Annotated in this window: 54 protein-coding genes (1 of these 54 running past the window's edge); 42 read left to right on the top strand and 12 right to left on the bottom strand. The window is 41.9% G+C overall.

Features of this window, described 5'->3' with window-relative positions:
• Window positions 1-167, bottom strand: the beginning of a protein-coding gene (locus tag AB4Z30_RS26515) for a hypothetical protein (protein WP_441930427.1). Its footprint begins 328 nt before the window's first position; 167 of the gene's 495 nt are visible here — the first part of the coding sequence; it begins with the start codon at window positions 165-167; its stop codon lies off the left edge, out of view.
• A 467-nt stretch (window positions 168-634) separates the two neighbouring features.
• Window positions 635-1,099 carry a hypothetical protein gene (locus tag AB4Z30_RS26510; RefSeq protein ID WP_441930426.1) on the bottom strand — a complete coding sequence of 155 codons (465 nt, stop codon included), beginning with the start codon at window positions 1,097-1,099 and terminating at the stop codon, window positions 635-637.
• 373 nt (window positions 1,100-1,472) lie between these two features.
• Between AB4Z30_RS26510 and AB4Z30_RS26505 the strand changes: the two genes are divergently transcribed.
• From AB4Z30_RS26505 to AB4Z30_RS26485, 5 genes are all read left to right on the top strand, one after another.
• Window positions 1,473-4,610, top strand: a complete 3,138-nt coding sequence (locus tag AB4Z30_RS26505; protein WP_441930425.1) for a DUF3427 domain-containing protein — start codon at window positions 1,473-1,475, stop codon at window positions 4,608-4,610.
• Between the two features lie 124 nt (window positions 4,611-4,734).
• Complete coding sequence (locus AB4Z30_RS26500; protein WP_441930423.1) at window positions 4,735-4,974, top strand: hypothetical protein; 240 nt, start codon at window positions 4,735-4,737, stop codon at window positions 4,972-4,974.
• A gap of 194 nt (window positions 4,975-5,168) precedes the next feature.
• A complete protein-coding gene (locus AB4Z30_RS26495; protein WP_441930422.1) occupies window positions 5,169-7,505 on the top strand; it encodes an ATP-binding protein in 2,337 nt (778 codons plus the stop codon).
• A gap of 147 nt (window positions 7,506-7,652) precedes the next feature.
• Complete coding sequence (locus AB4Z30_RS26490; RefSeq protein WP_441930421.1) at window positions 7,653-9,329, top strand: DNA adenine methylase; 1,677 nt, start codon at window positions 7,653-7,655, stop codon at window positions 9,327-9,329.
• A 163-nt stretch (window positions 9,330-9,492) separates the two neighbouring features.
• Entirely contained in the window at window positions 9,493-9,603 is a 111-nt protein-coding gene (locus AB4Z30_RS26485) for a topoisomerase DNA-binding C4 zinc finger domain-containing protein (protein ID WP_441930420.1), read from the top strand.
• Between the two features lie 79 nt (window positions 9,604-9,682).
• Here the strand turns inward: AB4Z30_RS26485 and AB4Z30_RS26480 are convergent, their stop codons facing one another.
• The gene (locus AB4Z30_RS26480) at window positions 9,683-10,024 is read right to left on the bottom strand and encodes a helix-turn-helix domain-containing protein (RefSeq protein WP_441930419.1); all 342 of its coding nucleotides are present in this window, start codon (window positions 10,022-10,024) and stop codon (window positions 9,683-9,685) included.
• A gap of 141 nt (window positions 10,025-10,165) precedes the next feature.
• Between AB4Z30_RS26480 and AB4Z30_RS26475 the strand changes: the two genes are divergently transcribed.
• From AB4Z30_RS26475 to AB4Z30_RS26390, 18 genes are all read left to right on the top strand, one after another.
• On the top strand, window positions 10,166-10,684 hold the full coding sequence (locus AB4Z30_RS26475) for a hypothetical protein (RefSeq protein WP_441930418.1): 519 nt from the start codon (window positions 10,166-10,168) through the stop codon (window positions 10,682-10,684).
• 175 nt (window positions 10,685-10,859) lie between these two features.
• The gene (locus tag AB4Z30_RS26470) at window positions 10,860-11,897 is read left to right on the top strand and encodes a WXG100 family type VII secretion target (protein WP_441930417.1); all 1,038 of its coding nucleotides are present in this window, start codon (window positions 10,860-10,862) and stop codon (window positions 11,895-11,897) included.
• Window positions 11,898-11,911: 14 nt separating this feature from the next.
• Window positions 11,912-12,409, top strand: coding sequence for a hypothetical protein (locus tag AB4Z30_RS26465; RefSeq protein WP_441930416.1), 498 nt, complete (start codon window positions 11,912-11,914; stop codon window positions 12,407-12,409).
• 189 nt (window positions 12,410-12,598) lie between these two features.
• Entirely contained in the window at window positions 12,599-12,925 is a 327-nt protein-coding gene (locus tag AB4Z30_RS26460) for a nucleoside triphosphate pyrophosphohydrolase (RefSeq protein WP_441930415.1), read from the top strand.
• Window positions 12,909-15,353 carry a DEAD/DEAH box helicase family protein gene (locus tag AB4Z30_RS26455; protein WP_441930414.1) on the top strand — a complete coding sequence of 815 codons (2,445 nt, stop codon included), beginning with the start codon at window positions 12,909-12,911 and terminating at the stop codon, window positions 15,351-15,353. Before AB4Z30_RS26460 ends, AB4Z30_RS26455 begins: the two co-directional genes overlap by 17 nt.
• 160 nt (window positions 15,354-15,513) lie before the next feature.
• Window positions 15,514-15,825 (top strand): hypothetical protein, encoded by a 312-nt coding sequence (locus AB4Z30_RS26450; protein ID WP_441930413.1) that lies wholly within the window; start codon window positions 15,514-15,516, stop codon window positions 15,823-15,825.
• 17 nt (window positions 15,826-15,842) lie between these two features.
• Window positions 15,843-16,484 (top strand): hypothetical protein, encoded by a 642-nt coding sequence (locus AB4Z30_RS26445; RefSeq protein WP_441930412.1) that lies wholly within the window; start codon window positions 15,843-15,845, stop codon window positions 16,482-16,484.
• Between the two features lie 57 nt (window positions 16,485-16,541).
• Window positions 16,542-17,009 (top strand): hypothetical protein, encoded by a 468-nt coding sequence (locus AB4Z30_RS26440; protein WP_441930411.1) that lies wholly within the window; start codon window positions 16,542-16,544, stop codon window positions 17,007-17,009.
• A 19-nt stretch (window positions 17,010-17,028) separates the two neighbouring features.
• The gene (locus AB4Z30_RS26435) at window positions 17,029-17,358 is read left to right on the top strand and encodes a hypothetical protein (RefSeq protein ID WP_441930410.1); all 330 of its coding nucleotides are present in this window, start codon (window positions 17,029-17,031) and stop codon (window positions 17,356-17,358) included.
• 333 nt (window positions 17,359-17,691) lie between these two features.
• Window positions 17,692-18,069: a hypothetical protein gene (locus tag AB4Z30_RS26430; protein WP_441930408.1), complete on the top strand. Its 378-nt coding sequence runs from the start codon at window positions 17,692-17,694 to the stop codon at window positions 18,067-18,069.
• Window positions 18,070-18,146: 77 nt separating this feature from the next.
• Window positions 18,147-18,647 (top strand): hypothetical protein, encoded by a 501-nt coding sequence (locus AB4Z30_RS26425; RefSeq protein ID WP_441930407.1) that lies wholly within the window; start codon window positions 18,147-18,149, stop codon window positions 18,645-18,647.
• Between the two features lie 307 nt (window positions 18,648-18,954).
• Window positions 18,955-20,853, top strand: coding sequence for a dynamin family protein (locus AB4Z30_RS26420; protein WP_441930406.1), 1,899 nt, complete (start codon window positions 18,955-18,957; stop codon window positions 20,851-20,853).
• Window positions 20,854-20,874: 21 nt separating this feature from the next.
• Window positions 20,875-22,689, top strand: a complete 1,815-nt coding sequence (locus AB4Z30_RS26415) for a dynamin family protein (protein WP_441930405.1) — start codon at window positions 20,875-20,877, stop codon at window positions 22,687-22,689.
• Window positions 22,690-22,889: 200 nt separating this feature from the next.
• Complete coding sequence (locus AB4Z30_RS26410; protein WP_441930404.1) at window positions 22,890-26,549, top strand: right-handed parallel beta-helix repeat-containing protein; 3,660 nt, start codon at window positions 22,890-22,892, stop codon at window positions 26,547-26,549.
• 19 nt (window positions 26,550-26,568) lie between these two features.
• Complete coding sequence (locus AB4Z30_RS26405) at window positions 26,569-26,979, top strand: hypothetical protein (RefSeq protein WP_441930403.1); 411 nt, start codon at window positions 26,569-26,571, stop codon at window positions 26,977-26,979.
• A gap of 209 nt (window positions 26,980-27,188) precedes the next feature.
• Complete coding sequence (locus tag AB4Z30_RS26400; protein WP_441930402.1) at window positions 27,189-27,944, top strand: hypothetical protein; 756 nt, start codon at window positions 27,189-27,191, stop codon at window positions 27,942-27,944.
• A 1,009-nt stretch (window positions 27,945-28,953) separates the two neighbouring features.
• Complete coding sequence (locus tag AB4Z30_RS26395; protein WP_441930401.1) at window positions 28,954-30,876, top strand: 3'-5' exonuclease; 1,923 nt, start codon at window positions 28,954-28,956, stop codon at window positions 30,874-30,876.
• Between the two features lie 190 nt (window positions 30,877-31,066).
• On the top strand, window positions 31,067-31,444 hold the full coding sequence (locus tag AB4Z30_RS26390) for a hypothetical protein (RefSeq protein ID WP_441930399.1): 378 nt from the start codon (window positions 31,067-31,069) through the stop codon (window positions 31,442-31,444).
• 160 nt (window positions 31,445-31,604) lie between these two features.
• Here the strand turns inward: AB4Z30_RS26390 and AB4Z30_RS26385 are convergent, their stop codons facing one another.
• The 4 genes from AB4Z30_RS26385 to AB4Z30_RS26370 form a co-directional block, all read right to left on the bottom strand.
• Entirely contained in the window at window positions 31,605-32,450 is an 846-nt protein-coding gene (locus AB4Z30_RS26385) for a DUF4367 domain-containing protein (protein WP_441930398.1), read from the bottom strand.
• A 356-nt stretch (window positions 32,451-32,806) separates the two neighbouring features.
• A complete protein-coding gene (locus tag AB4Z30_RS26380; protein ID WP_441930397.1) occupies window positions 32,807-33,781 on the bottom strand; it encodes a DUF4367 domain-containing protein in 975 nt (324 codons plus the stop codon).
• Window positions 33,729-34,328 (bottom strand): RNA polymerase sigma factor, encoded by a 600-nt coding sequence (locus tag AB4Z30_RS26375; protein ID WP_441930396.1) that lies wholly within the window; start codon window positions 34,326-34,328, stop codon window positions 33,729-33,731. The genes AB4Z30_RS26380 and AB4Z30_RS26375 overlap by 53 nt, the downstream gene beginning before the upstream one ends.
• Window positions 34,329-34,542: 214 nt before the next feature.
• A complete protein-coding gene (locus tag AB4Z30_RS26370) occupies window positions 34,543-35,262 on the bottom strand; it encodes a hypothetical protein (protein WP_441930395.1) in 720 nt (239 codons plus the stop codon).
• Window positions 35,263-35,345: 83 nt separating this feature from the next.
• On the opposite strand from AB4Z30_RS26370, the gene AB4Z30_RS26365 reads away from it, so the two are divergent.
• From AB4Z30_RS26365 to AB4Z30_RS26340, 6 genes are all read left to right on the top strand, one after another.
• A complete protein-coding gene (locus AB4Z30_RS26365; RefSeq protein WP_441930394.1) occupies window positions 35,346-36,107 on the top strand; it encodes a hypothetical protein in 762 nt (253 codons plus the stop codon).
• Between the two features lie 255 nt (window positions 36,108-36,362).
• Window positions 36,363-36,992, top strand: coding sequence for a sigma-70 family RNA polymerase sigma factor (locus AB4Z30_RS26360; RefSeq protein ID WP_441930393.1), 630 nt, complete (start codon window positions 36,363-36,365; stop codon window positions 36,990-36,992).
• Window positions 36,993-37,166, top strand: a complete 174-nt coding sequence (locus tag AB4Z30_RS26355) for a YvrJ family protein (protein ID WP_441930392.1) — start codon at window positions 36,993-36,995, stop codon at window positions 37,164-37,166.
• Complete coding sequence (locus tag AB4Z30_RS26350; RefSeq protein WP_441930391.1) at window positions 37,153-37,404, top strand: helix-turn-helix domain-containing protein; 252 nt, start codon at window positions 37,153-37,155, stop codon at window positions 37,402-37,404. The genes AB4Z30_RS26355 and AB4Z30_RS26350 overlap by 14 nt, the downstream gene beginning before the upstream one ends.
• A gap of 485 nt (window positions 37,405-37,889) precedes the next feature.
• Window positions 37,890-38,378 carry a copper amine oxidase N-terminal domain-containing protein gene (locus tag AB4Z30_RS26345; protein WP_441930390.1) on the top strand — a complete coding sequence of 163 codons (489 nt, stop codon included), beginning with the start codon at window positions 37,890-37,892 and terminating at the stop codon, window positions 38,376-38,378.
• Between the two features lie 508 nt (window positions 38,379-38,886).
• Window positions 38,887-40,176 carry a galactokinase gene (locus AB4Z30_RS26340; protein WP_441930389.1) on the top strand — a complete coding sequence of 430 codons (1,290 nt, stop codon included), beginning with the start codon at window positions 38,887-38,889 and terminating at the stop codon, window positions 40,174-40,176.
• An 86-nt stretch (window positions 40,177-40,262) separates the two neighbouring features.
• Here the strand turns inward: AB4Z30_RS26340 and AB4Z30_RS26335 are convergent, their stop codons facing one another.
• The 4 genes from AB4Z30_RS26335 to AB4Z30_RS26320 all read right to left on the bottom strand — a co-directional run bounded on the left by AB4Z30_RS26335 (window position 40,263) and on the right by AB4Z30_RS26320 (window position 44,680).
• Entirely contained in the window at window positions 40,263-41,018 is a 756-nt protein-coding gene (locus tag AB4Z30_RS26335; RefSeq protein ID WP_441930388.1) for a MerR family transcriptional regulator, read from the bottom strand.
• Window positions 40,993-41,925: a DUF2268 domain-containing protein gene (locus tag AB4Z30_RS26330; protein WP_441930387.1), complete on the bottom strand. Its 933-nt coding sequence runs from the start codon at window positions 41,923-41,925 to the stop codon at window positions 40,993-40,995. Before AB4Z30_RS26330 ends, AB4Z30_RS26335 begins: the two co-directional genes overlap by 26 nt.
• A 147-nt stretch (window positions 41,926-42,072) precedes the next feature.
• The gene (locus AB4Z30_RS26325; RefSeq protein WP_441930386.1) at window positions 42,073-42,915 is read right to left on the bottom strand and encodes an alpha/beta fold hydrolase; all 843 of its coding nucleotides are present in this window, start codon (window positions 42,913-42,915) and stop codon (window positions 42,073-42,075) included.
• A 472-nt stretch (window positions 42,916-43,387) separates the two neighbouring features.
• Complete coding sequence (locus AB4Z30_RS26320; protein ID WP_441930385.1) at window positions 43,388-44,680, bottom strand: MFS transporter; 1,293 nt, start codon at window positions 44,678-44,680, stop codon at window positions 43,388-43,390.
• A 440-nt stretch (window positions 44,681-45,120) separates the two neighbouring features.
• On the opposite strand from AB4Z30_RS26320, the gene AB4Z30_RS26315 reads away from it, so the two are divergent.
• The 13 genes from AB4Z30_RS26315 (at window position 45,121) to AB4Z30_RS26255 (ending at window position 57,266) form a co-directional block, all read left to right on the top strand.
• Entirely contained in the window at window positions 45,121-45,567 is a 447-nt protein-coding gene (locus AB4Z30_RS26315) for a tellurite resistance TerB family protein (RefSeq protein WP_441930384.1), read from the top strand.
• Between the two features lie 37 nt (window positions 45,568-45,604).
• Entirely contained in the window at window positions 45,605-46,198 is a 594-nt protein-coding gene (locus AB4Z30_RS26310) for a TerD family protein (protein WP_441930383.1), read from the top strand.
• A gap of 63 nt (window positions 46,199-46,261) precedes the next feature.
• A complete protein-coding gene (locus AB4Z30_RS26305) occupies window positions 46,262-46,837 on the top strand; it encodes a TerD family protein (protein WP_090917591.1) in 576 nt (191 codons plus the stop codon).
• 112 nt (window positions 46,838-46,949) lie between these two features.
• Window positions 46,950-47,531 (top strand): TerD family protein, encoded by a 582-nt coding sequence (locus AB4Z30_RS26300; protein WP_145333048.1) that lies wholly within the window; start codon window positions 46,950-46,952, stop codon window positions 47,529-47,531.
• A gap of 22 nt (window positions 47,532-47,553) precedes the next feature.
• Complete coding sequence (locus AB4Z30_RS26295; protein WP_441930382.1) at window positions 47,554-48,798, top strand: TerD family protein; 1,245 nt, start codon at window positions 47,554-47,556, stop codon at window positions 48,796-48,798.
• 29 nt (window positions 48,799-48,827) lie between these two features.
• Window positions 48,828-49,562 carry a TerC family protein gene (locus AB4Z30_RS26290; protein ID WP_441930380.1) on the top strand — a complete coding sequence of 245 codons (735 nt, stop codon included), beginning with the start codon at window positions 48,828-48,830 and terminating at the stop codon, window positions 49,560-49,562.
• Between the two features lie 146 nt (window positions 49,563-49,708).
• Complete coding sequence (locus tag AB4Z30_RS26285; RefSeq protein ID WP_441930438.1) at window positions 49,709-50,905, top strand: HpcH/HpaI aldolase/citrate lyase family protein; 1,197 nt, start codon at window positions 49,709-49,711, stop codon at window positions 50,903-50,905.
• Window positions 50,841-52,241, top strand: coding sequence for a phosphoribosyltransferase family protein (locus tag AB4Z30_RS26280; protein ID WP_441930379.1), 1,401 nt, complete (start codon window positions 50,841-50,843; stop codon window positions 52,239-52,241). Before AB4Z30_RS26285 ends, AB4Z30_RS26280 begins: the two co-directional genes overlap by 65 nt.
• An 11-nt stretch (window positions 52,242-52,252) precedes the next feature.
• Entirely contained in the window at window positions 52,253-53,404 is a 1,152-nt protein-coding gene (locus tag AB4Z30_RS26275; RefSeq protein WP_441930377.1) for a cysteine protease StiP family protein, read from the top strand.
• Entirely contained in the window at window positions 53,401-54,228 is an 828-nt protein-coding gene (locus tag AB4Z30_RS26270) for an HAD family hydrolase (RefSeq protein WP_441930376.1), read from the top strand. The genes AB4Z30_RS26275 and AB4Z30_RS26270 overlap by 4 nt, the downstream gene beginning before the upstream one ends.
• Window positions 54,225-55,265 (top strand): ATP-grasp domain-containing protein, encoded by a 1,041-nt coding sequence (locus AB4Z30_RS26265; protein WP_441930374.1) that lies wholly within the window; start codon window positions 54,225-54,227, stop codon window positions 55,263-55,265. The genes AB4Z30_RS26270 and AB4Z30_RS26265 overlap by 4 nt, the downstream gene beginning before the upstream one ends.
• 156 nt (window positions 55,266-55,421) lie before the next feature.
• Window positions 55,422-56,150 (top strand): hypothetical protein, encoded by a 729-nt coding sequence (locus AB4Z30_RS26260; RefSeq protein WP_441930373.1) that lies wholly within the window; start codon window positions 55,422-55,424, stop codon window positions 56,148-56,150.
• 12 nt (window positions 56,151-56,162) lie between these two features.
• A complete protein-coding gene (locus tag AB4Z30_RS26255; protein ID WP_441930372.1) occupies window positions 56,163-57,266 on the top strand; it encodes a toxic anion resistance protein in 1,104 nt (367 codons plus the stop codon).
• A 310-nt stretch (window positions 57,267-57,576) separates the two neighbouring features.
• On the opposite strand, the gene AB4Z30_RS26250 is transcribed toward AB4Z30_RS26255, so the two are convergent.
• Window positions 57,577-57,671 (bottom strand): IS3 family transposase (locus tag AB4Z30_RS26250; RefSeq protein WP_441929734.1); only part of this gene is annotated, 95 nt, incomplete at its 5' end.

Here is a 57,671-nt window from a genome sequence, read left to right as displayed (position 1 = left end):
AAAACCCCTGTTTGTATACTTGGAGCACTTTCGGCTTGAGTTTCAGTATGCTCTGTTTCAGGTGAATTATTTCCCGACTGTGATTCAGAATCCTTTTCGTTACCACAAGCAGTTACGATACCCAATGAAAGTATAATTAACATAGTATACAGAATCAGTTTTTTCATCTTTTACCTCCTCAATGGTATATATATTACAAACGTTATGAGAATCAGTTCTGTTACTTTAAATTCCGAAGCTTGAAAAATATTCAGAAAGAAAAATTCCATTCTGGGCATTTGATGAGAAGTACGAGCATGATAACTATATAAATCTTGATTTTTATCATTCAAGTGAGAATCTTTTCAGACTAATTATGGTGGAGGACTACAACCTGAACGAAGAAATTCTCCTTAAATTCAGTTATGAGTTTATCAAGATATACAAAGATATCAAGCTCTGGACAGAATTCGATTGGTTTTATGAGTTAAATGATTTAGAAAAAATAATAGAAAAACCGTTTGATAATGAATGGTGCTATAAGAATCCCACAGATGTATAAAATATTGAAAGATGAATCCTGACCATAGAGTAACATGTAAAAATGTGCACCCAAATAGGTCATTCTAAAGAGTTAATTCATGCAGACCATGAATTAACTCTTCTCCTTCTCTAGTACAAGTTCGAACGGGATAGAAATGTTATGTTGTTCGGCCGAGTTTGGACGTGCTTTAATCTCAAAAGTAAGATTCAATGATTCTGGCAGATCACGGATTTGATCCGTTTTTGCTGTAATGTAATAATGTTTATCTCCGAGTTTTAGAAGGGTTCCACTTACAGACTCAGCGAAAGGTTCACCTCGATTATAGAAGGTATATCCCAAATCGTTCTCGGACTGTCCGCCTCCCTCTATTTCATATCCCAACTGCAACTCGCTATTGTTATACGTTGCATGGAGTAACGTGATCGTGATGCCATTTACGGTTTTGGTTTGAGTGGGGATATTAGGTTCAGGCAGCGCTGATTCTTCTGATGATCCAGTAAAAAAGTAAAATCCAGCGGGAAGAACGAATATAAGGATACCAAAGATTAGGGCAATGACTATGCTCTTTTTATTCATAAAGTGTCGTGCTCCTTTCGTAATAAAGGACATATAGAGTCTGTGCACTCTTTATTTCTTAGGGATAACTTGTGGATTCATGAATTTGATATAACAGTTGTTTATTGTATATACAAATTATGCACATGTAAAATGTGGAGTATAGGTGTGTTTTGACATATCATCCTGTTCATCTTAATGGTACTACTGTATCCACACCCTATCTTAAACTTGCTTCCATATGCACCCTTATATTGATAGATATTATTTAAATCGTAAACTATAATGAAAAGTTCTCTTCATTTGTCGATAATAGTATAGAAGCCTTTAAAGATATTACATATGGATCACAACTACATATCCACAACCATCCTAACCTTCGAGAGGTACATTCATGAAACAAGGCATATATGAACAGCTTATCAACACCATCACCAGGCAGGAGATTTCGGCGCTCGACCCGGATGTGTATCACATTGGGACTGAGAAGCTGGATGCAGAGGAAGCGCGTAAGTTGCTGTCCACGTATTTGGCAGCGGTGACACGGCGGGCGCTCAAAATTGTACGGGAACAGACGGAAGACAAGATGGCCGTATTAGAGCAGATTCGAACCTGTAATGAAATTATTGCAACCCTGAAAGGCACGTTGGGGGAAGAGGAGTATGACGACTTGCAACTGGATGAGCAGGGTGAGGTGCTGACCCATGTGTATTCCAAGCTGAACAGCATTCGTGCCATTCGGGATACCAAAATCATTCGCCCGGATACGCCGATTGCCCAGAGCTCGTTATTCACAGGTGCCAAGTCTGAACCAAGTATGCTGCTGGAATTGCAAAAAGAGATCGTGACCGCCGACCGGATCGATTGGCTGGTGTCTTTTATCAAATTCAGTGGGCTTCGCCTGCTGCTGGAACAACTTCAGCAATTCACATCAGGTGGGGGCAAGCTGCGGATCATTACAACCACCTATATGGAGGCAACCGACCTTAAAGCCATTACCGAACTCAGCAAGTTACCGAACACCGAAATCCAGATTTCGTATGATACTAAAGTCACCCGGCTGCACGCCAAAACGTATATCTTCCACCGCGATACGGGATTCACCACCGCTTATGTCGGCTCTTCGAACCTGTCCAACCCGGCCCTGACCAGTGGCATGGAGTGGAATCTCAAGGTGACGGAGAAGGATTCCCTAGATGTGCTGCGCAAGATCGAAGCAACATTTGAGAGTTACTGGAATGACCGCGAATTTACGAGATACATTCCTGAGGATCGGGAGCATGAGGCACAGCTGAGAGCAGCTCTGAACCGCAAAAAAGACCAAACCGGACACTTCCACCTCGACATCCAGCCCTACGATTATCAAAAGGAAGTGCTGGAACAGCTGAGCGCCGAGCGCACGTTGTATGGACGAAACCGTAACCTGATCGTGGCCGCCACAGGCGTTGGCAAAACGGTCATCTCTGTCTTCGATTACAAGCGATTCCGCACAAACCATCCGGGAGCCAAGCTTCTTTTTGTCGCCCATCGGGAAGAGATTTTGAAGCAAAGCCGGGACACGTTCCGGTATATCCTGAAGGACATGAACTTTGGCGAGCTACACGTCGGGAGTCACCGCGCGGAGGCGCTGGAGCATCTGTTTGTCAGCATACAGAGCCTGAACGCCATGAAGTTAACGGACATAACCAGCCCAGACTATTACGACTATATCATTGTGGATGAATTCCACCATGCTGCTGCACCTTCCTACCAGAAGCTGTTGTCTCACTACGAGCCACAGATTTTGCTTGGACTCACAGCTACGCCTGAACGGATGGATGGTAAAGACATAACCGCTTACTTCGATCATACGATTGCCGCCGAGATCCGTCTGACGGATGCCATCGACCGGAAACTGCTTAGCCCATTTCAATATTTCGGGGTCACCGATACCGTTGATCTGTCTCAGGTGAAATGGTCACGTAAAGGCTACGATCTGAACGAACTGGAGAAACTTTACACCCATAACAAAATCCGTGCAAACCAGATCATGCAAAGTCTGAACCGATACGTCACCGATCTGGATGATGTCAAAGGATTGGGTTTCTGCGTAGGGGTAGATCATGCGCTGTATATGGCTAAAGTTTTCAACGAAGCCGGCATTCCATCTATAGCGCTGCATGGCGGATCAAGTGATCAGGAGCGTCATTCTGCAAAGGGAAGACTAGTAAATGGAGAACTGCGCCTGATCTTTGTTGTCGATCTGTACAATGAGGGTGTGGATATCCCTGAGGTGAATACGATTTTGTTCCTGCGTCCGACCGAAAGTTTAACCGTATTCCTGCAACAACTCGGCCGTGGACTACGGATGGCAGAAGGCAAAGAGTGCCTGACCGTGCTTGACTTCATCGGGCAAGCGCATCAGGAATACAGATACCAGGATAAATTCCGCGCCCTGATCGGTGCGACCAAACATTCCATCTCGTATTATGTAGAGAACGGCTTTTCGAACCTGCCTCGTGGCACCTTTATTCAGTTGGAAAAGCAGGCCAAAGATTACGTTATGCGTAATCTGAAACAGATGAGCCGTAATCGCAGAGCGTTGATCCAGAAGCTGCAAACATTCCAGCAGAACACCGGACTGCCGCTGACCTTGGCTCATTTTGTAGAGCATCACGGGATGACACTATATGAATTGTATGGCGGTCGTTCGGGAAAAAGGTATTTCCGTGGTCTGTTGGCCGAAGCGGGACTAACCGAGCCAGTAGATGATGAGCAAGAGGAATATATCCGCAGACTACCGTCTGTACTGACGATCAACTCCCGAAGCTGGCTGACGTTCCTGATCGAGTATATTGAAAAAGGTAAGGAACCCGCCACCGCTGATGAACAGCGTATGTTAATCATGTTCTATTACACCTTCCACCGTGCTGCACCGGAGAAGCTGGGGCTAAGCAGCATTGGAGAAGGCGTGGCACGAGTCCTGTCTTGCGCAGCATTCCGAGCTGAACTTGTGGATATTTTCAAATATAATCTGGCTCATCTGCGATTTGTGGATAAAAGTAATGCGTTCCCGTACACTTGTCCACTGGATATCCACTGTATGTACTCCATCGACCAAGTGCTCGCCGCCTTCGGCTACTGGAATGCCGAGCAATCGCCAACCTTCCGCGAAGGCGTAAAATATTTTGCCGATGAACAGACCGATATCTTCTTCATTACGTTGAACAAATCGGACAAAGATTTCTCACCATCCACACTGTACGAGGATTATGCGATTAATGAGCGTGTATTCCACTGGCAGACTCAGAGTCGGGTATCAGAGCATACGGCTACCGCGCAGCGGTATATTCATCATTGCGAAACTGGCAACCGGATTGCCCTGTTCGTGCGGGAGTATAAGGAGGAGAATGGTTATACATCTCCATTTGTCTTTCTGGGCGAAGCGGATTATGTGAGTCATGAAGGGAACAAACCGATGAGCTTTGTATGGCGACTACAGGAAGAGATGCCTGCGAAGATGGTGGCGGTGGCGAATAAGTGTATTGTTTGAGTTCTCTGATTAATGCAATTGTATCTTAAGAACTATTTTTATGGTATATTTACCCTGTATTTCTATTACAAATATAGAAGCTTGAGTTCAGATTTTTTACTCAATGTTTGAAGAGGGTGAGCTTTTGAAGAGAAAGGAATTAGAAATTTTTATAGTCGAAGCCTTAAAATCCCTCGGTGGAAAGGGATCAATAGTTGAGGTTTGTAAATATATATGGAAAAACTTTGAACATGAACTAAGATTAGGGGGAGATATATTTTATACATGGCAATACGAAATACGATGGGCAGTAAAAGGGCTGAGAGATATTGGAATAATTAAATCTGCATCTGAAAGCTCTAAAGGTTTTTGGGAGTTAGTCTAATTGAATTTTAATATTTAGGAGTTCTTTTGTTCTGTTACTCTAACAATAAATTAATAATTTCTAGATTTATAATAAGATAGGTCGTTAACAACACCTAGTGCGTAGCGTATTTAAAGATTATTATGGATATATTTGGATATATTAAGGATTAAGAAGATCATAAAATATTTCTATTAGAAACGAGGAGTTTAGTAATGCAAACATTAGATATAACAATAAATGAGGAACTTTTAATAGAAGTTTTAGGCAATGTAACTAGTCCCCTTGTCGTTCTCTCCGAGTTAATAAAAAATGGCGTCGATGCAGATGCAAAGTCTGTTACAATTTTTATTGATACAATTAAAAATTCAATTAAGATTGTCGATAATGGTGATGGATTTACTGAAGCTGACATTAACCGCTTGGGTATTGCTGCCTCCTCAAATAAAAAACGAGAGAATTTTTTATATAATAGTAGTGGCAAGATGCTTCTAGGTAGTAAGGGATTAGCTTTTTTTTCTGTGTTCTCATTGGGAGATAAAATAGAGGTTAGAACGAAAAACAAGGATGGTGAATGTTATATAATTAAATGGAGCAAAGAAGATAATCAGCTGATGTACGATCAAGTTTACAACGAAGAGTATGTAAAGGGTACGGAGATTATGATCTGTGGTGTCGAAAGTAACGACTTATTATTATTAAGTTCAGAAAAAGAGTTGAATAAGTTAAAACATATTTCATTAATTAATTTCAAAAGAAATATAATAATACCTAAAGTTGTAATATTCGTGGACAACATTCCTTTTGATATAAGTGTAGAAAATATTGAAAACTTTAGTGGTGATTTTGATGCAATGGTTACTTTTATATATGACGAAAGTACAAATACTCTAAAATATAGCTATGAAGTTAATGACGATCGAATTACTAGTAAAGAGATAGAAATAGACTTAAATGATAAGGTTGATGCAAAAAACATATTGAGAGATGTATACAAAATTATGCCAGCAGCAATTACCTTCGATGATTTTTTAACAAAGGGACTTATTGAAAAAAGAGAAATCTCGGTTCCTAGTTTTGAGGGAAAGTGGTATATGAAACGTGGTCGGAAAAATAATATAATGCAGAGATTTGAAAGTGGTATAAGAATTTATGTTAATAATTTTGCTTTATACAATTATTTGAACAAAAATAATGATTGGTTGCAATTGACTAATGTGAGTCAAGTGAAAAAAATCAATAATTTCAGACAAAATAATGTATTTGGATATGTTAGTTTTGATCAATTTAATGATCTGGCTGAAGGAATGAAAATATCAAATGAACGGGGAGGATTTATTGAAAATATTAATTTCAATAAATTTATAGATATAATTTATACTTACGTACTTTACATAACAATAGGTATTGATGTGGCAAGGAAGAACAATAGTTTCTTGTATGAGGCTTCCAATGGCCGAGGAGCAAGCAACGAAGGAGCAAGCGGCCAAGGAGCAAGCGACCAAGGGGCAAGCGGTCAAGGAGCGAGCGGTCAAGGAGCGAGCGGCCAAGGAGCAAGCGGCCAAGGAGCAAGCGGTCAAGGAGCGAGCGGCCAAGGAGCAAGCGGCCAAGGAGCAAGCGGCCAAGGAGCGAGCGGCCAAGGAGCGAGCGGCCAAGGAGCAAGCGGCCAAGGAGCAAGCGGTCAAGGAGCGAGCGGCCAAGGAGCAAGCGGCCAAGGAGCAAGCGGTCAAGGAGCGAGCGGCCAAGGAGCAAGCGGTCAAGCTGAAGATGATCAAGGCGATGAGAGTAGTCTCGAAATAGATGAAATATTAAAGGTGAAGAAAATAAAAGTAAGATCTGGTGAGCAGGTTTATTTGTTAGACCCGACAATTATTCGTTCAGAATATATTGATAATTTGAAAATCGTACCTAGAAAAAATACATCTATTACAGATAACGTTTTTTTGCTTACGAACTCCTATGGGGAATACATAATAGACTACTTCAGCGAAGATAAAAAAGATACATTAACCATAAAAGTAGAAAAAAGAAAAGTTACTGGCCTAGATCATGTAGAGGTTGATTTTTTTGAGTCAAGCATACACTTTTTAGGTGATTTTGATCTCAGTGAAATAAGTGATTTAGTGCGTCAGCTTAATGGATTAGAGTATAATGAAAAATATTTACTATATGTAATTTCTTTCAGAGCTATTCTGGAAGATATAGTTAAAAAATACATCTCAAGACGTTCTTTAGTCCTTAGTGGAAAATTTAAGGAAAATATTACACTTATGATTTCAGATATTCAGAATGTTTTAACTATTATAAAGAATGATCCTCTAAAGTCTGAGAAAATAAAAATCCAACAAATCTTTAAAGGCAATGATTCATTAAACAATTTTTTAGTAGGAGTTAATATTAAATTTTCTAATGAAAATTACGAAAAATTGCTACATTCATTGACACATAATCCAGCTAAGATTGACAAGAGTCTTGCACTCGAAATTGCTAATGATATCATTTTACCAATTTATTGGTTATCTAAGCTTTTAAAAGATAACGGATTTAGATAAAATCTAAAGCTATGAAAGTCAAAGTTTCTAACGCACAGTTATGTTTTTAATGTGTTCATTAACAAATTTTAAGAGTATAATGTAGTAGAGCCGTGCATTCATAAATGTGCGGCTCAACCCTGGATTCAGTACGAGAGGTGTTGTGCAATGGTAGCTAGTATTGAAAAGGAATGGTGGATAGGACTTGATTTGAATTATTCAGGAGAGAACAATTTTGCATCGTTTTTCCCGTCCAATGGTAACATTCATTCATATCCCGCAAAAGCAGTACCTGAAATGGTCGTTTCCTTATTGAAAAAATTAAAAGAAGAGTATTCAATTACAAATGTTTTAGATCCGTTTGTTGGAAGTGGGACAGTTGCCTTGGAATGTAAATATCTGGGATTGGATTTCTGCGGTTCTGATCTTAATCCATTATCAATTTTATTAGCTAGGACGAAGTCATTGACAGTTAATAATACATCATTTGTTGAGGAATCTCTTAAAGAATTTATTTCATTATTAAATAAAGAGTATTCGCCTGAAAAACTAGTGGAGTTATTTAACTTTGATAATATTGAGTATTGGTTTAAACCTGAGAATATCAAAGAACTTTCATTCATCAAGCAAGAAATAAATTTATATCTCCAAGGACATAATAAAGAATATCGGGAGACCTTTGCCTTAATATTATTAACTGCTTTTAGTTCAACTGTACGAGAAAGCTCATTAACTAGAAATAGTGAGTTTAAATTATACCGAATGTCCCCAGGCGATATTGATAAGTTTGACGTGAATTCTATCTCAGTATTTACAAATAAAATAGATAATTTATTAGGTCTGCTGGTTGAAACTAATAAATTATCTATTAGAAAAACAGAGACAAATATTCAACTGAAAAATGCTAAAGATTTATCACACCTTAAACAAAAGAAAATTGACGCAGTACTAACATCTCCACCATATGGAGACTCTCAAAGCACTGTTGCGTACGGTGAGTTTTCAAAACTCCCCTTACAGTGGTCGAAGGATCTATTATTTCGTTATTTGAATATTCCAACAACAATTGATAACGTTGATGAATATTTATTAGGTGGGAAAAAATCAACAAGTGATACTTCACTAAGGAAAATAATACGCTCTTCTACTACTTTAAGAAATTTATTTAAAGAAATGAAAATTGTTTGTCGAGATGCTTCTGAAAAGTATAGGATGTTAATTGATGATTTAGAAATAATTATGAAGGATGTGAAAGGGAATAAATTTGATCCTTCAAAATTAATAAGGAACACAGAGTTATATGAGTTAGTAAAAGAGAGGATTCGTTTGGATTACTATAGGATCTTCAATAAATCAGGAAAATTGTCAAACAAAGAAGTTAAGTTAAAAGCGAAGCGATTAACAGAAATTTTTCTGAGTGAGTTAAATGGAGATAACTTGTGCTCTGAAACAGTTCAGATCTTGTCAAATAAACTTCCATTTGTTAAGGAAACGCTTAAACGAAAAGTGATTGCTTTACCACGTAGGGTTAGACAAGTGCTTCATTTTTTCAAGGAATTATATTTAGTTGTGGAACAAACAGATCAAGTTTTAGTGGAAAGTGGAGTTCAAGCATGGATAGTAGGGCATAGAACAGTGCTGGGTTCAATAACAGTTGATATGGCAGAGGTACTTAACGATTGGTTTTTATCTCTCGGATATGATAAGGTTATAACATTACATCGACAGTATTCTTTTAAACGCTTACCTCATCATATAAATTCTACAGTAACACGTAAAAATGAAATTAAAACTATGATGGAAGAACATATAGTTATTGTAAGGAAATATACTTCTGCTGAGTAATATCAGTTGGAGTATTTTTATTTAATCCTACATGTTTCTTATACACATATGATCTAAAATAAAGAACTAACTCCTGTAATGAATCATTCAAGGTATGAAAGTCAAGAGTGTATCCTATAGTGAGGTTACACTCATACAGAAATAAAAAAATATAACGTTCATTATGAAGTATAGACAATGCGGTGCTGTAATAGTTAAACGGAAGAATAAAGCAGGATCGGAATTTTGGGGTTGCAGCAATTTCCCAAATTGCCGTAAAACAAAGGCTGTCTGAGTAGATTAAAAAAATAAACAACCAAAGGCAGAGCGGCTTATATGTCGCTCTGCCTTTGGTTGTTGTGCATCTTCAGAGTTCATTTTAGAATCTCGCGTATCACATTTTTGACTAAAAGAATACTATCAGGTGAAGCTTCTCTCAGCATTGTTACAACTTCTTGGATGATTATTTCCGATTCTGTGAAGTGATACTCTTCATCAACATACGCAAATAATTGAATTAAGTTCACTTCAAGGGACTCAGCGATCTTGGCCAAGTTCACCAAAGAAACATTCTTTTCACCACGTTCAATCTGACCTATGTATGAAAAATGAAATCCGCCTTTTTCTCCGAGGGATTCTTGTGAATACCCTCTTTCTTTGCGTAGTGCGCGAATTCTGGCTCCGACCAATTTTAAAACTTCTCTATCCTCGTTCATGGTATTCACCTCTCTATGTTAAAAAGTGTAGTCAAGTTTCCTAAAGGTAAACACCAAACGAAGAATACAAAATAATAATTTGATTACTATGAGTATCATTTTGTTGTATAATATTGGTATTAACTCATTGGAGGGATGACAATGGCAAGAAATTGGTCCATTATCGAAGCACATTGTAATCACCAAGTAGATTTTACTCCACGTTTTCAAGGATCTTATGACTCTATACAATCTGAGTTCAAACATAATCCAGATGACTATAGACTGCATAATACAATGTTGGACTATCACCAACATTCGACATATCACATCAAACTTGCCAACATCATGCATAGTCACAATCAGTTCCAGGCTTGTCTGATCCTCTGCGATTGGGCACTAGCTTCCATGGTCAAGGCAATATATATCCAAAAATATCATGTAGTACATCCACCGAAGGAGCTTACCATGAATGAGATTTTGCCTATAGTGCATACAAATACTGAACCAGGATTGGATATTGCTTTGTTCATCGGTACAATTCAACATATATCCTCCATAGAAGAGTTTAACCAGAATCGGGCTCTACAACCAAACAACATCGAGAAGCTGCTTCAACGAACAGAAGAAATACTAGAGGAGTTAGAGAACCGACTGAAGAATGATATAGAGTTGAAATAAACTATTAATTGAATATGTTATGTAAAGTGGTCAGCTTTTTTGAAAATAGGACTCCAAGAGTACAGGTACTTAGTGAAAGCTTTTATAATAAGGGAAAATCAGGATATTGGACGGATGTATGTATCTTGTGCTTCTGCTAACATAGTTGAATCTTATATATTTCGGAGAGAACCCTATGAGTACAATTAAAGTAACACCAGAGCAACTACTACATGTATCCAAACAGATTGAGCAGGGAAGACAACAGTTGGAGTCCATACGAAGTGATTTGTCTGCGAGAATTGGCTTTATCGAATCTCAGTGGGCTGGAGCAACGCAAGAACGGTTTTTCTTCGACTTTCAGCAATCTCGTCCTGTACTGGATCGTGCACTGGAGAGTATGTTAAAGTCCTCTCAGGATCTCAAGGTCATTGCCGAGAGGTTCCAACAAGCCGATCAGGAACAGGTGAGCGTGGGGGCAGTTGCAGGGCAGATTGCTGCCGGCACAATGATGAATCGTGAAATAGGTATGCCCGAAAAGGAACGAAGAATGGTATATAATCCGTTGTTTGGTGCTTACATGCCTGCTAGTGAATCGGGAAATGGAATGACGGGACAAAAGGAACTCAGGGAATATTGGAAAAATGGTGGTTCTTATGAAGAAATGAGAACAGGGTCGAAGCAACCGGATTCTAGTGGTGGGGAAATATATGATGAACAAATTAAGGCATTTGAAGAAGGTCACCATCCGGTAACCGGAGCATCTATACCTGCGTGGCAAGCAGGAGTTTCTATCGCAAGTTTACAACTCGGTAAGATCGCGATGGCTTTTACGGGGATGTATAATAGGGGCTACAAGGTGCCGAAAGAGGGATTCAATCTTTTCCCAAAATCTAAAATGGAAAATCTTAATGTAAGGCATTCAGTATATGTGAATAAACATACTGTGTTAAGTTCTGCGACAGCTCCCAAGAAAGGTGGGGAGACTATCGTAGGACATGCCTTGCAGAAACATGCAGGGCGAAATCCTGATATATGGGGTAGAGTTCAGGGTGGACCGGATCAAATAAACGAAGTAGCTAAGAAACATTTACAAGATATACTGGATTCCTCAGGAGGATTTGATAAAGTTACAAATCATAGAGGTATAACATTTCTAGAAAAAAAATTACCTGATGGACGTGGAGTTAGACTTAATCAGGATAGATCATTTAAGGGATTTATTGATCAGTAACGGAGGCTGTGACTGTGGAAAATTTAGAGATTATCCTAATTGATTTTAGCAAAAGCAATCTGGATCAATTCATCAAAAAAGATTTGAATATTCAACCGGATCAAATTCGTAGCTCCCATTTTTACGATAATAACAGGGGAGAAGATACGGAATTTCAGGATATAACAAGCTTCGAGGAGATACTCTCTCCTAAGGGAACGGGCAACCTGTTTCTGTCTGACCTTAATTTGGGGCGAACCTTTCATGATGTGATGATTGTGTTTTCGTTTGATGAGCAATACGGAGATGTGACAATGAATTTTCCTGAAGAAGAGTTTTATAATGGAGGGAAATCGGAGACAACGTTAAGGGCTGAAGGATTAATACGATATATCTTTGATTTGATGGACAAGTACAAAATTAAAAAAGTTAGAGTCGGATATGAACCAGCTACGGACGATGACACATGCTTGGTAGAGATCAATAACGAAACAAAGAAGTTCAAAGACATTGTTACAAAATTATTGGGATAGTTTCATATAACCAGAAGTCCATTGCAACTCCTAAACGAGTAGCGATGGGCTTTTTTTTTTGCTTTTTATCCGCTCCCACCACTTTACAAAATCAACCGTTCACCATCCATGGCAAATGGTATAATGGCAAAAAGGGAGATTCTGGCGCACAGCTAGAAGGTTCTCACAGTAGAGAGGATGATATACCACATGCCTACATACAACAAATTGGTGCGGGACAAGATTCCGCATATTATCACATCCAGCGGTAAGGAGTGCCGGACGCGCATTCTGGACCCGGAGGAATACAAGCAAGAGTTAAGAACAAAGCTCAGTGAAGAGTTGGAAGAATACATGAGTGCAGGAAGTGATCAGGAAGCACTTGAAGAACTGGCTGATATGCTCGAAGTGATCCGGGCGCTGGCAGAGGTGCATGGAGCCAACGTTGCTCAACTGGACAAGCTGCGTGCCGATAAAGCCGAGGCGCGTGGAGGATTTCAGGAGAGAGTGTATCTGATCGATGTCGACGAAGCTTAATGTAAAACTGATTACCGACAATCTGGCCGATGAACTTATTACCCGGATGCAGCATGCGTCCGGGATTTATATTATGACTTCCTTTATGATGCAATCTGGAGTCAAGCTGCTTGCTCCGCATTTGAAGCGAGCGGCAGAACGTGGGGCAGAGGTGCGTATGCTCGCGGGAGATTATCTTTATATCACACAGCCAGAGGGATTACGGGCGCTTTGTGAAGTTGATTCACGAATCGAAGCAAGGCTTTGGCGAAGCATGGGTACTTCTTTTCACCCTAAAGCGTATCTGTTTGATCATGAACATGGAGAAGGCATGTTGATTGTCGGCTCATCCAACTTTTCATTTACAGCACTCAAGACGGGGTACGAGTGGAATCTGGCAATGAATGCGGAAGCAGAGCCATATACGTTTCAGTCGGCTTTGGAGAAGTTCATGCAGAGTTTCTATCACGAGACAACCTTGCCAGTAAACCCGGATTCCATCGCACTTTATGAAGAAGAGTACCGGTTGTACCACCAGAAGAACCCGGAGATGATCCAGCGGATCACCGAGATGGAGGAAGCGGAGTTTGGTACGAGAATACCAGAGGAGGAGACCGAACAAGAGTCTGCTGTCTTGTCTCTTTTGCCTATTCAGCCGCGATTTGCTCAGTTAGATGCGCTCGAAGCATTGAACGCCACGATGGAGGAGCAGTATGAAAGAGCCATGGTGGTGATGGCTACGGGACTTGGCAAAACCTATCTGGCTGGTTTTTTCTCCCAAAGATTTGAGCGGATTTTGTTTATAGCGCACCGGGAAGAGATTTTGAATCAGGCGAAAAAATCGTTCCAACAGATCATGCCAGAACGTAGTCATGGGATATTTAACGGTAAGCATAAGGATGGAGAGGCGGACTGTGTGTACGCTTCGATCTATACGCTGAGTTTGCAACGACATCGGGATGTGTTTGCGGCTGATGCCTTTGATCTGATCGTGGTGGATGAGTTTCATCATGCGGCGGCGAAGACGTATATGAAGGTCATTGAGTATTTCCGTCCACAGTTTTTACTGGGCATTACGGCAACCCCGGATCGACTGGATGGTAAGGATGTATATGCACTGTGTGACGGAAATGTCGCGTACCAGATGCATTTTATCGAAGCGATCCGGCGCGGGTGGCTGGCGCCATTCCAGTATTACGGTGTATTCGACGATACCGACTATTCCAAAATTCGCTTAATCGGCACCAAATATGATGAAGAACAGCTTATGTCCGTTCAGCTACAAGAGGAGCATGTGGAAACGATCTATGCGGCATGGATGCGGCACAAGCAGACGAGAACCATCGGTTTTTGTTCATCTATTCGTCAAGCAGATTACTTGGCTGCGTATTTCCGCAGTCAGGGGGTAAAGGTGCTTAGTCTGCATTCACGTACGTCGGAAATGTCTCGCGAGGAAGCCATCCGGCGGCTGGGTGCGGGAGAACTCGAAGTTGTGCTGACCGTAGATCTATTTAATGAAGGAACGGATATTCCAAGCGTAGATACGCTACTCTTCGTCCGTCCAACCGAGTCACTTACCGTATTCACCCAGCAGGTAGGCCGTGGGTTGAGGCTAGCGGAAGGAAAGTCACACTGTGTTATCATCGACCTGATCGGGAATTACCGCAATGCGGATATAAAGCTTAGCCTGCTGGACGTGCGTGGAGACGAGGAACGTAGTGGAAAAACGCTGGACTCGGCTATACCGGAAGTTCCGGACAACTGTGGTATTCATTTGGAAACCCGAGTAGTGAATCTACTTCAGGAGTTAAGCCGCAAGCGGATGCCACGCCGCGAGAAATTGCATCAGGATTTTCTGAATGTAAAACGAGAGCTCGGTCGCATCCCGACTTATCTGGAGCTTCATCTTATGAGTCAGTCTAAAAGCATTGGATACCGGAGCGAATTTGGCTCATATGTCGGTTTCCTGTACTGGGCAGAGTTATTATCCCAGGCTGAGGGAGAGATTTATGTTCGGCATGAGGCATGGCTGCGAGATGTCGAGAAGACGCTCATGAACAAAAGCTACAAAATGGTCGTGTTGCTCTACATGCTGGAGCGAGGCGAGATGCACTGGATGGAACCGATCACACCGGGTGAAATGGCTGAATTTTTCTATACGTACCTGACGGAAAAGGAGTATCGGAAACGAAAGGACTTCTCGGATAAAGGTAAGGTCGCACTCACGGAATGGAATGAGAAGACAGAAAATGAGATCGTGAAGCTAATTATTGACATGCCCATGTCCAAGTGGGGCGGAGTCAAGGGAAGTATGACGCGGTTCGAAAATGGCGTGTTCTCGCTGAATGTGGAAGTGCAGAATTCAGAGGAACGAGCAGTGTTATATCGCTGGACACGGGAAATATGTCAGTATCGGTTGCATGCGTATTTTGAACGAGGGAATCTCTAATTAGATATATTGATGAGATATAAGTGGCAGTGAAGCGGGGACAAAATGGGCTTCGTTGCTGCTTATGTTTTTATGATGAAAACGTAATTGAAAACTCATCTGAGTCATTATCTGAACAATTGCTCCGATAACTCTAGGCTCCCATTAAGGAGAGTACAACATGGTGGATTTCCTTAGAAAAGTAAATTCGTTAGTACAGAAGAGGGTGAACTTACATCCTGATGATCCGGCAATTCAGTTAATATGGCATGAATTGGTGAGTCTGTTAAAGAGTAACGAGGAAAGGGCGATAGCATTTTTAGAGCAAAGTAAGGAAACGGAATTGTATTGGTTATGTGAGATATTTGAGGATTTATCTGCCGAATTTCTGAGTCGAGCATTTATACATTGTCTACTAGAGCTGCAAAAGAAATATCCCGACCTGGATATGGAGCAAGATATCGAGTACGCGATTCAATCCATAGAAGAATAACGGATTGGAGTGAGAGGATGAGAGTACAGCTTAAAAATACAATAACATTACAAACCAACTTATCATTGGATCGAAGCTATATGGTATATGCAATAGAATCTACGGCTTCAGGAAATACGTACTATAGAATTGAAAATGATGCGAAGCAGATTGTTCCGTATGATTCGATGTTTTTTGATGTAGTTTCAGATAAGCTATATGGTGAATGGACGGTCTTAAACAAGTCTAATCAATCATCTGCCAGAGTTCCCGGAGAAATCGCTTATATCACATTTTGGGAAGAGCTTTATAATGATGATCCAAGGGCTCTACGCGCTTTCAGACAAGTTAAGGCCAGATTTTATCTCGCAGAATTAGAAGCGTTCGAAATTAGAGATATTCTGGAGAGTAACAACGAAGATGAGATTGACTTTGTTTTTAATATGTTAGTACGCGCGAAGTGTGACACGTTCATATACGAAGTAATTCAGTTCGCCAAAACAAGGCTGATAGAGCTGAAGCATAACTATTCAGAGGAAGATTTGTTGATAGCTGCATTCGAGTATTTGAGTTTATTCAAAGAAGAACATATCCATGCATTTTTTATAGAATACTTGACCAATATTGAACTTGGAAATGATAAACTAACCAAAATTGTGAGTAATTACTTTGCTTCATAACATAAATGGCAAGTGGATATAGGGGAAGTGGGAATCTGCTAGAGGTTGGTGGAGAGGATGTCAAAGAGTATTTATCTAAAAAACAAAGATGAGTTATTGCCACAGGAACTTATGGCTTATACATTGGCCAAATTAGGATCTTACGCATGGAGTAGGACAGAGATGTACAAACCGAATCGGATATATGAGCGTCCTGCTGGTTTTTATTTCAGATTTCACAATGCCGATCAGGTTTATGAACAATTAAAGCCATGTATTGAGGAGTTCAAAGGTAACTTGAAATGGATAATTCATGTAAGTCCTGTAACCAGACATCAAAATTATGTTGTTGAACCTGCTGATGTATACTATGCGAAACAAGCCGAGACATATCAGGTAAATATGGAGCTGCGGGATGTGCTTCAAGCGTCGTATAAGGACATATGTGAACTGGCGATTCAAGATATTCCTCTATTATGCAACCATATTGAGCAATGGTTTGAGCTGGAGCATAAACAACTCTATCCACCTACCATACCGAATTAGTGAGTAAGGGGAGATTCGTTTGTCACAAAGTGCAATTCGTTATAATCAGCGAACACGTTATATACAAGATGCTCAATTAGGTGCAGTGATTCAGTGTGTTTTTATAGTTGTAGATCAAAATGCCACGAAATTTTCTGACGAAATCGGGTGGTTATTGCATGCAATAGAGGAGTGGTGGAGTGATTTTGAAGAGTTGCCACCAGGACTAAAGGATATTGAATTAGATAAGTGGCTGACAACGGGACGCCGTAAAGAGATGTTTAACATATTGTTAGTTGGAGCTCTTGAACAATGTGATGAATCCTTAAAAGATGAAATATTCAAATGGATAGAGATATTGAGAGATTGATCTAACAACACGGAATTTCAGTCCAGGCCCTGTAACTTAACTATACAAGTTGAACTATTCTTTTACACAATAACGGAGAGGACAGAAAAAACCTGAAAAAGCGGAGCTAAAAGCTTTCTGAAAGAAAGCTAGCATCGGAAGCATACGCTTCGCCTTTATCACCGGATTTTCCACTTTGGAAAAGGGAATCCAAAAAATCTGGGGATAACCGCTACTCTCCAGGTTATTCTGTCATCGGAGTGGGCCGTGTAAAATCTTTAGTTCAACTTATATAGATTCATTCTGGACGTAATGATTTTTATTGCATTTTTACTGGCCAAAGGAGTTTTGGACATGGGAAAGTATGTATCTGTTAGAGGTTGGTTAGAGTGTGATGAGAATACAGTTAGCGAAGTGAAAAAGATAAGAGATGACTTCACAGCGAGTTATAATGAAGGTTTACTGGATAAAGAGAAATTGGAACTGTATCAGTCGGGCTGGACATTCCCGGAGAAGCAAATTAATTGGACAGCTTATGTATTTTATGGGGCAGATGTCAGAGAGTATCATCTTGATTTTATGAGGAAACAGCTTTCTGAGATGGCTAACATTCAAGATGTAATAGGATATTTTTTGATCGATGATCATGATGGAGATTATCATTTGTGCTGGCAGATATATGAGAATAAGATTGTTGAGAGTGAACAGCAGAATATCGTATTCAACAAATAAATAAGTTTAAATCAAAGGCCCACTTCAACTTCTAGTAGAGGAGTGATGGGCTGTTTTCGTTTGGAGGTAATGAAGGAATGACATCTGCTTTTGTATTAGTAGAAGAGAACAGTAATATACCGATAGATCGTTTGGTGAGAGATATACAACAAGCCTGTAGGGAAGCGAGATTACATATCGTTTCTGGAATACAAGATGTAGATTCAGAACAGAACTTGAAACATGGTGCCTTTGGTATTTCATTTTCAGAGCAACAAGCATCAGACCTTGATACGGTAAATAATTCGATTAGAGTCGATGTATATGATGAACCTGCTCCATATCAATACAGAGAATTGGAATGGAAAGAGGATGGGCGAGTATATTTTAACACGCTTATTATCGATGAGGTTTATCAAAATGAAGAGGTCACCCTAATCTTTCTGTATCATTTCCTCGCGAAACATCCACAGATGGTGGTTTGGATGGAGGAAGACCGAGTCTATACATTGTCTGATTTGGAGGAAGCTTTGAAGATTTCAAAGATGTACCCATTTACATTGAATCATCCTGATCTATTGTCGAGATGGATCAAGTGAACGATCTGTTTACATGCCTAAACCTGCTTGTTACTTCGTGAAATTAGACCTATAATGAAGTAGATTTTAAGTGGTTTAATAGTACTATTTTTGAGGGTAGTCTGGATTTGATACATATTGTTTGAGAAGATCGCCATCCATATTTTTAGAGGGATTCTGGAATTTAACCGGCTGTTCACTATATTGTGGGAGCCGTTTTTAGTTGTAGCATAAGTAAGCTCTCRAAATCAATTAAACATTGAGGGCGGCATGTCTTTCGAATAGAACTTTGAAATTATAGCTTATGAACAAGGGGATAGGATTAATCGTGACCAAGCAACAGTTAGTCTATTTTGAGCAAAAGCGGGATCAAGTTATTCAAGTTTTAGGAGAAATCAAAAGAGTTGCTGAGTTGTTGAATGTTTCTCCCATAGTGGACCTGTTGACCACTACGACGGATGATTTAAAGAATCAACGATTTAAGGTCGTAGTCGTCGGAGAGTTTTCGAGGGGGAAATCCACCTTTATTAATGGGTTGCTCGGAAAAAGAATTTTGCCATCTTCGCCGGTTCCTACCACGACGATACTGAACAAGATTGTATATGCTGAGGCGCCCACATATACTTTGGTATTTAGAGATGCTAATCGTATACCGGAGATCGTCAGCGAAGATGCATTCAAGGCCATTGTAGCACCTGATGAGCTGTTCGAAGAAGACGAAGATGCGATGATGATAAGGAATGAACAACTGGAACGGATTACGAATATTGCATATGCAGAAATTGGTTACCCAACGGAGATTTGCTGCCATGGAGTCGAAATAGTAGATACACCGGGAACCAATGATTTAGATGCTGCACGGGAAGAGATCACTTATCGCTTTATTCCTCAATCCGATGCTTCCATTATTCTGTTATCAGGTAAGATGCCTCTTGCACAAACAGAAATGAATTTCATCAGGGATCGGATTATCGCTTCGGATATAAAAAAACTGTTTTTTGTAATAAATTTCAAGGACGCACTGAAGACAGAGTCTGATCAAAACAAAGTCATACAGTATATCGATACGCATCTTCGAACTGTAGTGAGTAACCCGCGTATTTTTATGTTATCCGCCAAGCAAGCTTTATCTGCAAAACGACGTTTACAGGGCGAGACAGTAAAGGGTCAAGCGGTGCCGCTTGAAGAAACAGGATACCCTGAATTTGAGGTAGCTTTATCTAAGTTTCTTGCTGAGGAACAGGGGAAAATCAAGCTGCTGAAGCCTGCTGAACGAGGCATACGGATGGTCGAAGAATTGAAACGAAACCACATCCGTCTTTTAGTCGGTATGATGTCGTTAAATATGGAGCAACTTGAACAACAGCTAGCACAGATTCGTAGTGAACTGGAGCGAGCACGTGCGTCTAGCAACAAGACACTTAAGAGCTTGGAAATGAATCTAATGACATCGGGAATCAAACTACGCGAAGAATTCGTGAACAGTCTTCATGAGATTGCTAATAGTGCCGTTCAAACGATTACGAATTATCAGGGAGCATTAGATAATGACGAAATCGCTCGAGCTGTAGAAAACATCGTTGCCCCCTTGCAGACAGAATTGCAAGCCCGCCTCAAGGCACTTCAAACAAAATGGATCCAAGAAGAACTGGAGCGGGCGAACCGGAAGCTACTACACGAATGGGATGCTATTGAAACCAAGATCGTTGATTCATTGTCCTTCGGGGTAGATGTCTCCGGGGATGATTTACAACGATATCAAACCCAATATGATGAAAGTGAAATCGCCGTAAAGACGGGATTGGGATCATTAAGCATTTTTGGCTTGATTGCAACCTTCCATATTGCTATCCCGATTGCAGTTCCGGCTCTGTTTTTCGGTGGCTCCTTCCTGTACACATACTTTCAAAATAAGATGCGTGATCGTATGCTAGGAGAGGCGAGGGTATTGATCGAAAAGCGTTATCGAGATGGAATTCCTCTAGCGTCATCCTCTTTTGATGAACAATGGAGAAAGCTTACAGATCAAGTTGTGCAGTCATTCCAGGACGAGATGAATCTAAGGTTAGATTCCATGATTCAACGATTAGACCAGATCGAATATGAATATGGGACTGAAAAGTATACAGTAGAAGCGCGTAAACAAGAGCTTACGAGTTATCTGTCCGTATTGGAAAAGTGCGAGGAGATGCTTCAAGGTATTGCGGTAAATCTGGAAATCGAATAATCATAGAAAGGTGAGAAACATATGTATAACTATAATAAAGCGAAGCAGCAGCTTCTATATATGATTGAAGAAGTCATGAATCGACTTGAAATGGATTTACCAGAATCAACTCAAATTGAAAAAATGAAAACGCTCCATGCAGATATTCAGGCAGATTTCCACATGATCGTGGTATTAGGTGAATTTAAGCGTGGGAAGTCAACATTTGTGAACGCGCTATTAGGAGAAGAATTACTTCCTGTCGATGTAACACCAACAACCGCTACGATTAATGCTGTTTTCCATGGTTCCGAAAGAAAACTTAGTGTTTATCATGAGAATGGAACAGTCGAGGAGTCGGAATTAAGCTTTGGGGCGCTGAATCGTTTTTCGGTGGATGGCTCAGAAGATACCAATACCGTGAGATTTATTAAAATACAGCTGCCAGCCCCTATGCTTGGAGAACGGGGTGTCATTGTTGATACACCAGGAGTCAATGATATGAATCGTCAACGAATGGATGTGACGTTCCAATATATCCCTCGTGCTGATGCAGTTTTGTTTTTACTTGATGCTACTGCGCCTGTGAAACGTTCTGAATTTGAATTTATATCGGAGACGTTTGGAAAATATGGATTGGATCGGATCGTATTTATCGCAAATTTCTATGACCAAGTAGATGAAGAGGATCAGCATGATTTATTACGGCAAATTGAAACCCGCCTCAAGCCAGCGTTGAATGGAATGAAGCCACATGTCATTCCATTCTCAGCAAGAGAAGCTTTAACGGCACGTCTGGCGGGAGATCAGGATACTATAGAAACTTCAGGGTTCCATTATGTTTCGGAAGCAGTGCAAGATTTAATAGAACGTGGGAAGCAGTCGGACAGAAAGTTACTTCGTTACAAGCAGCGGATGCAATGGTGTCTCGCAACGATCCGGGTGGAATTAGACCAAGTACTGACGTTGAGACGGCAAGATATTGAAGAGATCATGCTGTATGTGGATGGTCTCGAATCGATTAAACATAAGCACGAAATAATTCGTCGCCAAATGATAGCTTATGTGGAAGATCGCCAGGTGGAGATCAAAACCATAGTACATAAATCGTTTAGCCATTTTGAGTTAAATGTGAAAGAAGATTTACATTACATGATCATGAGTTATAACGGTAGCGGTATGAAAGAATTCGTAGAAAATCAAATTCCGTTACTTTTGAAGAAAAGAATTAATCAATGGATTGAGCAGTATATGCCCGCTGTTGACAAACTGTTGCAAATGCTGGAGCGAGAGCTTGCGATCGGACTTGCGACGGAATTTAATACGAATATCTCTCGTCTTGCTATTCAAAAAAGGGGAGGAGCTATCCAGGTTGACGCGAAATTAGCGATTACTTCTGAAAATTTATTATCAACTCAAGTGATYGCAGGAGTAATTGCTGGAAGTGTAGGTGTGATTGCTTCGTTAATGGGGGGGATTGTATTTCTCCCTTTTGTCAGCTTGGCAGGTTTCCCGGTTCTTCAAAACATGATGGCCAAAAAACAACTGGAAAGCAATAAAGAAAAATTGTTACCAGAACTTGACGAGGCACTTCGACAAGTAGGTCTAGGTTTCCGGGCCGAACTTGACAAACAATTGGATCAGCTTACAACAGATATACAGGATGCTGCTATATTGCGATATGAAGAATTTGTTGAATTTATCCATGTACAGTTAGCGCGAGAAGTGCGGGAGCGACAGGACATCTCTACGGGTTTGGAACACGAAAGGTCCCGCTTTGAGCAGATGATCATCATGCTTGAAGATTGGGACAGACAAGTTGAAGCCATTCACATTATTGAACGGATAGGAGAATGACATAAGGAATGCCCATATCCATAGCTGGAATTTCAGGAATCATAGCATTAATTGTTCTTTTCCTTATTGTATTTGCATGGGTGCGCAGAGCAAGAACGAAGAAAGTTTCATCTACTAAGGCAGCTCAGGAAGCAGTACGATCAGAGTCTCAACCAAGAGAGCGTAGGCGGTTTGATGTGTCTCGACAGGAGCCTGAATATATGAAGTCGATCAAAGCTGCTTTCTCTTCTCAGTTACCTGAATACCAATCTAATAAGTCGTTATCAGAGATGATCAAAGATACGTTAGATCGATTACAGAACTTTTTGAACCAGTATCCTGAATTGGAGAAACAAAAGCAACAACTGGATATACTTGCCGCAGATGCGGGGAAGCCGCTTTTAGTCGTTGTAATGGGGCAATTCAAAACCGGTAAAAGTAGTTTTATTAATACTTTATTGGGTCAGGAGGCATTAAGAGTTGATGTAACTCCTGCCACTGCTGCGGTAACAATGCTTGTATACGGTGAGACATCCGAGTTCATTGGACATATGCGGGACGGAAGAGAGAAATTGTTCCCTATTGAACAGTTGCATGCTCTATCTGCAGAAGGGGATGAAGAAGGTGCCCGCTTGCGTAGTGAACTCAGTTATCTGGAGGTTAGATTGCCGATAGAGATACTCAGGAGAATTACGATCGTCGATACTCCCGGGTTAAACTCAGATAATCCACTACACACAGAGGCGACGGAATTTTTCATGGAACGGGCAGATCAGGTCTTTTGGCTGTTCTCATATGCACAGGCTGCATCCCGGTTTGATATGTCAAGCTTGCAAAATAGTCGGAAAGATCTGCTTCCGATCGGTATCGTCAATCGGATCGATGAGCATGACGAGGAAGAGATGGATCTAGAAGATTTTCTGGACAGTGTGAAACGAAAAGCGGGAGATCGAATTAGCCATTTAGTAGGCGTGTCTGCGTATTTAGCTTCTCAAGCTAGACTCTCAAACGACACTTCACTTTGGGAGGAGAGTCGATGGGGAAATCTGGAGGAGCTACTGGATCATGAGGTCTATGCAAAAGGTGAGCAGAAAAAAATAGTTCGTGTTCTCTCCCGTCTTCATGACTGGCTCTCAGACCTTATGAAGGAGGTGGAGAATGCTGCAGGGAGACATGATCTAGCTTTTACCTTCATTCATGATAATGAAAAAGCCATTGCTGATTTGAGCACGAAATTGGAGGAGGCAAGAACGCTCTATCATTCGTGGGAGGGCCACTCCCAAACGACAGCCTTCTACAACCTCACTAGAATTCCAATATACGTGGAGGATTCAACCAAGTTAAATGCTCAAATCCAGATGATGCAGAGCGTTTATGAAAAGCTCGCTGATGAACGGAAAATGCTGGATGAAGAGGCAAAGAAAATTCACTCTGAAATTGAGCTGCATAATATAGCTTATAGCCAGCTTGAAGAAGAATTTAAGAAATATAACAAATCGGGCATGTTTGGGGGAGCACCGATTTTGGATTGGGATGGAACCGGAAAACGTCTTACCTCCCGTGAGAATGAGTTGAACCAAGAGGCCATTATTTTAAATAGTCAAACAGACCAATCTGCACGCGATGAAGAAGCGTTCCTGGATCGGTTGAATCGTAATGAAAAAGAAGCGTTGGACTTGTCCCATAAGATCGTGGAAGCATTGAATCAGACCGTTCAAGGGCTGCAGAGCCAGCTTGAAAACAAYGAGGACGCTACGGAAAGAGCAATGGTGCAATTAGAGGAACTGGATTGGGCGCCAATTTTGCATGGAAAGATAAACCGATTGGTAGCATGGGATTTAGGTTTGAAGATCGCAGAGATTGAACGTTGCATTGGAGTGAATGGCCAAGTCTCTGAGAAGATCGAAGGTGTGATGCAACGGATAGTCGATCTAAAAAGAATTCTTATCACCACCTCTAACAAGGTTGAAATGGATTTGGAGAAGCAACGTCCTCAATCGAAGATATCTTCGAGGCAGATATCTGAACTCATCGAATCAGCTGGGGAGGGAGCAGTTTTATCGCTACCAGAGGGTATTTATCAATTCGACGACACCCTTGAGATTTCCAAGTCGATAACGCTTGCTGGCCAAGGATCGAAACAAACGATTTTCAAAGGTGAAGTTGACACAATGCTCAGGCTCATTGGGAATACCCGTTTTCAAATATCGGGGATTAGCTTCGACCTTGAGGGACATATGGGATGTGTCATACATGCTGTTGAAGGTAGTCTACTCATCGAAAGCTGTTCGTTTAGAGGAGCTATCGAAATAGAAACGGAACAAACTCAGCAAGAGCTTCCCAATTATGAAGGCACAGAAGGGATCGCAATATGTGTGGGACTAGGTGTTCAATTTGATGTTTGGAACAGCCATTTTGATCAAAATTCGGTAGGCATTGTTCTTCACGGAAAAAATGATGCAACCATTCAAGAGAGTGGATTCACGAATAATACTTGTGGCATACTCTTTCTGAAAGAGAGTGAAGGTTCGCTTCATACTAATGAGTTTATAAACAATAACTTTGGAATCGCTGCTATTGGTGAGAGTAAACCAATCTGTAAAAACAACAGGTTTTGGGGCAATCATATTGGTGCTTGGTCTGGAGAAAATTCAAAGGTATTTTATGCCTATAATGAATTTATCAACAGTGATCAATGTGGAGTGCTATCTTCCGATACTAGTTTTTCGACTCTGGAAGGTAATGCGTTTCGGGGAAATCTTCATGGCATGGGTATGACGAACTCGGCAGGAGCATATGTGTACGGGAATCGAAGCGAAAACAATTACCTCCATGGACTTTGTATGGAAAGTGACGGTGTTCTCATCGCTGAATACAATCACTTCGAATATAACGGAGTTCACGGGATAGCGAGTCTGGGCAAAGGTGAACTTCAACTGTCAAACAATAAAATAATCAATAACTTTGACCATGGTGTCTATGCCGAAGGAGAGGGGGATATTGTTATCAGTGATAATAAAATTTCCTACAATCGACATTATGGTATTCATCTTGCAGGGGCCACGAATAGCCGTGTTGAGCGAAATGAATGTTGGATGAATATGCATGGGATCGTTATTTCTCATTCTTCCAAAACAGAAGTTATAGAAAATGATCTGATGAATCGAATTATCGGCCTCTTGTTTATGGGGAACGCGCAGGGCACCGCGGATCGGAATCATTGCCATAGCAATACAACTGGCTTACAAGCTATGGATAACACTAATTTTAGGTGGTCTGGCAACATCGTCGAGGAAAACAAAGAATGTGGTATTCATATTCTCAATCGTGCGACAGGGATCATTGAATCTAACCAATGTTTCGATAACAAAGGCTTTGGCATTTTGAACGAAAGCATGCATAAAGTGGATACAACATCAAATAACTGCCGGCGTAATAACTATCCCGGAATTGCGTACAATCATGATGCAAATGGGCGGATTTATAGCAATAGTTGCGAGGAGAATAATGCTGGCATCCGGATCGGAGGTCAGGCAAATGTGGAGATCATCGGCAACGAGTGTTTAAGGAATCGTTATGAAGGTATTGGGTTGCAGAATTCAGCGAAGGGAAAAGTTAAGGACAATCGTTGCAATAATAACCATAGCGAAGGCTTCTTGGTTGTAGAGCATGCCTATGTCCATATGGAGAATAATGAAGCACAAGAGAACGAAGAATGCGGCATACGTTTCTCGGATTTAGCCAAAGGTTTCATCATAAATAATCGTGCGAGTTACAACCAGGCTTTTGGCATATACATTGATTCAAAAGCCAGTGTGAAATCGGAGAATAACTCGACTATTTCGAATAAACTCGGACAGTACAGAGAAAAGAAATACTAATGGAATGAGGATGGGATTTATGGAAACATATACAGCATTTGATAATGTTTTTGGCGGTAAAACGATCGTTCAGAATGGGCAAGAAGTTATGAATACAACACCAAATGTGCTGGGCGGAGAAGATATAAGCAGAGCGGGCCATCCTGTTGGCCGTACTGTTCCAAATGTGTTTGAGGGCCTTGATATTTACGAACATGGGCAAAAAGTGGCACACACCCAAAAGAATATATTCGGTGGCCAAGATGTATATGATAACGGCCATGTTGTCGCAAGTACTATGCCAGATGGATTGGGGGGGACATCGATATTATCCTCTGGTCAGACTGTGGGACACATGTATCCCTCAGTTTCCGGGTTAGAAACGATCATTCACCACTCCGATCCGTTGGCTCATGTTAATTCATTTGTGATGCAACCTCTTATTTTTTGACTCTAGCACCTAAAATGGTATCTAAAATGGCGAAAAATGATTTGTATCACTAAAAGGTACATCTTCTTCAAATAAATTGAAGAAGATGTACCTTTCTTTGTTGTATAGTTGATTTATTGGGAAAATGGAAGCATGCAGATTATTCGTCAACAACAGAACTTATAGTGAATGAAGTAGGATATAAACTACATGATGTGAGGAGCATGTTTATGAAAAAATATGTAACCTTCTTGCTAGTGTTACTGATCCTTGGAACAGGAAGTGTAGTCGGGTTCTACTTAAACGATCTTTCCATCAAAGCGACTAGTAAATTAACACCTGGACAGGAAAAGATGGATCATTATTCTTTGCCTGATGAAATAGAAATTCAAAGTGAAGATAAGACATTTAATTTGCCTCTCGATGTTGTTCCTAAATATAAAGATTATTTATTGCATGAAGAGGATGTCCAATCCGAGATTGCTCGTACTCAGTTCGTTACCATGGAAACACCATCTATTAAAGAGCATATTAATCTCGTGAAGTATAATTGTGGGAATAAAGACTGTTCTACTATTTTAGTTAAATCAGATGGCAGGAAAAGTGGAAGTATAAATTTACCCAATGGTATATTTCAAGACTATAAATTCTCTCCTGATCTTACAAAGGTCTTGATTCGGTATGCTTATAGTGAGGGTAGACAAATCTATAAACAAATCCTTGTTGCCATTGATCTTCAATCACTTCAATTGATTGGATACTTATCCTCCAGGCTCGAAGAGCAGTTTATGTTAACACCAAACTGGCCAATCATTTCGTATGATTGGAAGGATCATAATCATTTCATTATTGAAACTGCAGCGTTAGAGACAAATGGTTATACTGATTTAGAAAGATGGTTTTTATCCGAAGATCGAAAAATCAAGAAAATAAAAATTGAGATCGATGCATCCAAGCGATTAAATGAATATCCTGGAGCTAAATAACAAAGGGTGAGGAATAATGAATTGGAAATAAGATTGGTGTAGTATTATACAATTTTGAGTCAAGCTGCTTACCCCACATTTGGAAGTGTGCATCAGAACGTGGAGCTGAGTTGCAAATGCTCGCAAGAGACAGTTTTTACATCACTCAGGCTGAGGTGATTCGAGCGCGCTGTGAGGTTGATTCACGAATCCAACATAAGGCTCTGGCGAAGCAGGGTACTTCTTTTCTGAATATCTCAAATGGAACCATTCAAATAAAAAACAGACCACACACCGTTTAGAGTATTGTAGTCTGGTTTCTATTTTTCATATCTTGTTTTCCATAACCGATAAATATAAACGGCAATGAGTATAAACGTAGGTATGATTACGGGTTGAATTAGATTGCCAATAGGCAGGGAACTCATAAGCGAAATGACGTAACTAACTACTGCAAACCCAACAAACAGTGCTAGATTCCCAATGAAGAATTGGTTGACAGATTTCTTCTGATACCGATACATTACAACACTCATTGCAAGCACAACTATAATGAGGAACACCGATTCTGAGAGGGTTATCCATCTTCCAAGCTGTCTAATGGAGTCAACATCATTTTGTGTAATGTTATTCTCAGAAAGCCACTGTTGAGCATGGCTTAACCTAGTATTCTCTAAAATCACATACATGCTGTAACTGATAAGTAATAGAATTGTGTATATGTGTAAAAAGAGTGGGGGGAGCTTTTCACTTTTGGTTTGCATGTAGTATCACCTCTTTTCTTTCAAAGTACTTATATTTGTCTAAGGCTGTGATCAGGTGAATGGATTGGTAAACCTTAACATAAATATAGTTATTATGACACCAAATAAGCGATATTGAGGCACATTACTACAAAAGGTTCAGGAAAAAAGATTGAATTTATTTGTACCTTTGCGTAACTGTGAATTTTAAATGTGGAAAATGGTGGTTGACTAGTAGATAATGAAATTATAGCAAGTTTAGATCATTAGAATTAGGAGCGATTGGCATGGCGAATACAGTACCAGAAGCGATTCCGAAGAAAGCGACAGCAGGAGAGAGACTATTATTTGAGACGTTAAAGAAACATCTGCCTGAAGAATATATCGTTTATTATGAACCAGAGATTCGCGGGAGAAGGCCTGATTTTGTCATTATCGGACCAGATTTGGGTTTGCTGGTACTGGAAGCGAAGGATTATACCAAAAGCACGTTACATCAGTTGAATCGGGATGAGTGGACTTTGCGTAATACAGCAGGTGAGTTGGTCACTGCCCGGAGCCCTTTAAAGCAAGCGAGAGATTATGCATTTTTAATTACAGACCAGTTGAAGAAGGATAAGAATCTGATCAAAGAGGGAACACCAGGATATTTAAAATTCAATTACGGCTACGGTGTGGTATTCACCCGCTTGAAGCAGCAAGATTTTCTCCAAATGGACCTATACAGTGTCATCGATCCCTTGTTTGTACTTACTAGAGAAGAAATGGACCCGGATGATGAAGATTTCTCGGCAGAGATTTTAATTGAAAAATTACTACATATGTTCACGGTTCCTACTCGGAACCGTTATAGCTTGACACATGAAGATATACAGGCGATCCGTTACCATCTATTTCCTGAAGTGCGAATCAGTGCGGAGCGCAAAGAAGTGGTGCCTCATCAGGATCAGCTCCTGTTATCTCTGCATAACATCAAGACAATGGATTTGCATCAGGAGAAGATGGCGAAGCAGGTTGGAGACAAACACCGTTTAATTCGCGGCGTTGCCGGTAGTGGTAAAACGCTCGTTCTCATCAGTCGGGCAAGTATGCTGGCTAAGGAGCATCCGGACTGGGATATCCTTGTACTTTGTTATGGTTCAACCTTATCGCAGTATTTAAGGCGAGCTATTGTGCAGAAGATGGCGGAGCCTGAGGATTTATTTGACTTTGCAGAGCAGACTACGAATTCCGATTTCCAATCTAATATTCAGGTGAAAACGTTTCACTCGTGGCTTGGACAGCAATTTCGAATCATAGACAGGAAACTGCCCGATTTGCTGGAAAAGGTGGAACAGGGGCAACAAGAATTACCGAAGTATGATGCCATACTGATTGATGAGGGACAGGACTTTGATGCAGATTGGTTGAGGCTGGTGAGCTTATGTCTTAATGATGAGACGCAGTCGCTCTTGCTCGTAGAGGACAGGGCGCAAACCATTTTCAAACGTAAAAATAGTCTGGCACAGGATACCGGATTAGACTTCCGTGGGCGTTCCAAGATTTTAACGATTAATTATCGGAATACGGCGCAGATTGTTCAGTTTGCTTGGGATTTCTATAAAGATCAGTCCAAGTTACAGCAGAAAGTCATTAGTACTGGGGCTGATGCGATTGAGATTATTCCTCCTCAGTTCACGAAACGCAGAGGTCCTGAACCCCTGATATATCGAAGTAAGAATACTCAAGTGGAGATGGGGTTTGTTGCGAAATCAATAGACTATTTACGTCGGGAAAAATCATTTGCTCTGAAGGATATTGCTATTTTGTATAGGGTACAGGAATCCAATCAAGTAAATATTATTGAAGAACTGGGAAAAGCTCTGGACGATAGCAGTCTAACATATAGTTGGGTAACGCAGGATGATCAGTCCAAGAAGAGTTTTAACCGCGAAGAGGAAAGTATCAAAGTATTAACGATTGATAGTGCAAAGGGACTTGATTTCAGAGCCGTGTTTATCATCTCGATTGAGACGATGCCTCGCAAAGCGGGGAAAAAAGATGAAGTGGATGAACGTGAAGTATCTCGTTTTTATATCGGAATGACGCGGGCGTTGGAATGGTTATTCCTGAGCTACTCTGGAGAATCTTCATTCACCGAATATCTTGATGAGGTTCAACGGCAGAAAGCGAATAAACTTACATCTGGTTCTACATCCATTGTGAAATAGGTGGTAAAACTAAAACAACAAAGAAAAGCTTATCATTACTTCATCTTATTGGAGCGGATAAGCTTTTCTTGCGATACGGATCTTGAACCTGATGAGTAGTCCGGTATCCTGGTTGTTCTGGATGTTAACTAGATTCATTCTGGACGCAATGATTTTCACTGCATTTTTACTGCCCAAAGGAGTTTTGGACATGGGAAAGTATGTATCGGTTAGAGGTTGGTTGGAGTGTGATGAGAATACACTTAATGAAGTGAAAAAGATAAGGGATGACTTCACAGCGAGTTATAATGAAGGTTTACTAGAAGAAGATAAATTGGAACTATACCAGTCGGGCTGGACATTCCCAGAGAGGCAAATTAATTGGACGGCATATGTTTTTTATGGGGCAGATGTCAGAGAGTATCATCTTGATTTTATGAAAAAGCAGCTTTCTGAGATGGCTAACATTCAAGATGTAACAGGATATTTTTTGATCGATGATCATGATGGAGATTATCATCGGTGCTGGCAGATATATGAGAATAAGATTGTTGAGAGTGAACAGCAGAATATCGTATTCAACAAATAAATAAGTTTAAATCAAAGGCCCACTTCAACTTCTAGTAGAGGAATTATGGACTGTGTGCACGGATAGGCAATAAACATAATCAAATTAAGAAAAGCTTATCTAACTTCATCTTGGCGAAGCAGATAAGCTTTCTTTAAGTGCATTTCAAGCAAATCAATTTCTACTTCTTCCCAGCCGGAACCATCGTTTTAGCAATGCGAAGCAGCTCTTCATCGGAAATGTTACCTTTAGCATCTCTCAGCATGTAATGATAAGCATACTTGGTTTTTGGATCTTCATATACCCATATGAACTCTGATGACCCGCCGTCATACTTCCGCTGGATGACATCCTGCCCGTTAATTTTAATCTTATGACTGGTGATTTTCAGGCTATCTTGATATGAGGAAGTGACTGTACCGGTGTCCTGACTGTTCAGAATGGTCAGAGCAACTTCCTTTTTACCGCTGGTGTAAGTCAGGGTGGTAAGCCAGAACTCGTCTGTAAAAGGAACAGGCATCAAGGCGTAGTCTTTTCCTGAAGCCTGCGCTTCCAGGAGAAGTCTGGTGGCGATGTCTTGTTTCTCCGTCTCCGAGAGCTTGTTGAGGTCCATTCCATGCTCCATATGCACGCTTGCTTTTTGGAACGTATAGTTTTCTTTTCCCTTGCCAGCAATCTTTTTAGCTAGAGGTTGGCCCGGAACTTTAACCATCTTTTGCAGAGTGGTGAAACTTTTAATGATATGAGAATTGGCCTTGAGATAGAGTTCCTGATTCGGATTGTTAGGCACGATGTAGATGATCGCTGCTTCACCTGGTTTAATCTGATCCACCCAGATGTTATTCATGAGACGAATTCTTTTGTCATCATCTTCGGTACGTTCAGAGACTGTGTGGGTCATTGGTTTTTCTTGAAAAAGCACATCTCCGTTACCGTTGGTCAAAGAATGATACTTCACGGCAGCAAATCCGGTCGACGCGGTTAACAATAAACCTAGAGTAAGCAGTAAACTAACTTTGTATTTCACAAAAAATCTCTCCTTTGGTTTTGGTTGTTCTTCAAGATAAATTTGGCTCATGATTCGTTGATGCAGTGCAGTATCTTCGGGTTCGACTCTTTGAAATCGGAATTTCAGGTCGTGCCCGGGGTCCAAGTGCTCCAATGGTCTTTCCCTCCTGACTCAGGATCAGATAACATCTTGTCCTTTCCCCCTTCTTACACTTGGTATAACGGAACGGTGTACTGAAGATGTGACAATTTAATCATTAAATATTGTAATTTATGGTTTTATTTTAAATTTGAAAAAAATAGAAGAAAGGCTTATCATGCTTCAAAGGATTGAAGTGGATAAGCCTTTTTTTCATATAACATGGATTGATAAAATTAATTTTTGGATGCTGGAATAAGCGTCTCGGCAATATGGATTAATTCTTCTGGAGGAACGATCCCTTCACGAACACCAAGCGTGTAGTGGTATGCATACTTGGTTTCAGGCTCCTGATACACCCACATTAATTCTGTAACATCCCCCCCGTATGTGCGCGCAATCACGTCCTGTCCGTGTATCTTGAGTTTACGGCTGGCGGTATTCAGATTCTCGTCATAAGAAGCAATCAGTGGCCCGGTATCCTTGCTGTTCATCACGCTTAGTGAAATCTCATTTTTACCGCTGGTATAAGTGATGGAAGATAGCTGAAATTCATCGGTGAATGCAACCGGCATGAGCGCATAATCTTTCCCGATAGTTTGAGCTTGAAGGCGCAGCTTTCGGATCAAGTCATCCTTTTTCTCATCCGAAAGCTCATATAGGTCCTGCTCATATTCCATATACACGCTGGCTTTCTGGAAAGCATAGGTACGTGAAGCTCCCGAGAGCTCTTGATGCAGCGGTATGCCAGGGACATGAACCATCTGGTTTAATTCCCCAAAGCTATCGATCATGAACGGGTTTGACTTGATATCAAACTGATGATGTGGATTATTCGGCACGACATAGATCAGTGCAGCTTTTCCCGGTTCAATCTCATTCACCCAGATTTCATTCATGCGATGAATTCGTTCCTGCTCTTCTGCATCAAGCTCATATGTATAATCAGCAGACAGTGGTTTTTCTTCGAAAAGCACATCCCCATTGTCGTTGAATAACGACTGATACTTTATTGCCGCAAAGCCGGTGGATACGGTCAGCAGCAGCCCAACGAGGAGAAGCACACCGACACGATGTTTAACGAAGAAGCGTTCTTTTGGGACGAATTCCTGGTTAATCTCATGCATGACTCGCTTTTGCAGGGTCTGGTCAAGCGGTTCAACCTTTTGAAACAGTGCTTTCAGGTCTTGTCCGGGATCGTTGTGACTCATTTGGCTTTTCCTCCTCTTGACTGACGTAGTTCTTTCTGAATTTAGCAGCAGCTCGTTGAAATTTTTTACGAAGGTAGGCGGCATTCTGATTAAGTATAAGACTGATATCATTGTAGCTTTTGTCCTCGACACAGCGCAGAATCAGCAGGCTTCGTTCTTCTGCGGACAGTGCGGCAAGGGCGTGTAAGACAGCCGGATTATAATATTTGTGATCAATCGCTTGATCGACATGATTGTTCTCCCGGTCATTTTTGTACAGAAAAGGCAGTAATCTCGTGACCTTGCGCTTGCGAAGCATATCAATAGAATGATTATAGGCAATACGATAAAGCCAGGCTTCAAAAGGCCGGTCAGGCTGATAGGTGTGCAGTCCGCGATACGCTTTCAGGAATACCTCTTGGCTGCAGTCCTCCGCCTCTCCGTAGTCCCCCAGCATGTGGTAACAGTAATTGAAGATGAATTTCTCACAGCGAGTTACAATCAGGGCATATCTGTCTTTATTCCCCTGCAGCACATCCGTGATGATCTGATGAATTGGTTCTTCCAAGTGATTCCCCCCTCACATATAGTATGACGGAACGAGGAGGGCGAAATGTGACAGGTGGGATAAGGAAAAGTTAAGGAATGATCTTTTTTGTTACAATACTGCTTCTCTTACATCCAATTTTGATACCAAACTGAAACAACATATAACAGCTAATCAAGATATAATGCATATAACTGGAAAAACACCCCACTAATGGGGTGCCCATTTTACGATATCAAAAGTTGGTTGAATACGATAAACCGAAGGTCGAGATGTTATAGCTTTTTCCATGTACCGTACCTGATCCATCTCGAATAGCGGTTCTGCGGGCAATCGGGTCGGAACCCTTAACTCCCTTTAATACGGAGAACAGTCGATCTCTATCAGGATAACGTGTGGTTTCACCACTTTTTCTCCATGCTTTTTCGAGAGAGGTGATCTCGGCAATAATCGAACTTTCTCCGGAAAAGCTCCATGACTGAACGGCATGGTCGAATAGAAAGGCCAGTCCTTGCGTGCTTATAATTCCAAATTTTCCAGCGAAGCTAACGGCACGATCTAAATAGGTTTGGGCATATTTGCGTTGAAGTAACTGATTAGCAGGTTTGGTTCCCATGTCTTCAAACAGTGTCTTCCATTCAGATACCACATTACCACCTTTTGTAGAGATGCTAGCTCCCCAAGCGATTTGTTGAGATAGTGATTTGTTATTGACGACATCTTTTAACGTAGCTGCTTTGGAATCACCAAAGACTGCCTTGAACTCGGTTTCGTTGTCCTTAATGTACTCCTTCAAAAGAGGTTGAAGGGATTCCTGTCCAAAATTGTACTGAATGATCCCAAAGGATAACCCCTGTCCATCAAAATTACCTGTGACGTTTGAATAATCCTTGTTTCCTTCGAAAAATCCTGTGTTTCTCAACAATTTGTCTTTTAAACTGTCTGTAAGTGCCATATTGCTTCATCTCCTTATGTTTGGGAATACTCATAAAGCGAATGAAGTAGGCTATAAAACAACCTGAATTGAGGAAATAAATTATGAAAAAATATGTAACCTTTTTTTTACTCTTGCTCATGATTGGGTCTGGAAGTCTAGTATGGCTCTATCTAAATCATGTTTCTGCTAAGCAGGTTAGCGAAGTAACAAGCCATGAAGCGGAACCCACCAGAACTGCTTTGTATCCCCTGCCTGATGAAATTGAAATCAAAAGTGATGGGAAGTCACTAAAATTACCACTTGCTGATATTCCTCAGTACAAAAATTATTTATTACAAGAAGAAAATATGCAAGACGAGATTGCTCGTACACGATTCACTACGTTGGATGTACCCATTCCGGAAAAGATTAATTTGCTCCAATATAGTTGTGGAAACAAAGAGTGCTCTACCATTTTGGTGAAATCAAGTAGTGAGAAGAATCAAAGTTTAAACCTACCTACTGGGATATTTCAAGACTATAAGCTTTCCCCCGACAATACGAAGGTATTGATGCGTTATGCTTATGATGAGGGAGGATTGGTAAGGAAACAAATTGTTGTTGCGATTGATCTTCATTCATTCACATTGATTGGGTATTCATCTCCTAAACTTGAAGAGCAATTCATGTTAATGCCAACTTGGCCTGTCATTTCTTATGATTGGAAGGATAGCACTCACTTTACAATTGAAACCGCAGCATTAGAAACATATGAGTACGATATTTTAGAAAAATGGTTTTCATCTGATGATCGAACAACTAAAGAGGTAACGATCGAACTGGATACTTCTAAGAAATTCAATGGATATCCTGGCGCAGAGTAACAAATGTCTGAGGAATAACATGAATATTTATCATTAATATGAGGGTAACTGTTCTTAACAGAGTAAGACATCGACCATGTGGTTAATGTCTTCTTTTTGTTTAACTTCATCAGAGAACACAGTATTTAATTTTATGAAATGTACGCATTGGAAAAAAATATAGTATAATAATAAGAACAAACGTTCCCTTTGTGGTTGTTTTTTTTGTCATTAAACACTCCTTCTTATATATCAAGAGTAAAGGAGGCAAACAAAATGAGTATTTTAGGGAAAGCGGCGTATGATTACAAAGTAGATAAAGTCCATTCGAAATTTGAGGAGTACAGAAATCAAAATCCTGAATTATTTTGTAATCAGGTTATCGTGAATTTTTTTAAGCAGGAGAATAACCAGAATTTATTGTTGGGTTCTATTAGGGGAGAGAATGACAAAAAAGAGGCGCTAAATGAGTCTTTCCGCAGGTACTTTTTTCAGATTCGGTTTATCGCCTATATCACTTCTTCGTTGCAGTTTATGAGTATTGATCAGATGCGACGTAATCAGCGCTATGCTACTCGAAACGTACTGATCTATGATAAACCTTCCTCCGATGATTCAAGTGTTTGTATCGGTGAGATAAAGAGTACCTACCAGAGTTCTTTTGATACTGCCCAACCAGATGAGTATTCGATGTTTCTAAAGGGAAATTTTACAGATGAACATGTGGAGTCTGCCTACCAGAAATTAACGGATAAACAAAAGCATGTAACAACGTTATATTATGGTTTTGGTTACCGTGATCACGAAATTGCTACTAAACTTCAGGTCAGTCAGCAGGCTGTAGCGAAGACAAGAAATACCGCTTTAAAAAAAATGAAAACGACGATGTTGGGGGAGGGATCATAAATGGAGAGTGGTTTAATTGCAACTTTCATAGCTGGCATTGGTCAGGTTGGATTTCCTATTATGATAACATTGTATTTATTTACCCGTTTCGAGAAAAAACTGGACCAGCTCTCAGCAAACATCGGTACACTAATAGAAGTTATTAAAGCGGTGATTAAAGATGAATCAAGATAAACTTAATTTCTATGATGCAGTTCAAAGAGCACAAAGTGGGGACAAGGAAAGTTTGCTTCATATTATTAACGCTTTTCAACCAATCATCCAGCGGATGAGGTACCAGGTTAGCCCCCAAGAACGCGATGATTTGTCACAGAGTATTGTTGAAGGACTAATGATCAAAATTTTGAATTATAAGTTGAAGGATATGCCTACATATTCAGAGTTCTGCAGACAGCTACTGGGTAACGAGTGAAAGTGTATGAGCATATCTTCTTAAAAGGATTCTATTCTGGACTGCTCCTTAGGTGCGAGATCCGTATAACAAGAAAGACATATCAATCGAGCCTACTCCCTGTTATTGCAGTGTGCCTTTGGGCTTATGGCTATCCCATTCATTGGCTGAATCGGATAGCTGTTTGACTGCATCATGAATCTGGCGTTAGAACAACACTCGATCCAGATTATCTGCAGCCTTGTATCAAAGATCACTTCATGAGAGTTATTTGATAATTGCAGTATGACATCTTGAAATCGAAATGATTGCTTAAAAGCTTTTGGTGGGGAACAATATAATTTAATCTGAGAAATTCCTATAGCAATCATTCTACTATAATTATTCGTTTATAGAGTGAATACATAAATTAGCAAAATAATATTTTTCTATGAAACTAAACCCGTTGTGATCACGTTTACCACAATAGAGAGGTTGACAATCGAAACAGAAAGGAGCACCCTTTTATGAAAAAATGGATACTGTTCGCTACTGCAATATGTGTTGTGACCATAGCCGGTGCAATGTATGCTTCAGCCACCAAAGTCAGTGCAGCCGCGTCCGAACCAGCCTACACTTTAACCGTGAACGGCAAAGCGATTCAGACAAGTAAGCCCGAACTGATGCCTTTCGAGCATAAAGGAACGGTCTTGGTGCCTTTGCGCGCTACGGCAGAGTCTTTGGGATACAAGGTCAGCTGGATCGCAGCGGATAAAGCCATTCGTGTTGAAGACAGCATCCAGTCCGTTATCGTGAAGGAAGGTAACACGCTAGCCAAGTTTACGGGCAAGTTGAAAGTCATCAATCTGACTCAAGATGTAGAGTTGACAGTACCCGTTCAATCCAGAAAAGGCGTAACCTATGTGCCTGCTTCATTCTTTGAACCTTTTTTCAACGAGGTGATTGTAAAAGAGGGGAACGTGTCCATCTCGGCGCAAATGTCGAGCATTCAATAAGATGAAGCGAATGACAATCGATGTGTTTAGCTACGGTACGGGTTGATGTATGCAACCTGAACTGTGCATTGAAACCCGATCAATCCGAAGTCAAACCTTTGAAGACTTTCCTCCCTGATGGAGCAGGAGTCTTGAAGGTTTTTCTTCTTTATTACCAGGCAGAGTCCACCATACGATATAACACAACGAAACAGCCTAAATCATTTCGGCCCATAGATTACTCACGTAAATTACTGTAATCCGTATGTATATAACCACAGCTTTTCAACGAAAATATGGAAGGAAATGCACCAGCAAGATTCATATTCCATAATCTCGTTCAATTTAGGGGTTACGTATTTTTTCAAATGGACACATGTTTCAAAAAACGCTTCCAAAATTTCAATTCTGCCCTACCTTTTCGGCTCAGAAGCTGAGATAATGGGGATGGCTAATCCGATGATGGATTTTAGACGACATAAGGGATAGCGGTTACATGCCGCTTGCATATGAAATGGGAGGAATAGAGATGACCACACAGGTAACAGAACTCATTCAATCAAAACAGGGACAGGCCCTGCTTGCACAAATGTACGGACCACAGCATGTAGAGGAGCAGGGTACCCGTTACGAGAAGCTGGATGCTTCGTTCCGTGAGCATTTTGGCGAGCAGGAGCACATGCATCTATTCAGTTCCCCGGGTCGCAGTGAGATCGGCGGTAATCATACGGACCATAACCATGGTAAAGTGCTGGCGGGAAGCATTACGCTGGACACGATTGCCGTGGCTGTGCCTACAGGCGACAACGTGATTACATTCTACTCTGAGGGATACGACAAAAAGTATGTTATCAACCTTGCGGACTTGAAACCTAACGCAGAAGACGACGGTACAACCGGATTGATCCGTGGTATGGCTGCAGGCTTTGTGGAGCTTGGTTTCAACATTGGTGGATTCAAGGCGGACATCTCCAGTAACGTATTTGCGGCTTCGGGTGTAAGTTCTTCTGCATCTTTTGAAATGTTGATCTGTACGATTCTGAACCATTTCTATAATGATGGCAAACTGGATGTTGTGACGCTGGCGAAAATTGGACAATATGCGGAAAATCATTACTGGAACAAACCGTCCGGTCTTCTGGACCAGATGGCTTGTGCGTATGGCGGTCTGATCTCGATTGATTTTGCGAACCCGGCTGAACCTGTGATTGAGCCTGTGGAGTGGAATTTCCAAGAAAACGGATATTCCTTGGTCATCGTGAATACAGGTGGCAACCATGCCGACCTGACAGAAGATTATGCATCTGTACCTAACGAGATGAAAGCTGTTGCCAAAGCACTTGGCGCTGAATACGTGCGTGAAATCTCAGAAGAAGATATATATGCAAAATTGCCGGCGATTCGTGAAGCAGCAGGGGACCGTGCGGTACTACGTGCATTGCACTTTCTGGCTGAGAACACACGCGTGGATGGACAGGTGTCCGCTTTGCGCGAAGGACGTTTTGCTGATTTCTTGTCACTGATCACTGCATCCGGTAACTCTTCATGGAAATGGCTGCAAAACGTGTATCAGGGCGGGGCTTCCCGCGAACAAGAGATCTCCGTGGCGCTTGCGTTGACTGAGAACTACCTGAGCAATCTCGGCGATGGTGCATGTCGAGTGCATGGTGGTGGATTTGCAGGCGTTATTCTGGCGATTGTGCCAAACGAGAAAGCAGAAGAGTATATGAACTGGATGCGCGGTATGCTGGATACGCCAGTCATTGTTGTTAACGTGCGTCAACACGGTTCGATCTGCTTGAATGCGGAATTGAAATAATTAAGGTATAAGCCTAAACATCAGCTAATGATGAAAGAAAAAAAAGCGGACTCAAGGGATATTTCCCAAGTAGCCCGCTTTTTTTCTTAGGACAGAGATATGCAAATAGCCTCATGAAGAAAGGACAAAAAAGATTCATCCCCGAACTGGCGAAAATACACAATATATCGTGCATCGGTCATATAGACCTCGGCAATACAGCGGAGAATCTCGTCATCACAGGTCATGAAACGAGAGAGAACATCTCTCCACTTTATCACCAAGTCTTGTACTTCTTTCGCAGCAGGAGACAAACTCTGATGCGCGGCTAGCTTTTGAAATACATCCACCATATCTGCTGAAAATTGTTGATTTGCCTGTTCCTTTTCGGCTGGAGAAAGCTTTTGCATGTGAGTTTCATATTCTTGAAACCGCTGTGTTCCTCCGTAAATCACCTTCGCTTCAGATTCATATTGTGCTTGAATCGACTGAATAGGGGAGTCGCTGAACAGCTCCAGTTGAGAAATATCTGTTCCATCTACATACTGGTCGAGTTGGTGTATGGTGGCCTCGAGCTTTTCTTTTCGCTCAACGAGTGTCATCCGATGGGTTCTCAGCATTTCCTTCTGTTCATCTATAGATAATTCCAGCACAGACGCGATATCCTGCAGTGTAAAATTCATTTCTTTGAACAACAGGATCGTTTGCAGTTTGCTGAGTGCTTCCTGATCGTAGAGCCGATAGCCGTTAGCTTCCACTTTGCTCGGTTTGAGCAGATGCGTCTGGTCGTAGTAGTGCAAGGTACGTTTAGTAATGCCGGTAATCTGCATGATCTCTTTAATAGTGAAAAATCGTTTCTTCATGCCAAAAATCCTTCGTCTCAGCAAGAATAACACTTGCCGGTGTAATGGTGGCTTCCGTAATCGGCTGGCCTGTTTTATTCAGATAATATCGAACCAGATGATACCCGCAGGTGTAACCAGCGGCATAAGGTACACCCACGGGTGTAAAGTTCTGCAAATTTGCGAGTTCGTCGCCGTAAAGATACGGATGAATCTGATCCAATCCGCTTACTTCCAACTGGTCTTTGAACTTGGGTTTGATGATGGTGTTTAAGGTGTTCATATCTGTTTTGGTTACCCATGGCCCAAGCAGATCCTCCCCATATAGGGAAGTGGCAAAATTCTCGGCTAGCCCTTCGCTCACAATCATCTCTCCGAGCGTAATCTCCGGATTCCACCGGATATGCTGGTATCTCACGTTATGGTTGCACTCATGGGCAAGAACGGATGGAATGCGAGGTAGAGTATACGCATTTGGCACCAGATTGGCAATAATATAACCCGGAATGCCACCATCTCCACTAATGCCTTCATTTATTTGCAGCACCGGGCTGTCAGGATCACCTAGTAAAATGGTAAAAAGATAGTCCGAGACGTTCAGCGTGACGCCATCCTTAATAAATGCCCCCAAACTTGTCTCAACCGCTTCCTGACATTGTTGCCAGAATACATCCGAAGAGATGGCAGTTAAAGGTTCGTCTATGTCGGATGTAATCGCCCCAGGTGTGATATTCATCCAGTTGTTCATGGTGATCACATCAAATCCGCCAGGCTCTTGAGACCGGAAAGGGATGTGCTGGATGTTCCATTTTGCCATAAAAGGGCTGAGCATCTCCTGACGATACAGTTCTATTTTTTCCGCTGGAGCAGCTTGCATGATGCTTCGGTAGATCTGATCTGAACGTAACGCAGTTATGTTTACGGACATGTTACATTACTCCTTCGTATTATGATTGAGCTCATTATCCGGGATAACGTAACGTTACAGTCAAGAGATCACAAGAAAACTTCTTATTTCTATTCGTCTGCAAGGTGGTCTATAAGATAAGATGATCATTTTTGGCGAAGTATAGATTTATGCCTTCGTCGAAGTGTGATTTAAAATAGCATCAATAATTAAATCCCAATCATCATAGTGAAGTTCGTGACCCGTACCTGACAATGTTAGCAAAGCCGAGCTGGGAATTTCCTTAGCAAGATTCGTTCCATGTTCATAAGGGATAATGGGGTCTTCTGTTCCATGTATAATTAAAGCGGGTACATTTATTTCCCTCGTCCTCACCAGATAGGATTCTCCCCCTGACACCAAAGCGTGGTTACTCATACTGGCTGAGTTATCACTTCTCGCAAATTCTTTTTTAGCCAGCAATCCAACGTTTTCCTCATCAAAAACATGCTTTGATCCGACCAGGAGTCGTGATCTTTCAATAGCAAACTTGACGACCGATTCTTCGTTAGTCCAGTCAATCATCTCCATATTCGCGAAAAAGTCCATAATCCTTTCTTCCATGGGGGGGAGATGCGGGGCAAAATTGGAAGTGGATAGAAGAGTGATGGTGAGGACTCTCTCCGAATGCCGCAGAGCAATCATTTGAGTTAACATACCGCCCATGGACATACCTACCATATGTGCTTGCTCAACCTTGTAAGCATCCAGAACTCTCACGGCATCATCTGCCATATCCTCGAATGTGTAACCCGGTTGACCCGGTTCATACGATGTTGAACGTCCAACATCCCGGTGATCATAACGAATGACAAACCGCCCTGCATCTGCCAAACGCTGGCAGAATTCCTCTTCCCACCAAATCATGGAGGATTGGGCACCCATAATCAACAAAATTACGGGGTCACCGGGTTTTCCAAAATGGTCTGTACATAAGTTAATTCCATCTATTTTTAGTAATCGTTCATTCATGCAGATTCCTCCCATACTTTTATAAAATAAAAAAAACACAGGCTATAGGCCTGTGCATACCGTAATCGAAAAAAAGAATGAGAATGAGCTCTATACATGTTACCTGGGGACTAGACTTATGATCTAGTTAGTAGGTAGATCAGTATAAGATTCATCTCTTATTCTTCAAATTCAGCCTATGCGATATCAGATTCAAATTACCCTCATTTCTATCACATATAGCTAAACTATAGGTTACCGTGTTGGTACACCATTCTTCGATTACTGTGCACACCGAAATAGCCCTAAAGCCACTATTTGAACCATTGTGCAGAGAATATCGAAGAATTAGTTTAACACACGTAACCCCTCCGTTCGTATAAGTTAAAGCGATACTAGCATATGATAAACGCCAATGTCAATTGCTCGGAAATATGTCTAAAACTGAACGAACCTGCACTTCGTATCATCCTGAGTTCTATGGAGGGAATCATTACTGCTCAGCTACATTTCGCATTTTGGAAGCAAACAGGAAGCAAGCCACGATGTAAACGCCACTTAGTAACAGGTAAGGTAGTTGCAGCGAGAACAGACGGTCGAAAAAGGTTTCGCTCACGCGAACGAGCAATCCGCCCAGCAAAGTGCCGATAGCGCTAATACCAAACGATAGGAAACGGAACACACTGCCTACACGCCCGAGCAGTTCATTCGGGACGGAGCGCTGTAGGATCGACGAACGAACCACGTTATAGACAACAATGAAGAAGGCTGCGCAAAAGTACAGACCACCAACCACATAGGCATTGGACGTCAGACCAACACCTCCATAGAGCAGGCCCATTGACAAGATGGACAAAAGGATTAATTTCTTGGAACTCCAGCGTTTGCGCATATAAGCTACAGCCTGACTACCCAGGATACTACCGATGGTTGCAATTGAGATCAGTATGCCAAATGCATACGCTTCCAGCTGTAATACTTCACGTACAAAGAAAATTTGGGTCACCAGAATCATGGAGAACATTAACGTGATGGTCACTGACAAGATGGCTAGGCCGCGAAGAAACCGATCTTGAAACACATACTGGATGCCGGACCACATCTCACGTTTCCAATTTTTCATTGGACGGGTGTTCTGCTCCGATTCCTCCTGAGTCGTTTGTTTTGCAGCTCCCGCTGAAGCATCTGGAGCTTGCGATTCTTTGGATTCCGTCGCAGGTTTGAAGCTACCTCGCAAACCCATAATGAGTAGCAGTGAGATGAGAGCCGTTACGGTGTCGATGGCAAAAGGATAGACGATATGCATCGTAATAATAAATCCGCCGAGGGCTACGCCCAGAATATCACTGGTGATCAGCTGACCAGCTGTAAATTGGCCGTTGGCTTTTTCCAGTTTTTTCTCCTCCACAATCTGTGGAATAATCGTCTGCACGGTACTGTCAAAGACCACACGGCTCAGACCAATCCCGAACATAAACAAGGCAAGCAAAGGTATGCTGATCCAGCCTCCCCAGATACATACCGTTAGGAACAAAAGGAAGATCATACGGGTAAAGCTGGCTCCGACCAGCATATGTTTGCGTGAATATCGGTCAATGAGTACGCCAACTGGCAAGCTGAAAATCAGCCAGGGCAGACGCAAGGCTGTCATCGTAATGGATGCATATAACGTATCCGTTGTGAGGGTAGAGACAAGCCAAGGTACAGCAGCAAGAGTTAATCCATCCCCTAGAAAAGTAAGGGAAAAGGCACCGAACAGCTTGGAGTAGTTCAATTTGGATTTCATATATTCCTCCGTTTCGTAGATGAGATACCTGAGTAACGTTTAGATAGGATTCTCATTTAAATAGATCAAATTAGAGGTTATCGTCTAGTACCAATTTATGTTATAAACGAAAAAACTGCAAATATTTCGGAGATAAATCTGGGTGAATATGTTCTTTGCTATGGTGTTAATAGTCGGTTATTTTGTCGAATTACGATGTCGAATATTGTAATTAAATGTAGTAAAAATGAAAAAAATACGATATATATTAACAAAAAATATTTAATGGTATAAAAGATTGATTTTTGTTTTTTATTGTAGAAAATTGACAAAGAAAAGAGTATAGTTGAGGAAGAATTTAACTGTTTATTTCTGGTATCTAAACTGTAAACAGAATACTAGAGTTCTACAGAGTATTGAATGATATAAGTGCATTTATATGAAGTTAACGGAGGGTACATATGAGTTCTTTTAAGAATTGGCTCAATTCAACCAAACAGGGACTGGAAGATCAAGTCAAGCGATTCAAGAACAAAGATTTTATGGATGCTGTAGTTGCTGGCTGTGCTCTGGTTGCTTTCGCAGATGGGTCCGTCGATTCTTCAGAAAAGAACAAGATGGCGGGTTATATTAACCTGAGTCAGGAACTGAAAGTTTTTGACATGACAACGGTGATCGAACGTTTTAACCATTATGTGAATAATTTCGAATTTTCTCCTGAGATCGGGAAGCAGGAAGCTTTGAAGGCGATTGCCAAGTTCAAGTCCAAACCTGAAGTAGGTCGTGTCATTGTGGGTGTGTGCAGTGCCATTGGTGCTGCTGATGGTAACTTTGATGATCAAGAGCGCAGAGTAGTCACAGAAATTTGTACTGTTCTGGGGCTGAATCCGGGCGAGTTTAGTCTCTAGTTGATTTGAGAGAAAAGCTGAAAGGAGGTGAATATTAGTGGCCGGTATTAACTTGGTAAAGGGACAAAAAATTGATTTAACCAAAGGTAAAGCTGGATTAACCCAGGTGATTGCCGGATTGGGTTGGGACCCTGTAGCTTCGAAAGGGTTTTTCGGAAGAAAAAAACAAGCCAATATCGATTGTGATGCTTCAGCTTTGCTATTAGGTGAAAATGGAAAGTTAACCAAAGAAACGAATCTGGTTTGTTTTCATAACAAACAGAGTTTATGTAGATCTGTCGTTCACTCCGGAGATAATTTGACGGGCGAAGGTGAAGGGGACGATGAGCAAATCAAAATTAACCTCTCCGTCGTACCTGCTGATGTTCATAAAATTCTGATCGTCGTGAACATATATGATTGTGTGAATCGTAAACAGGATTTTGGAATGATTGAACGTGCTTATATTCGTATCCTGGATGGTAGCAGTTCGCAAGAATTGGTTCGTTTTAACCTGTCCGATAGCTATGCAGGTATGACAGCTCTCATCTGTGGTGAACTGTACCGACATGGTGGGGAATGGAAATTCTCAGCTATTGGTGAAGGTGCACATGCAGTACATATCGATGAGCTTGCTCGTCGTTATACGTAAAAATGAGGATTACCTCAAATGAATTCAGCAACTAAAATTATAGTGAGCGGAGATGAATCTTGAATGGCTATTAACTTGTCCAAAGGTCAGAAGATCGACTTAACAAAAACGAACCCGGGATTGGCTAAAATCACTGTAGGTTTGGGCTGGGATACAAACAAATATGACGGCGGTAAAGATTTTGACCTCGATGTCTCCGTATTCTGCGCTAACGCTGACGGTAAAGTAAACGGGGAGAAAAACTTTATTTTCTTCAATAATCCGCAAAATGAGAACGGTTCTGTCGTGCATACAGGTGACAACCGCACTGGAGAAGGCGATGGCGATGATGAGCAAGTGAAAATCGACCTGCCTAACGTTCCGGCTGATGTTGAGAAAATTGCGTTTACCATTACCATCTATGAAGCGCAGGAGCGCAGCCAAAACTTTGGACAAGTATCACGCGCTTACGTACGTATTGTAAACGAAGCGAATTCCGAAGAATTGATCCGTTTTGATTTGGGCGAAGATTTCTCTATTGAGACAGGTGTTGTCGTTGGAGAGTTGTATCGTCACAGCGGTGAGTGGAAATTTAGCGCAATCGGTAGTGGCTACCAAGACGGTCTGGTTGGACTGACTCGGGATTACGGCTTGCAATAGAATGTTGATAATCAGCTTGTGAATGTATAGCAGGACAGGAAAGCCGTCGATTTGGCGGTTTTCCTTTTCATTACATTAAAATCTTTTGCAGAAAAGAAGGGCGGACGAATAGATGACGATTAGCTTGGCTAAAGGACAGCGGATTGATCTGACGAAAACAAACCCTGGTTTGACTAAAGTTGTCGTGGGCCTGGGATGGGATACCAACAAATATAGTGGCGGAGTCGATTTTGACTTGGATGCTTCCGCTTTCCTGCTTCATGAGGATGGTAAAGCCAAAGGGACAGATGATTTTGTCTTTTATAACAATCCAACAGGCGGCGCAGGATCTTTAACTCATACGGGAGATAACCGCACGGGTGAGGGAGACGGGGATGATGAGCAGATCATCGTGGATTTCAGTAAGGTCCCTGCCAACATCACCAGAATTGGTATTACAGTAACGATCTATGATTATGAAGCACGTGCACAAAATTTTGGTCAGGTATCCAACGCTTTTGTTCGTGTTGTAGACGCCTCCAGTGATCGCGAAGTTTTGCGTTACGACCTGGGAGAAGACTTCTCCACCGAGACGGCTGTTGTTTTCTGTGAATTCTATCGTTCGGGTGCGGATTGGAAGTTCCAGGCGATCGGCAGTGGTTTTGCAGGCGGACTCGCCGCGTTATGCCAGAATTATGGACTAGACGCGAAATAAGAGAAGGATAGGTGAATCTGCTATGGCTGTAACGGTCGTCAAAGGGCAAAAAACGGACCTCACCAAAACGAATCCCGGGCTTACCCGGCTTACGGTAGGTATTGGCTGGGATTCTTCTCCCGCTCTTGAGCTTGACACGTCTGCATTCCTGCTTGGTGCTAACGGAAAAGTATCCGGTGATGAAGATTTTATCTTTTATAATCAACCGACAACCGCATTTATTACCTATAAGGATACACCGCAGCAATCGGATAAAAAGCAGTTCGATATTGATCTGAGCCTGATTCCTGCGCGTATCGAAAAGATTGCGTTCAGTCTGACGATCTATGAAGGTGAGTCCAAAAATCAGAGTTTTAGCCAGGTTCAGAATACTTATATTCGTTTTGGTCATGCGAATAGCGGACAGGAAGCGTTACGCTATGATTTAGCTAGTGGTTTTACTGTGGAAACGGCGATCGTTATTGGCGAGTTATATCGACATAACGGAGAATGGAAATTCAACGCTGTAGGTGCTGGTTTTTCTGGTGGACTGGATGCACTGTGTAGTAACTTTGGCGTGAGTGTGGAGAACGACACATCCTCTTCACAGCCCGTCCCCCCAGTGCCTCAGCCGCCTGTGCCGAAACCTCCTGCTCCACCAGTTCTACCGCCTCAACCCAAGATCGAGTTGAACCTGAGCAAGATTGAGTTGAAAAAAAAGGGTGATACCATCAACCTGAAGAAAAATGCAGGTGGACTTGGTGAGATTCTAATTAATCTGAACTGGAATCAACAGACCAGTCGGGGATTGTTCGGGCGAAACAAGAGCGTAGATCTGGATCTGGGTTGCCTTTTCGAAATGAAAGATGGCAGCAAAGGAGTAATCCAGGCGTTAGGGGAATCGTTTGGTTCTTTGAATAGGTATCCCTATATCGCTTTGGATGGGGATGACCGGACAGGTTCAGTGAAAACGGGAGAGAATCTGCGTATTAATGGTGCACGTATTTCCGAAATCAACCGACTCCTTGTATTCACCTACATTTATGAAGGGGTTACCAATTGGTCGCAAGCCGACGGCGTCGTTACCATTAACCAGAAGGACGGCCCGGATATTATCGTGCGAATGAATGAATATGGAAGTTCCTTAGGGATGTGTGGAATTGCTATGTTCAGCAACGTAAATGATGAAACATTTAGTATTGAGAGGATTGTTCAGTTCTATAATGGACACCGCGCTCTGGATGAAGCCCATGGATGGGGTATGCGCTGGACTGCCGGCAGTAAATAACAATTTGAGTTAGCGGAGGCTCTCTGTTCATGTTTAGTGATTTCTTTAGAAGTATTAGTGAGAATTACGGCCATTTTTTTTCTTGGACCGAGATTGTGGCTACTCTCTCCGATCCCGTAAGTTGGGGAATTATCGGCAGTTTGATCTTGCTGGAAGGGCTTTTGTCTGCAGATAATGCGTTGGTTCTTGCTGTTATGGTTAAGCACTTGCCTAAGGAGCAACAGAAACGTGCCTTGTTCTATGGTATTTTGGGTGCTTATATCTTTAGATTTATTGCCATCGGGCTGGGAACATTCCTCGTCAAGATCACCTTGGTCAAGGTGCTCGGAGCGTTATACCTCCTGTATATTGCCTACAAGGGACTATTCAAACCTCAGGAAGAGGAGAATCAGGAAGGAAAGCAATACTCGTTTTGGAAAACCGTACTTATGGTCGAACTGATGGATATTGCTTTCAGTATTGATAGTGTTATTGCTGCATKTGGTATCAGTGAGCAGATTTGGGTGTTGTTCCTCGGAGGTATTATTGGGGTACTCATGATGCGTGGAGTTGCACAAGTATTCCTCAAACTCATTGACAAATTTCCTGAATTGGAAAAAGCGGCATTTATTCTTATTGCGATCATTTCCATCAAAATGATGTTGAGTGCTTTTGGCTTCCATATCCCTAACGTACTCTTCTTCTCGTTACTCATTGTTGTCTTTGTAGGAGCTATGTTGATGAGCTCCGCAAGAAAGAAAAAAGAAAATCAAGGCCAGGCTTAGTTTTGAAAATCTCCACATCTACTAACCAATCCCTCCGCATCTTGGAGGGATTGGTTTTTATACCCCGACAGCATTTATTTTATGATGCAGAACTGACTTCAAGTCAGAAGTGCAAGGAGGAGAATAACCTGAAATACTTTAGTTTTTTGAATGCAGAGGAAGAAGATGCCTTGTTTTTTTCTTCGCCCGTATCGTTTAGTCATCGAACCTCCAAAGAAATACTGGCATACGCTGTTGGGGCTGCTTTGTACATGCCGGCCACACGTCCGCATATAGCAGACGATATTTTGCAACGCAAACATGAAGGGCTTACAACGATCATCATGGATCTGGAAGATGCGGTAGGAGACGAGCAAGTCGAGTTTGCGGAGCAATGTCTGTCTCAGCAACTTGGACTACTGGCAGAATACATGGAAACGGGTAAGTTGTCATCGAATCAGATGCCTTTATTATTTGTCCGGATGAGATCCCCTGAACAACTGGAACATCTTATTGAAATGCTGGGAGAAAAGATGTCTCTTTTAACAGGTGTTGTATTGCCGAAGTTTAGCTGTGAAAATGGACGAGTTTATATGCAGCTTGTTCACCAATATAATCAGCAGAAAGATCGCTCACATCCACTCTTATATGCGATGCCCATTTTGGAGACGGCGGAAGTCATTTACCGAGAGACGCGTTGGCAGACCTTAATCGATCTGAAACAGATCGTGGATGAGTATGCACCATATATATTGAACATCCGAATCGGAGCCACGGATTTCTCAAGTCTGTTTGGTTTGAGGCGAAGCCCGGAGCTTACGATTTACGACATTGCAACGATACGTGACTGCATAGCTGATATTGTCAATTTATTCGGGCGTGCAGATCAGGGATATGTGATATCCGGGCCGGTCTGGGAGTATTTTAGCCAGCGTGAACGTGTATTCAAACCCCAATTGAGGCAGACGCCATTTGAGGAATCTCTTGGCAAGACAGGCCGGAACCTCAGAATGAAATATATTACAAACTCCATGGACGGACTCATGCGTGAAGTGATGATGGATAAGGAAAACGGCATTATAGGTAAAACCGTCATTCATCCGACACAGATCAAACCCGTTCAGGCCATGTATGTGGTTACGCATGAAGAATTCATGGACGCACARGGGATTTTATCTCGAAATGACGGGAGCCTGGGTGTTTTTAAAAGCACGTATACGAATAAAATGAACGAAATTAAACCGCATTTAAGTTGGGCTAAACGAATCTTGATCCGATCACAAATATATGGGGTGTTACATGAACAGCAGCATTTTGTCGGGCTCCTGCCCAAGCACGAACAGACTTACGTTTCCTATTCTTGATCAGTTCGAAGTCACCGTTGAAGCTACACATAATCCGCTCGCAATCCCGTTGGAAAACTTGTTTTCCATGGCGGCACGCCTGAATAAGAAAAGATCCTTCCTCTTTGTAAGTAAGCTGCTTGGAAAGCATATTGCTGTTAATCCCTATACTTCCCTATTAAGTGGTGCTGCCCTGGCAGTTCTGTTGTATGAGGATATAACGCACGGAGAAGACAAGCATATTACAGAGTGGAAGCAGCAAATGGTTCGCGGATTGATCGATTCAGAGAAGGCTCGTGAGGCTTATGAGTATCTAATGGGTGTGCAGATGAGTTTGCCTGAAGATGTGCGCTTTGTTGGTTTTGCCGAAACGGCCACAGCTTTGGGCCACAGTATGTACGAGCTATTTGCTAACCGAGCAACTTACATTCATTCTACGAGAGAATACCTTCCCGAGATTAAACCTGATATCCAGTTCGAGGAGGAGCATTCCCATGCGATGTCTCACCGCTGTTATGCAGTGGACTCTACCTCCCTCGCAGAAGGGGGGCCACTTGTGCTTGTAGATGATGAGATTACAACAGGCAACACCACGTTAAACATCATTCGGGATATTCAGCGTAGTTATCCGCGTAAGCAATATTATATTGCGTCTTTACTGGACTGGCGTACAGATGCAGATGAACAACGATTTTCTTCATTGGAAAACGAATTAGGAATAACAATCACGCCTCTTTCTTTGTTAAAAGGGAAAATTCGGGTGACAGGTGAGCCGGAAATGGATGTCTCGAAAGAGAAGCGGGTTCCTGAAAGCTCATCCGAGATAAGTATTATCTCTTTAGCAGGTGAACTGGAGCCTTGGGCTGGGGTATCTGCAGATTCCGAAGGGAATCGATGTTCGCTTCCTTATCTTAGGTATACTGGGCGATTCGGCATTCATTCCGGATGTAACTCGATTCTAAGTGCTGGTATATCAAGGATTGCATCCATTTTACGTGAAAAAAGGAAGGGACACCGAACCCTTGTTATGGGAACGGGGGAGTTTATGTATATTCCGATGCGAATTGCATCTGAAATGGGCGACGGTGTTCGTTATCAGTCTACGACTCGCAGTCCGATTTATACGGTGAATCGCCCCGGATATGCGGTGACTTCAGGTGAAGGATATGCCTCTCCGGAAGATCCAGCTGTTCGGAATTTTATCTACAACATATTACCTGGGCAATATGATGAGATTTTTGTTTTGATGGAAAGACATATGCCAGAGGAACGTATGCGGCCTATGCTTGATGTGTTGTTACAACTCGGATGTAAGCAAATACATGTGGTGTACTGCGGTGCTACACAGGAAGGCTGAGAAAACAAGCGATGAACTTACCTGCAATCGAAAGTATATTAAAGAACCAGATTAAACCTCCTGAGCCCATGGGAAGTTATGACCCGTCCGATGTTATATTTTTGTTGAAGGATTTAAGTAATATTTCATTAGAAAAAGAGACCGGGGAGCGTGAACAAGCCATTCAGTCGGGTGTGCATTATTCAGAGATGCTGCCTGTGGAGTACCACCCTTCGGATGAATATATTGAGCTATTTCACGAGACATTAGCACAATCCGCGGAAAAAGTAGCCAGAGCCGCCGCAACGGTAGCGGAGATGATTGTACGCAAGCGGGGATTGAACACGGTTCTTGTCTCGCTGGCTCGCGCTGGAACGCCCATTGGCATTCTGGTCAAACGTTATATATCCATGAAATATAATGTGGACATGCCTCATTACAGCATTTCCATTATCCGCGGAAAAGGGATAGATGAGAATGCCATTTTATATATTTGGCAACAGCATGGGGTGGATGTGCCAATCCAATTCATTGATGGCTGGACAGGCAAAGGGGCCATTCGCAAGGTGCTTGTAGATGCTTGCGATAGCCTGAATAAACGTTATGGCATTCCGTTGGATGATAATCTGGCAGTGCTAGCTGATCCGGGTCATTGTTCAGATACTTATGGCACTCGTGAAGATTATTTGATCCCCAGCGCTTGTCTGAACTCGACCGTATCGGGCTTAATGAGTCGTACGGTGCTGAGGGATGACCTCATCGGACCGGATGACTTCCATGGGGCCAAATGGTACAAGGAGTGGACTTCTTCTGATCTGTCGACGATGTATGTGGACAAGATTGCAGAATATTTCCCCAAAGTTGAGACGGAGGCCTCGCTTCAAGCAGAGGATGCAATAGTCCAGCCTCCAGAAGTCACATGGCAGGGAATGAAGGATATCCAATTCATTCAACAGACGTTTGATATCCAGGATGTAAACCTGATCAAGCCAGGGATTGGAGAGACGACACGGGTATTGCTGCGCCGTGTGCCTTGGAAAATTCTGATCGATCGTCCGAACAATCCTAATCTGAAACATATTATGCTACTTGCTCAAGATCGTGGTGTTCCCGTTGAGGTGTTCCCTGGGCTAAGTTATTCATGTTGTGGCATCATTCGATCTGTAAGGGGGGGCGGCGAATGATCTATGCAAGTGATTTGGATCAAACGCTGGTCTATTCTCGTCGTTCTATGGGCGTTCCGGAGGATACGCCTGGGCTGGTTCCAGCAGAATGGATTCGTGGTGAATTATCTGCCTTTATGTCTGCCGAGACGTTGAATCAACTGATGACACTCCCCAAGGATATCCTGTTCGTTCCTGTAACGACACGGACAGTGGTCCAGTATCAGCGCATACAGATCTTTCAGCAAGAGGTTATTCCGTCCTATGCGATAACCAGCAATGGCGGAAATATTCTGATTAACGGCAAGGTCGATCCGGCTTGGAACGAACAGGTTCGTTCTCAGCTTCAAGAGCATTCAGCAACGGCTGCCGAGGTGCACCACATATTTGAAGATGTGTTGAGCGGGGATTGGGTTGTAGGGGAACGGCTGTGTGATGAGTTGTTTTATGCTTTCGTTATTCATCGTGATCGTATGCCGGTAGAGCAAGTTGCAGAGAAGATCAAGAGTTTGGAATCACTGGGCTGGGAGGCTTCCATTCAAGGACGCAAATTGTATCTTGTTCCTTCTGTGGTGAATAAAGCTACTGCGGTAGAACATATTCGCCATCAGATTGGCACTGTACCTGTTGTTGCGTCCGGTGATTCCTTATTGGATCGTTGTCTGCTCGACTTTGCGGATTATGCTATTGCACCACGACACGGTGAGTTATACCGGGAGAAACAGCGGAATCCTGAAGCAGTTCAATACCAATTCACTGAACAATCCGGTATTTTTGCTGCGAACGAAATATTAGATTATGTCCATTCCATACACCACACTGCGATAGGAGATGTTGTCTCATGACCAAGACTCGTATATATTTTAATCGCTGGTTTTCGGTGGCGTATCACTATATGAATATGATTCGAAACAACGAAGATGGGATGCAGTTCGAAATCTATGGCACACATTCTGATCCGAACAACATGGCGCTTCAGGCATGTGATCATGCAGAGCTGGAACCAAAGGTGACAGGAAAAGAGTATATTGATTTCTGTGTTGATTTTTGCTGCAGACATCAGATTGATGTATTTATCCCGCGTCTTCACATGCTGGATATCAGCCGAAATACGCATCTCTTTGAAGAGATAGGGACCAAGGTCTTGGTTTGCAGAGATACAGAATTAATGGAAAAGTTGATGGAGAAGGATCATTTCTATGAATCTGTTCGTGAACTCGGAATTATGAGCATTCCCGATTACTACACCGTCAGCAATGCATCTCAATTTAAACAGGCTTATGAAGCACTCACTGGTGCAGGGCATGAGGTTTGCTTTAAACCTTGCAACGGTGAAGGTGGCATGGGATTCAGGGTGATCGACAATAGTCGCAATCCGCTGGAGGAACTGTCAGGGCACACCCAGAATCGTATTTCTTTCGAAGACGCGTTTCATGCCTTTTCCTCTGTAGATTCCTTTCCTAACCTCATGGTTATGGAAAGGCTCCAAGGGTACGAGTACAGCATTGATTGCCTGGCCGACAGTACAGGGAATCTGCTGGCGGCTGTTCCTCGCCGCAAAGCAGGCGGGCGTTTAAGAAAGCTTGAAGAAAATGCTGATCTGTTGAAGATCGCCAGCGAGGTTGCTAGTGCGTATCACATTCCATATAACTTCAACATTCAGATGAAATACCAGAAGGATACCCCCAAACTGCTAGAGATTAATCCAAGGATGTCTGGAGGACTGCATGTGTCTTGTCTTTCAGGAATCAATTTTCCTTATCTGGCTGTAAAGCTGGCTATGGGTTATGAGGTAGAGCCTCTAAATCCACAGTTTGGCATACTGGGCAGTCATGTGGAGCAACCGTTAATCATGAATGAGCAGAAGGTTAGGAATCATTAAAGAACCATTTCCAAACATTGACACCTTCCGACTGATTTTTTTACAATACGATTATATAGATGATCTTGAGAGTTACACCGGAGCGAAGTGATCAAGTGTAGTCTTCATTTGTTCATTGTATACCGAATTGTTGTTACGGGCAGGAGGAAGAGATACATGTTACGCAAAACAAAAATTGGACTAGGCGCACTGATCGGGTATGGTCTTGCCGCTGTAAGCAGCTTTTTTGTCCCTGAATTTGTAACCTGGGCCATTCCGGCTTTGGCGACAATGGTTGGTGCCCTGATCCCATCTAGGCAGCGTGAGACAGTCGTGAAGACATTGGATTCAAATCGACACCCTGAACCTTCAACGTTGAATAGTGCACCCAGTGAGCAGGGTACAGTGGAACGTTCAGCTAATCAGCGAATCCATCCAACAACTGGACAAGCAGAGATGACGAGCGCTTCCGCAGTCAGTTCAAAGCATAAACACACGGATATGGACCCTGTTTTTGGGCCGGTTATTGAGTATCTTGAAGTGCTGGAGGATATGGTGATCTCCGAAGGGCAGAAAAATGAACTGGACAATGAAATTGTAGAGAAGTCGTTAGCCTTGTTTGCCAGATTACAACGAGTCATTCCGGCACTAAAAGAGTTAAACAATGGTGATATTAACCATACGATGCGCAGATTGATTTTGAAAGATCTCAATGGATTTATTAATCCCTTCCTTCGTTTGAGCGGAGAAGCGAAGCGCAACAATCGTCGGATGTTGTTAAATGGTCTGAAGGATGTTGATTCCAAAGTTTCAGAGATTGTATCTACCATTGAACATAAGGATTTAATGGAGCTTCAGAACAAAGCAGAGCTTATTCATCAGAGGTATAATAGCTCCGAATTATAGGAGGGATTTACGATGGCAACGGAATATATTCAACTGAAGCAGGATGATCAGCAACGAATTAACCAGGAAGCGAGCCAATTAATCCAAAAAGTATCGCAGACGGATGTTGTTCAGCTGGATATGTTAATGGATGATATCGGCAAACTGGGTGTCAAAACGCAAGAAAAGGCGGGTCAAACGCTGAAAATGCTGGATCGACCAGTGAATGATCTGATGTCTGGCAATCGGGCAGAAGTGTCGACGATGATTCTGAAACTGCGAGATGAGTGTGAAAGCTTGCAGCAGAGCAAAAATGTCAGTTTTGTAGGACGATTACTTCGCAAAAGCCCACTGAAAAACTATGTCTATCGCTACCAGTCTGTCAGAACCAACATTGATAGTATCATTAATGGTTTGAGAGATGGCAAGGACAATTTGGAAGAGAGCATCGTAAGCATGCGCCAGTTAAAACGCTCTTCGATTCAGGAAATCTATAACTTGCAAACCAAAATTGCTTTTGGTAATCAGTTGAAGGAACTATTCGAGGCGGAGATTGCCAAGCCGGAAAATGAGAACCGCAAGGCTCACTTGGAGCGCGGATTGCGAAAGGTCGTTACGCGTACACAATCCATGACCGAGATGATTATGCTCTATAATCAGGCCATTGCAGCTACCGATATTATTAATGATAACAATGATAAACTGATTGATTCCGTAAACAATGCGATTGATAAAACGGCAAATCTGATCACGGTATCCGCGATGATTGCGATGGCTTTGAATGATCAGGAGAAGGTCATTTCGGCGGTGGAAGCCACGAATAAAACGATTGAAGAACAGTTCAAGGAGAATGCAAGATTGCTGCGTACCACGACTGAAAAAACAAATGATCTGTTAGCTAAACCGGCGATGTCGATGGAATCGGTTAATCAGGCTATTGGAGATTTGATGTCGGCACTTGATCTTTCAGAGCAGTCAAATCGCCGTATTATTGAAAGTTGTAATGACTATACAGCCAAAATGACCGCAATTAATGCAGGTATGAGTGAACGCTTAGGTCTGGAGGCTCCCAAAGCTGGCAGTATCCAGACTAAAAAGCAACCGGATGCGAACGCGTTGAGCTCTTATCTGGATTAGTTCGATGTTTATATAAGTTGAACTAAAGAGTTTACACAGTCCACTCCGATGACAGAAGAACCTTCCAATCGCTGTTATCCCCAGATTTTTGAATTTCCTTTCTCAAAGGGAAAAATCCGGTGATAAAGGCGAGCGCTTCGCTTTTCCAGGTTTTTTCTGTCCTCTCCGTTAACGTGTAAAAGAATAGTTCATTTTATATAGCTTCTAGTAAGTCAGTTCATATATTAATCATAATAAAAACAAAAAGAGAGGCGCCACTAATCTGTACCCCTTGTCAAGGACACTTGAAAAAAAGGACTTGAAGTTCATATTAAGCCACAGACAAAAGATGATTTCTGTATTGCACAGGAGTCATCTTTTTACGTCCCCATTGATATCTGTGGTTATTGTAGTAACGTATGTATC

The organism is Paenibacillus sp. 2TAF8, from assembly GCF_052114825.1.
Classification (GTDB): Bacteria; Bacillota; Bacilli; order Paenibacillales; family Paenibacillaceae; genus Paenibacillus.
Note: the sequence above shows the minus strand (reverse complement) of the source record. Positions and strands in the feature narration are given on the sequence as shown.

Bases quoted from the DNA above. Each gene is read 5' to 3' on its own strand.
- AB4Z30_RS26510 (WP_441930426.1), bottom strand. From the start codon at position 1,099: ATGAATAAAAAGAGCATAGTCATTGCCCTAATCTTTGGTATCCTTATA.
- AB4Z30_RS26505 (WP_441930425.1), top strand. From the start codon at position 1,473: ATGAAACAAGGCATATATGAACAGCTTATCAACACCATCACCAGGCAG.
- AB4Z30_RS26495 (WP_441930422.1), top strand. From the start codon at position 5,169: ATGCAAACATTAGATATAACAATAAATGAGGAACTTTTAATAGAAGTT.
- AB4Z30_RS26490 (WP_441930421.1), top strand. From the start codon at position 7,653: ATGGTAGCTAGTATTGAAAAGGAATGGTGGATAGGACTTGATTTGAAT.
- AB4Z30_RS26485 (WP_441930420.1), top strand. From the start codon at position 9,493: ATGAAGTATAGACAATGCGGTGCTGTAATAGTTAAACGGAAGAATAAA.
- AB4Z30_RS26480 (WP_441930419.1), bottom strand. From the start codon at position 10,024: ATGAACGAGGATAGAGAAGTTTTAAAATTGGTCGGAGCCAGAATTCGC.
- AB4Z30_RS26475 (WP_441930418.1), top strand. From the start codon at position 10,166: ATGGCAAGAAATTGGTCCATTATCGAAGCACATTGTAATCACCAAGTA.
- AB4Z30_RS26470 (WP_441930417.1), top strand. From the start codon at position 10,860: ATGAGTACAATTAAAGTAACACCAGAGCAACTACTACATGTATCCAAA.
- AB4Z30_RS26460 (WP_441930415.1), top strand. From the start codon at position 12,599: ATGCCTACATACAACAAATTGGTGCGGGACAAGATTCCGCATATTATC.
- AB4Z30_RS26455 (WP_441930414.1), top strand. From the start codon at position 12,909: ATGTCGACGAAGCTTAATGTAAAACTGATTACCGACAATCTGGCCGAT.
- AB4Z30_RS26450 (WP_441930413.1), top strand. From the start codon at position 15,514: ATGGTGGATTTCCTTAGAAAAGTAAATTCGTTAGTACAGAAGAGGGTG.
- AB4Z30_RS26445 (WP_441930412.1), top strand. From the start codon at position 15,843: ATGAGAGTACAGCTTAAAAATACAATAACATTACAAACCAACTTATCA.
- AB4Z30_RS26440 (WP_441930411.1), top strand. From the start codon at position 16,542: ATGTCAAAGAGTATTTATCTAAAAAACAAAGATGAGTTATTGCCACAG.
- AB4Z30_RS26430 (WP_441930408.1), top strand. From the start codon at position 17,692: ATGGGAAAGTATGTATCTGTTAGAGGTTGGTTAGAGTGTGATGAGAAT.
- AB4Z30_RS26425 (WP_441930407.1), top strand. From the start codon at position 18,147: ATGACATCTGCTTTTGTATTAGTAGAAGAGAACAGTAATATACCGATA.
- AB4Z30_RS26405 (WP_441930403.1), top strand. From the start codon at position 26,569: ATGGAAACATATACAGCATTTGATAATGTTTTTGGCGGTAAAACGATC.
- AB4Z30_RS26400 (WP_441930402.1), top strand. From the start codon at position 27,189: ATGAAAAAATATGTAACCTTCTTGCTAGTGTTACTGATCCTTGGAACA.
- AB4Z30_RS26395 (WP_441930401.1), top strand. From the start codon at position 28,954: ATGGCGAATACAGTACCAGAAGCGATTCCGAAGAAAGCGACAGCAGGA.
- AB4Z30_RS26390 (WP_441930399.1), top strand. From the start codon at position 31,067: ATGGGAAAGTATGTATCGGTTAGAGGTTGGTTGGAGTGTGATGAGAAT.
- AB4Z30_RS26380 (WP_441930397.1), bottom strand. From the start codon at position 33,781: ATGAGTCACAACGATCCCGGACAAGACCTGAAAGCACTGTTTCAAAAG.
- AB4Z30_RS26370 (WP_441930395.1), bottom strand. From the start codon at position 35,262: ATGGCACTTACAGACAGTTTAAAAGACAAATTGTTGAGAAACACAGGA.
- AB4Z30_RS26365 (WP_441930394.1), top strand. From the start codon at position 35,346: ATGAAAAAATATGTAACCTTTTTTTTACTCTTGCTCATGATTGGGTCT.
- AB4Z30_RS26360 (WP_441930393.1), top strand. From the start codon at position 36,363: ATGAGTATTTTAGGGAAAGCGGCGTATGATTACAAAGTAGATAAAGTC.
- AB4Z30_RS26355 (WP_441930392.1), top strand. From the start codon at position 36,993: ATGGAGAGTGGTTTAATTGCAACTTTCATAGCTGGCATTGGTCAGGTT.
- AB4Z30_RS26350 (WP_441930391.1), top strand. From the start codon at position 37,153: ATGAATCAAGATAAACTTAATTTCTATGATGCAGTTCAAAGAGCACAA.
- AB4Z30_RS26345 (WP_441930390.1), top strand. From the start codon at position 37,890: ATGAAAAAATGGATACTGTTCGCTACTGCAATATGTGTTGTGACCATA.
- AB4Z30_RS26340 (WP_441930389.1), top strand. From the start codon at position 38,887: ATGACCACACAGGTAACAGAACTCATTCAATCAAAACAGGGACAGGCC.
- AB4Z30_RS26335 (WP_441930388.1), bottom strand. From the start codon at position 41,018: ATGAAGAAACGATTTTTCACTATTAAAGAGATCATGCAGATTACCGGC.
- AB4Z30_RS26330 (WP_441930387.1), bottom strand. From the start codon at position 41,925: ATGTCCGTAAACATAACTGCGTTACGTTCAGATCAGATCTACCGAAGC.
- AB4Z30_RS26325 (WP_441930386.1), bottom strand. From the start codon at position 42,915: ATGAATGAACGATTACTAAAAATAGATGGAATTAACTTATGTACAGAC.
- AB4Z30_RS26320 (WP_441930385.1), bottom strand. From the start codon at position 44,680: ATGAAATCCAAATTGAACTACTCCAAGCTGTTCGGTGCCTTTTCCCTT.
- AB4Z30_RS26315 (WP_441930384.1), top strand. From the start codon at position 45,121: ATGAGTTCTTTTAAGAATTGGCTCAATTCAACCAAACAGGGACTGGAA.
- AB4Z30_RS26305 (WP_090917591.1), top strand. From the start codon at position 46,262: ATGGCTATTAACTTGTCCAAAGGTCAGAAGATCGACTTAACAAAAACG.
- AB4Z30_RS26300 (WP_145333048.1), top strand. From the start codon at position 46,950: ATGACGATTAGCTTGGCTAAAGGACAGCGGATTGATCTGACGAAAACA.
- AB4Z30_RS26295 (WP_441930382.1), top strand. From the start codon at position 47,554: ATGGCTGTAACGGTCGTCAAAGGGCAAAAAACGGACCTCACCAAAACG.
- AB4Z30_RS26280 (WP_441930379.1), top strand. From the start codon at position 50,841: ATGAACAGCAGCATTTTGTCGGGCTCCTGCCCAAGCACGAACAGACTT.
- AB4Z30_RS26275 (WP_441930377.1), top strand. From the start codon at position 52,253: ATGAACTTACCTGCAATCGAAAGTATATTAAAGAACCAGATTAAACCT.
- AB4Z30_RS26270 (WP_441930376.1), top strand. From the start codon at position 53,401: ATGATCTATGCAAGTGATTTGGATCAAACGCTGGTCTATTCTCGTCGT.
- AB4Z30_RS26265 (WP_441930374.1), top strand. From the start codon at position 54,225: ATGACCAAGACTCGTATATATTTTAATCGCTGGTTTTCGGTGGCGTAT.
- AB4Z30_RS26260 (WP_441930373.1), top strand. From the start codon at position 55,422: ATGTTACGCAAAACAAAAATTGGACTAGGCGCACTGATCGGGTATGGT.
- AB4Z30_RS26255 (WP_441930372.1), top strand. From the start codon at position 56,163: ATGGCAACGGAATATATTCAACTGAAGCAGGATGATCAGCAACGAATT.